The 57,671-nt window shown below is 51.1% G+C and carries 41 protein-coding genes (2 of these 41 only partly in view); 28 read left to right on the top strand and 13 right to left on the bottom strand.

Annotation, left to right across the window (positions count from 1 at the left end; all coding sequences use genetic code 11):
* Together acrD and narQ are read right to left on the bottom strand one after the other, a co-directional pair.
* Positions 1–2,753 carry the 5' portion of a multidrug efflux RND transporter permease AcrD gene (acrD, locus tag AAGR22_RS16140; RefSeq protein ID WP_345828521.1) on the bottom strand. It extends 376 nt beyond the left edge of the window, so 2,753 of the gene's 3,129 nt are visible here — the first part of the coding sequence; it begins with the start codon at positions 2,751–2,753; the stop codon falls past the left edge of the window.
* Between the two features lie 217 nt (positions 2,754–2,970).
* A complete protein-coding gene (gene narQ / locus AAGR22_RS16135) occupies positions 2,971–4,638 on the bottom strand; it encodes a nitrate/nitrite two-component system sensor histidine kinase NarQ (RefSeq protein WP_345828519.1) in 1,668 nt (555 codons plus the stop codon).
* A gap of 361 nt (positions 4,639–4,999) precedes the next feature.
* On the opposite strand from narQ, the gene ansP reads away from it, so the two are divergent.
* The 6 genes from ansP to AAGR22_RS16105 all read left to right on the top strand — a co-directional run bounded on the left by ansP (position 5,000) and on the right by AAGR22_RS16105 (position 16,078).
* A complete protein-coding gene (gene ansP / locus AAGR22_RS16130) occupies positions 5,000–6,460 on the top strand; it encodes an L-asparagine permease (protein WP_067708140.1) in 1,461 nt (486 codons plus the stop codon).
* A 180-nt stretch (positions 6,461–6,640) separates the two neighbouring features.
* The gene (nudK, locus tag AAGR22_RS16125; RefSeq protein WP_067708143.1) at positions 6,641–7,222 is read left to right on the top strand and encodes a GDP-mannose pyrophosphatase NudK; all 582 of its coding nucleotides are present in this window, start codon (positions 6,641–6,643) and stop codon (positions 7,220–7,222) included.
* A 466-nt stretch (positions 7,223–7,688) separates the two neighbouring features.
* Positions 7,689–8,588 carry a hypothetical protein gene (locus AAGR22_RS16120; protein WP_345828517.1) on the top strand — a complete coding sequence of 300 codons (900 nt, stop codon included), beginning with the start codon at positions 7,689–7,691 and terminating at the stop codon, positions 8,586–8,588.
* 98 nt (positions 8,589–8,686) lie between these two features.
* Positions 8,687–9,595: an Ig-like domain-containing protein gene (locus AAGR22_RS16115; RefSeq protein ID WP_345828516.1), complete on the top strand. Its 909-nt coding sequence runs from the start codon at positions 8,687–8,689 to the stop codon at positions 9,593–9,595.
* Positions 9,596–9,623: 28 nt separating this feature from the next.
* The gene (locus AAGR22_RS16110) at positions 9,624–11,540 is read left to right on the top strand and encodes a hypothetical protein (protein ID WP_345828514.1); all 1,917 of its coding nucleotides are present in this window, start codon (positions 9,624–9,626) and stop codon (positions 11,538–11,540) included.
* 56 nt (positions 11,541–11,596) lie between these two features.
* Entirely contained in the window at positions 11,597–16,078 is a 4,482-nt protein-coding gene (locus tag AAGR22_RS16105; RefSeq protein WP_345828512.1) for a hypothetical protein, read from the top strand.
* Positions 16,079–16,184: 106 nt separating this feature from the next.
* On the opposite strand, the gene AAGR22_RS16100 is transcribed toward AAGR22_RS16105, so the two are convergent.
* A complete protein-coding gene (locus tag AAGR22_RS16100; protein WP_345828511.1) occupies positions 16,185–19,253 on the bottom strand; it encodes an autotransporter outer membrane beta-barrel domain-containing protein in 3,069 nt (1,022 codons plus the stop codon).
* 888 nt (positions 19,254–20,141) lie between these two features.
* Between AAGR22_RS16100 and AAGR22_RS16095 the strand changes: the two genes are divergently transcribed.
* On the top strand, positions 20,142–21,227 hold the full coding sequence (locus tag AAGR22_RS16095; protein WP_345828510.1) for a DUF1176 domain-containing protein: 1,086 nt from the start codon (positions 20,142–20,144) through the stop codon (positions 21,225–21,227).
* A 69-nt stretch (positions 21,228–21,296) separates the two neighbouring features.
* Here AAGR22_RS16095 and tkt read toward each other — a convergent pair whose 3' ends face one another.
* The 4 genes from tkt to amiA form a co-directional block, all read right to left on the bottom strand.
* Positions 21,297–23,297, bottom strand: coding sequence for a transketolase (gene tkt, locus AAGR22_RS16090; RefSeq protein ID WP_345828509.1), 2,001 nt, complete (start codon positions 23,295–23,297; stop codon positions 21,297–21,299).
* A gap of 126 nt (positions 23,298–23,423) precedes the next feature.
* The gene (tal, locus tag AAGR22_RS16085; protein ID WP_345828508.1) at positions 23,424–24,374 is read right to left on the bottom strand and encodes a transaldolase; all 951 of its coding nucleotides are present in this window, start codon (positions 24,372–24,374) and stop codon (positions 23,424–23,426) included.
* 410 nt (positions 24,375–24,784) lie between these two features.
* Positions 24,785–25,693, bottom strand: coding sequence for an oxygen-dependent coproporphyrinogen oxidase (hemF, locus tag AAGR22_RS16080; protein WP_067708179.1), 909 nt, complete (start codon positions 25,691–25,693; stop codon positions 24,785–24,787).
* A gap of 52 nt (positions 25,694–25,745) precedes the next feature.
* A complete protein-coding gene (amiA, locus tag AAGR22_RS16075) occupies positions 25,746–26,618 on the bottom strand; it encodes an N-acetylmuramoyl-L-alanine amidase AmiA (protein WP_345828507.1) in 873 nt (290 codons plus the stop codon).
* A gap of 208 nt (positions 26,619–26,826) precedes the next feature.
* Between amiA and AAGR22_RS16070 the strand changes: the two genes are divergently transcribed.
* The 16 genes from AAGR22_RS16070 (at position 26,827) to AAGR22_RS15995 (ending at position 45,996) form a co-directional block, all read left to right on the top strand.
* Positions 26,827–27,252 carry a GNAT family acetyltransferase gene (locus tag AAGR22_RS16070; protein ID WP_067708187.1) on the top strand — a complete coding sequence of 142 codons (426 nt, stop codon included), beginning with the start codon at positions 26,827–26,829 and terminating at the stop codon, positions 27,250–27,252.
* Between the two features lie 51 nt (positions 27,253–27,303).
* A complete protein-coding gene (locus AAGR22_RS16065) occupies positions 27,304–27,759 on the top strand; it encodes a DUF2919 domain-containing protein (RefSeq protein WP_067708261.1) in 456 nt (151 codons plus the stop codon).
* A gap of 128 nt (positions 27,760–27,887) precedes the next feature.
* Positions 27,888–28,505: an RpoE-regulated lipoprotein gene (locus tag AAGR22_RS16060; RefSeq protein ID WP_345828504.1), complete on the top strand. Its 618-nt coding sequence runs from the start codon at positions 27,888–27,890 to the stop codon at positions 28,503–28,505.
* A 128-nt stretch (positions 28,506–28,633) separates the two neighbouring features.
* Positions 28,634–29,530, top strand: coding sequence for a Dyp-type peroxidase (locus AAGR22_RS16055; protein WP_067708195.1), 897 nt, complete (start codon positions 28,634–28,636; stop codon positions 29,528–29,530).
* A 2,846-nt stretch (positions 29,531–32,376) separates the two neighbouring features.
* A complete protein-coding gene (cysP, locus tag AAGR22_RS16050; RefSeq protein ID WP_345828502.1) occupies positions 32,377–33,393 on the top strand; it encodes a thiosulfate ABC transporter substrate-binding protein CysP in 1,017 nt (338 codons plus the stop codon).
* Complete coding sequence (gene cysT / locus AAGR22_RS16045; protein WP_067708201.1) at positions 33,393–34,226, top strand: sulfate/thiosulfate ABC transporter permease CysT; 834 nt, start codon at positions 33,393–33,395, stop codon at positions 34,224–34,226. Before cysP ends, cysT begins: the two co-directional genes overlap by 1 nt.
* Positions 34,226–35,101 (top strand): sulfate/thiosulfate ABC transporter permease CysW, encoded by an 876-nt coding sequence (gene cysW, locus AAGR22_RS16040; RefSeq protein WP_345828499.1) that lies wholly within the window; start codon positions 34,226–34,228, stop codon positions 35,099–35,101. Before cysT ends, cysW begins: the two co-directional genes overlap by 1 nt.
* On the top strand, positions 35,091–36,179 hold the full coding sequence (cysA, locus tag AAGR22_RS16035; protein WP_345828497.1) for a sulfate/thiosulfate ABC transporter ATP-binding protein CysA: 1,089 nt from the start codon (positions 35,091–35,093) through the stop codon (positions 36,177–36,179). Before cysW ends, cysA begins: the two co-directional genes overlap by 11 nt.
* A 76-nt stretch (positions 36,180–36,255) precedes the next feature.
* Positions 36,256–37,143, top strand: a complete 888-nt coding sequence (gene cysM / locus AAGR22_RS16030) for a cysteine synthase CysM (RefSeq protein ID WP_345828496.1) — start codon at positions 36,256–36,258, stop codon at positions 37,141–37,143.
* Between the two features lie 287 nt (positions 37,144–37,430).
* Positions 37,431–38,528 carry a filamentous hemagglutinin N-terminal domain-containing protein gene (locus tag AAGR22_RS16025; RefSeq protein WP_345828494.1) on the top strand — a complete coding sequence of 366 codons (1,098 nt, stop codon included), beginning with the start codon at positions 37,431–37,433 and terminating at the stop codon, positions 38,526–38,528.
* Between the two features lie 60 nt (positions 38,529–38,588).
* Entirely contained in the window at positions 38,589–40,256 is a 1,668-nt protein-coding gene (locus AAGR22_RS16020) for a ShlB/FhaC/HecB family hemolysin secretion/activation protein (RefSeq protein ID WP_345828493.1), read from the top strand.
* Positions 40,257–40,631: 375 nt separating this feature from the next.
* A complete protein-coding gene (locus AAGR22_RS16015) occupies positions 40,632–41,690 on the top strand; it encodes a filamentous hemagglutinin N-terminal domain-containing protein (protein ID WP_345828492.1) in 1,059 nt (352 codons plus the stop codon).
* A gap of 153 nt (positions 41,691–41,843) precedes the next feature.
* Complete coding sequence (locus tag AAGR22_RS16010; protein WP_345828491.1) at positions 41,844–42,956, top strand: filamentous hemagglutinin N-terminal domain-containing protein; 1,113 nt, start codon at positions 41,844–41,846, stop codon at positions 42,954–42,956.
* Positions 42,957–43,211: 255 nt separating this feature from the next.
* Positions 43,212–43,892 (top strand): response regulator transcription factor, encoded by a 681-nt coding sequence (locus AAGR22_RS16005; RefSeq protein WP_067708232.1) that lies wholly within the window; start codon positions 43,212–43,214, stop codon positions 43,890–43,892.
* Positions 43,889–45,238, top strand: a complete 1,350-nt coding sequence (locus AAGR22_RS16000) for an ATP-binding protein (protein ID WP_345828488.1) — start codon at positions 43,889–43,891, stop codon at positions 45,236–45,238. The genes AAGR22_RS16005 and AAGR22_RS16000 overlap by 4 nt, the downstream gene beginning before the upstream one ends.
* Positions 45,239–45,303: 65 nt before the next feature.
* Positions 45,304–45,996, top strand: coding sequence for a GntR family transcriptional regulator (locus tag AAGR22_RS15995; protein ID WP_345828486.1), 693 nt, complete (start codon positions 45,304–45,306; stop codon positions 45,994–45,996).
* A gap of 73 nt (positions 45,997–46,069) precedes the next feature.
* Here the strand turns inward: AAGR22_RS15995 and crr are convergent, their stop codons facing one another.
* From crr to cysZ, 5 genes are all read right to left on the bottom strand, one after another.
* Positions 46,070–46,573, bottom strand: coding sequence for a PTS glucose transporter subunit IIA (gene crr / locus AAGR22_RS15990; protein ID WP_067705886.1), 504 nt, complete (start codon positions 46,571–46,573; stop codon positions 46,070–46,072).
* 43 nt (positions 46,574–46,616) lie between these two features.
* Complete coding sequence (gene ptsI, locus AAGR22_RS15985) at positions 46,617–48,344, bottom strand: phosphoenolpyruvate-protein phosphotransferase PtsI (RefSeq protein WP_067705884.1); 1,728 nt, start codon at positions 48,342–48,344, stop codon at positions 46,617–46,619.
* A gap of 225 nt (positions 48,345–48,569) precedes the next feature.
* The gene (gene ptsH, locus AAGR22_RS15980) at positions 48,570–48,827 is read right to left on the bottom strand and encodes a phosphocarrier protein Hpr (RefSeq protein ID WP_067705882.1); all 258 of its coding nucleotides are present in this window, start codon (positions 48,825–48,827) and stop codon (positions 48,570–48,572) included.
* Between the two features lie 391 nt (positions 48,828–49,218).
* The gene (cysK, locus tag AAGR22_RS15975) at positions 49,219–50,190 is read right to left on the bottom strand and encodes a cysteine synthase A (RefSeq protein WP_067705877.1); all 972 of its coding nucleotides are present in this window, start codon (positions 50,188–50,190) and stop codon (positions 49,219–49,221) included.
* A gap of 131 nt (positions 50,191–50,321) precedes the next feature.
* Positions 50,322–51,080, bottom strand: coding sequence for a sulfate transporter CysZ (gene cysZ / locus AAGR22_RS15970; protein WP_067705876.1), 759 nt, complete (start codon positions 51,078–51,080; stop codon positions 50,322–50,324).
* Positions 51,081–51,299: 219 nt separating this feature from the next.
* Here cysZ and zipA point away from each other — a divergent pair, with 219 nt between their 5' ends.
* The 4 genes from zipA to AAGR22_RS15950 all read left to right on the top strand — a co-directional run bounded on the left by zipA (position 51,300) and on the right by AAGR22_RS15950 (position 56,230).
* Positions 51,300–52,298, top strand: coding sequence for a cell division protein ZipA (gene zipA / locus AAGR22_RS15965; protein ID WP_067705875.1), 999 nt, complete (start codon positions 51,300–51,302; stop codon positions 52,296–52,298).
* Between the two features lie 86 nt (positions 52,299–52,384).
* The gene (ligA, locus tag AAGR22_RS15960) at positions 52,385–54,403 is read left to right on the top strand and encodes an NAD-dependent DNA ligase LigA (RefSeq protein ID WP_345828480.1); all 2,019 of its coding nucleotides are present in this window, start codon (positions 52,385–52,387) and stop codon (positions 54,401–54,403) included.
* 1 nt (position 54,404) lies between these two features.
* Positions 54,405–54,617, top strand: coding sequence for a DUF3820 family protein (locus tag AAGR22_RS15955; protein ID WP_067705872.1), 213 nt, complete (start codon positions 54,405–54,407; stop codon positions 54,615–54,617).
* A gap of 104 nt (positions 54,618–54,721) precedes the next feature.
* Positions 54,722–56,230 carry a PhoPQ-activated protein PqaA family protein gene (locus AAGR22_RS15950; RefSeq protein WP_345828478.1) on the top strand — a complete coding sequence of 503 codons (1,509 nt, stop codon included), beginning with the start codon at positions 54,722–54,724 and terminating at the stop codon, positions 56,228–56,230.
* Between the two features lie 52 nt (positions 56,231–56,282).
* Here the strand turns inward: AAGR22_RS15950 and AAGR22_RS15945 are convergent, their stop codons facing one another.
* Positions 56,283–57,311, bottom strand: a complete 1,029-nt coding sequence (locus tag AAGR22_RS15945) for a bile acid:sodium symporter family protein (protein WP_345828476.1) — start codon at positions 57,309–57,311, stop codon at positions 56,283–56,285.
* A 94-nt stretch (positions 57,312–57,405) separates the two neighbouring features.
* Here AAGR22_RS15945 and AAGR22_RS15940 point away from each other — a divergent pair, with 94 nt between their 5' ends.
* Positions 57,406–57,671: the beginning of a LysR family transcriptional regulator gene (locus AAGR22_RS15940; protein ID WP_067705867.1), read on the top strand. Its footprint extends 655 nt past the window's final position; only the first 266 of its 921 coding nucleotides appear in the window; the start codon lies at positions 57,406–57,408; the stop codon falls past the right edge of the window.

Genomic DNA, 57,671 nt, shown 5'->3' with positions numbered 1-57,671 from the left:
CCGCGTAGCCAGGTGGCTACCAGCGCACCAATTACGCCCAGCGGCACCACTAACATGACGGAAAACGGAATGGACCAGCTTTCATAAAGCGCCGCCAGGCAAAGGAACACTACCAGCAGCGAAATAGCATAGAGCGCCGGGGCCTGAGAATCGGTCATTCGCTCCTGTAATGAGGCACCCGTCCATTGCAGGCCAATCCCGCCGGGCAGCTGGCTGACCAGCTGTTGCATGATGTCCATCGCAGTACCGGTACTCACGCCGGGGGCTGATTCTCCCACAATTTCCAGCGACGCGTAGCCATTGTACCGTTCCAGCCGGGGCGAGCCTGTTTCCCAGGCGGTGGTGGCGAAAGCGCTAAACGGCACCATGCCGCCGCTGCTGTTGCGCACGTACCATTTACCAATATCGTCCGGCAGCATGCGATAGGGGGCGGCAGCCTGAACATAAACTTTTTTCACCCGGCCCCGATCCAGGAAGTCATTAACATAGGTGGAGCCCCAGCCGGTTTCTAGCGTATTGTTAATATCGTCAAGCGATATGCCCAGCGCCTGCGCCTTATGCTGATCGATATCTATCCGCAGCTGGGGGGTGTCATCCAGACCATTGTGACGCACACGCGCCAGCGCGGGGTTGGCATCCGCTTTTGCCAGCAGCAGATCGCGCGCCCTCATCAACGCGTCGTGTCCTACGCCCGCATGATCCTGCAGCTCCATATCAAATCCCGCGGCGCTACCCATACCCGTGATGGCTGGCGGGCTGCTGGCAATAACCCGGCCCTCTTTGATACTGCGGAAGGCGTTTGTCGCCCGCTCAATAATGGCAAATGAGGTATTACTGCCACCGGGACGATCCTGCCAGTCCTTCAGCCGTACGAACATGCGCGCGACGTTTTGCCCATTACCGCCCGGACCCGCGCCGATGGTTGAAAATACTGATACAACATTGTTTTTTTCCTGCGTCAGATAGTACTTTTCGACCTTATCAACGACCCTGTTAGTCTCCTGTAGTGTCGAGCCCGGCGGCAGCTGTATCTGCGTGGTAAAGATGCCCCTGTCCTCCAGCGGCAGAAACGACGTGGGTAAATGCACAAAGAGCAGCGCCATGCTGGCGATAATCACCATGTACAGCAGCAGCCAGCGGCCCGCCTTCGCGAGAATTTTCCCTACACCGCGCTCATAGCGTTCGGCATTGCGGTTGAACATCCGGTTAAACCAGCCGAAGAACCCCCGGCGACCGTGATGATGGCCTTTTTCCAGCGGCTTAAGCAGCGTGGCGCACAGGGCTGGCGTCAGGATCATTGCCACCAGCACCGACAGCACCATCGCGGAGACGATAGTGACTGAAAACTGACGATAGATAGCGCCTGTCGTACCGCCAAAAAAAGCCATGGGAATAAATACCGCCGACAGCACCAGCGCGATGCCAACCAGCGCCCCCTGGATCTGCCCCATTGATTTACGCGTTGCCTCACGAGGGGCAAGCCCCTCTTCGCTCATTATTCGCTCGACGTTTTCAACCACCACGATTGCATCGTCGACCAGCAGCCCAATCGCCAGCACCATGGCAAACATAGTCAGCGTGTTGATACTGAATCCACAGGCTGAGAGGATGGCAAAGGTGCCGAGCAGCACAACCGGCACCGCCAGCGTAGGGATTAAGGTCGCGCGAAGGTTTTGCAGAAACAGGTACATCACCACAAAGACCAGCAGCACAGCTTCGATAAGGGTTTTCACCACATCTTCAATGGACGCCGTTACAAACGGCGTAGTCTCATAGGCGACTTTCGCCTCAAGGCCATGGGGGAAATAGTGGGACAGCTCGTCGATACGGGCCCGTACCCGCTTATCAGTGTCTAACTCATTGGCCCCGGAGGCCAGTTTGATCCCCAGCCCTGAGGCCTGCTGGCCATTATACTGGCTAAGGAGATCGTAATTTTCAGCTCCCAGCCCGACCTCGGCCACATCGCCCAGCCTGACCTCCGATCCATCCGGATTGACGCGCAGGGTGATATTTTTGAACTGTTCGGGGGTGGTCAGCAGCGACTGCGAGTTAATGGTGGCATTAAGCGCCTGTCGGTCAACCGAGGGCAGCCCACCCAGCTGGCCCACCGCCACCTGACTGTTCTGCGACTTTATAGCGTTGACGATATCGGAGGTGGTCAGCGCGTAGTTAATCATCTTATTGGGATCGAGCCAGATGCGCATAGCATACTGCGATCCATAGGTATCCACTTCACCCACGCCGTCAATGCGGCTCAGCGGCTCCTGAAGGTTACTGGCCACGTAGTCGGCAATATCCTGTTTCTTCATGCTGCCGTCCGTAGAGACGAATGCCACCATCAGGATATTAGTGTCGCCCGTCTTGGTCACCGTCACGCCCTGCGACTGAACCGCCTGTGGCAGCTTGCGTAGTGCGCTCTGCAACTGGTTCTGCACCTGCTGGCGCGCCTCGTCGGGATTGGTGCCTGCGGTGAACGTCAGCTGGATGGTCGCCTGACCGGTGTTGCTACTCTGGGAAGACATATACATCAGGTTGTCGATCCCGGTCATATTTTGCTCAATCACCTGCGTGACGGTGTTTTCCAGCGTTTTCGCTGAGGCGCCAGGATAGTTCGCCGTAATGCGTACATTGGGCGGAGCCAGCTGTGGATATTGTTCAACGGGAAGGGAAAAGATTGCCAGTGTGCCGGTCAGGCAAAGCAAAATCGCTATCACCCAGGCAAAGATTGGGCGATCGATAAAAAAATTCGCCATTAACGGGCGCTCCAGGCTAATTGATTGGGATAGGTATTGCATTCATCCTGTCCGCTGGCGGCCATCGCTGAAATCCATTTAGCGGCGTTTTTTTATTATGCTGTTCGCTGCCGCCTGACCCGGTTTAACTCTACTCGTCAGGCGGTGAAGAATCGTGGAGAAATTTAGGAGAAAGTGTAAATTAGCGTGCCACCGCTTATCAGACGCCCGCGCACTCTCAGACCGCTGGAAACTGTAGCAGTATGCTTGTGCCGCCACCTGGTGAAGGCGTAATCGTCAGCCGTCCGTTAAGTCCGCTGGCCCGCTGCTGCATTATGGACAGCCCATAGTGTCCTTCCGGGCTGTGCAGGGGGGGGATCCCGCAGCCATTATCACTAATTTCAATCCGGTTATCGCCGCCTTTACCCATGCCACATCGCACAATAATCTCCGAAGCCTCAGCGTGGCGGATAGCATTCAGTAACGCTTCCCGAACGATTTGCAGCACGTGGATCTGCTTTTGCGGTTCCAGCTGACGGCTGGCGGGTTCCCCGGTGAGCGTAATGACCGCGCGCGTTTGCTTACGCAGCGGGTTAATCACCTGGTGAAGTGCAGTTAACAATTCACCTGGTTCTATCGAAAGGCGAAAGGTGGTGAGCAGCTCACGGAGCTGACGATTCGCTTCATTTAGCGCCAGATCCATTTCACCGACGACTGCCCTGGCGGGCGCGTTATCCTCGCTCACCACGCGTCTCAGACGGGCGATTTGAATGCGAAGCCAGGCGAGTGACTGCGCAAGCGAGTCGTGTAGCTCCCGGGCAATGGTGGCGCGCTCCTCCATCAACAGAAGATGCTGAACTTTTTGCTGGGCCTGAGCCAGCTGAAGCGAGCGCGACAGAAGGGGGGCTAACCCCTGCATCAGCCGTGATTTGCTCTTTTTTGCCTGCCAGCGCAGCTCGATTGCATGTCCTGTGGCAGGCGACAGAGGCTGGCTGTGCCACGGCATCGCCCGATCCGGCATGCCCGCGGTTATCTTACCAAGGGGCGGTGCGGTCAGAGAGATACAGCTAAGATCCTCATACTGGAGGATTTGCTGGAGCACCAGCGGCAGGCTGTGGGCGATATCAGGATGGCTTCCCAGGGTTTCGGAACAGCGATACAGCAGGGAGAGACGACGGTTAGCCTGCCGCAAATCACGGGTTTTCTCCCTCACCGTCTCCTCCAGCAGGTGGTAGTGTTTTTCCAGCTCACCGGACATGCGGGTAAACGTCCGCGCCAGGACCCCCAGCTCGTTCTGCAGCGCGGTATCCAGCGGCACGTGTCGGAAATGGGCGCGCTCGATCTGCTCGCTGGCCGTTACCAGCGTCTGGAGGGGTACCACCACCTGGCGGCGGACCGAACGCAGCGTCCAGAATACCAGCAGGGTAATGGTCACAAAGCCCAACAGGCTGGCCGCGGCGACCAGCTTCATTTTGAGTTCCGCCCAGCGCTGCAGCGCCAGCACAAAACGATCGATCTGGTCGACATAAAGGGCGACGTTTTGCCGGTAAGGCAGCGTATTCCCCGCCTGTAACGCAGGCTGAAGGGACTGCCAGCTATGCAGCAATTCATGATAGCGCTCACGGACGCTAAAGGGTACATAGCGCCTGTCAATCGCCCGCAGCGCCGGTGCCTCAAGGGTTTCCCGGTAGCGCAGAATATCTTCATTAATCCCGGGTTTTCCGGTCGAGGCGTTCAGCGCGATGCGGTAGCTTTGCATCCGTAGCGAACCCGCAATATTTACCGCCTCGGCATCATTCAGGCTGGCTGAAAGCGTAAGCAGGGCCAGACTGCCAGACAGAACCGAAAGCAATACGATGGCAAACAGTACGCGAGCCAGACTGCCCGTCACTGAGCGTTTTAACATAATTTATCCCCCTGAAGGCGAGTGAGTATATCGCGTTCAGTTGATCCCGCCACGCTGAAAACAGGGGCGGTAAAAGCCCCGGATGAAAGCCGGTCGTACGCGAGCGGTCTCACATTTTTTTGCGCTGGAGAGCAAAAATTACAAAAGCACACGATTTCCACTGCAGATTTTTTGCGTCATCTTTGTAGAACGGTTAGGATGCATCGCCGCAATTTTCCCACTTTCAACAGGCATATAATTACAGAAAGTGGGCTGGTGCCGGGGCGTTCGTGCTGCCGCGCAATCGTTTGGTCGGTCAGCGACAGATCGGATCGCCGGGTTGATTGCGCCTATCACTGTGGACAGGTTAATAGGACAGATAATGAAAGCTGATAAAAAAGCAGGGGCGGATAAACGCGCCGCCAGAAGACGTTGGTTAAACTCTCATGACTCCGGCTATCACAAAGCAATGGATAATCGTCACGTTCAGATGATTGCTATTGGTGGTGCGATCGGTACGGGTCTGTTTCTCGGGGCAGGCGCGCGTCTGCAAATTGCCGGCCCTGCGCTGGCGATTGTCTATTTAGTTTGTGGCATCTTCTCGTTTTTCATTCTGCGTGCGCTCGGCGAACTGGTGTTGCACCGCCCCTCCAGCGGCAACTTTGTCTCTTATGCGCGCGAGTTCCTTGGCGAAAAAGCTTCTTACGTCGCGGGTTGGATGTATTTCGTCAACTGGGCCATGACCGGTATTGTTGATATCACCGCAGTTGCACTCTATATGCACTACTGGGGGGCATTTGGTGACGTGCCGCAGTGGGTATTTGCCCTGGGCGCGCTGGCGATTGTCGGCACCATGAATATGATCGGCGTGAAGTGGTTTGCCGAAATGGAGTTCTGGTTTGCCCTGATTAAAGTCCTGGCTATTGCTATCTTCCTGATTGTCGGCGTGGTGTTCCTCGGCAGCGGTAAGCCGCTGGATGGCAATGCAACCGGCTTTCATTTGATCAGTGATAACGGCGGCTTCTTCCCTCATGGGCTGCTGCCTGCGCTGGTGCTGGTGCAGGGGGTGGTCTTTGCCTTCGCCTCTATTGAACTGGTCGGCACCGCAGCCGGGGAGTGCAAAGATCCGAAAACCATGCTGCCGAAAGCGATTAATAGCGTTATCTGGCGTATCGGTCTGTTCTACGTCGGATCGGTCGTCCTGCTGGTGCTGCTGCTGCCGTGGAACGCTTACCAGGCGGGTCAAAGCCCATTTGTGACCTTCTTCAGCAAGCTGGGTGTGCCCTACGTCGGAAGCATCATGAATATCGTGGTGCTGAGCGCCGCGCTTTCCAGCCTTAACTCTGGCCTTTATTCGACCGGACGCATTCTGCGATCGATGTCGATGGGCGGTTCAGCACCCAAGTTTATGTCGAAGATGAGCGGTCAGCAGGTTCCCTATATGGGCATTCTGGTCACTATCGGCGTCTATGTCGTTGGCGTCTGGCTGAACTACATCGTTCCGTCGCGGGTATTTGAAATTGTGCTGAATATTGCCTCGCTGGGCATTATCTCCTCATGGGCGTTTATCGTGGTCTGTCAGATGCGCCTGCGTAAAGCGATCAAAGAGGGCAAGGCTGAGGACGTTAGCTTTAAGCTTCCCTGGGCACCCTTTACCTCGTGGCTGACGCTGCTATTCCTGGCCAGCGTACTGGTGCTGATGGCATTTGACTACCCGAACGGGACCTGGACTATTGCGTCGATTCCGCTGATTGCGCTCCTGCTGATCCTGGGATGGTTTGGTGTTCGCAAACGGGTTCATGCCGTGGCCGCAACTGAGCACCAGCAGCCTAAGGCTGAGTAAACGGATCCACTGCTTTTACTGCATAAAAAGGCGGCTCTCTGGAGCCGCCTTTTTTTAAGCTCCCGGCCTGATAAGTAGCAGTGTGAGCAATCCAGTCCGGCCGCACCTTCAGAATTGAGATAGTTTTCCCTGCCTTGCAGACTTAAGATGGCAGACTCCCGGCAACGCAATGGAGTCCAGATGTCCGCCAAAATCGAAGTCATTAAGAACAAAGTCCTGTCAGAAAACTGGTTTGTACTGCGTAACTACACCTACGATCTCACCGCCAGCAATGGCTCAACGATTCGACATAAGCGCGAAGTCTACGATCGCGGAAATGGCGCAACCATCCTTCTCTATAACCGCGAAAAGAACAGCGTCATCCTCACCCGGCAGTTTCGTATTGCCACCTGGCTTAACGGGAATGAGAGCGGGATGCTGGTGGAAGCCTGTGCTGGCCTGCTGGATGACGATTCCCCGGAAGACTGTATTCGTAAAGAAGCGATCGAGGAAACGGGCTTCGCCGTCGGGGAGGTTCGAAAGCTCTATGATATGTATATGTCACCGGGCGGGGTCACCGAACTGCTGCATTTCTTCGCCGCCGAATATGATGACTCGCTGCGTGAAAACGCAGGCGGCGGCGTAGAGGATGAGGACATTGACGTCATGGAAGTCTCTTTCCCAGAGGCGTGGACGATGATTGGCGAAGGACGGATTAAAGATGGAAAAACAGTGATGCTGCTACAGCATGCCCTGATTGAAGGATGGCTGCGTCTCGCCTGATTCACCCGTGCTGACTGGTGTTAAGCGATCGGTCAGCACCTTTATAGACTTAAAAACCGAACAAGAATTTATACCTGCGGAAAATAAATATATTTTCTGTTGCTTAGTTATGTAATTTTAAAATGTATCGGCGTTTAATCAGGATTAAATAAAAGTGATATTTTACTGGGTAACGAGTTGATTGACATGCTTATTATGTAAGTTAAAAACTTAACGGCCTTAAACAACAAATAATAAAAATAACGCCTGTTTAATTTAGCTGAGAAAATGCTAGTTTTAAAGAGCTAACGGAATGCGAATTTTCTCTTTTAGTGGTTACAGGTGAATTTAGTGTGTAACAAGGAAGCCAGGTTGTTCAAATATTTACGGTTGAGGTTATATAAAGGTTGGTATTTGGAGTCATCGACTTTGGGTATTCATATTATTGTAGATGTGGGCTGTTTAAAACAATCCTTAGAGGTGTTTAATGAATAGAATTCATTTGAGGTCAGAGAGCGGCTTTTACCTGCATGCCAAAATCATTGAAAACAATGCCAAAGCTGACGGGACAGCAGAAAATATTGTTGAAGTGTACTGCATGGATGATGATTACTATCCTGCAAGAAGTATAGATATTTTAGTAAGAGTGAGTGGTAGTGCACTTTTGAAACGTAATGGCCAAATGGTTGACCACTATTATACCGATCCTTACGGCCTGGTGCGCTTTTCTGTGATTAACAAAGTGGCAGAACAGGTAAATGTGATTGCACAGGTATTCAGAGAAGAATCTACACAACAGGTTTTACCGATTGATTTCATTGCAAACAGCAATATCCTAAAAATAAGTCAGGTAGCCAATGCTAACCGGCTATTCAGATTAACCGGGGAGCCAACGACTGCCTGGCCGGGAGCAAGCTTTCGGATAGATACCACCGGCGGAAGTGGCAATGTAGAATGGAGCGTCGTCCAGTCGTCTGCTGAAGTCACCATCGAAAGTGACAGCAAAGGGAGTGGGATAGTGACGATACACAATCGACCCCGACAGATTTGTCTGATTGAAGGGACAGATCGCGTAACAAAAGAGAAAGTCGCCTACAACTTCCAGATTACTAATTTTGTCAATATGGATGCAACCCGGCGGACTATCTACCAGACAGAAAGTATATATGGCAGTAATATTCTGAGTCCTGGGGCATACAAAACGTTGTTTACCCAATGGGGCAGCTTAAGGGCATACGCTCCCTGGAATACGATTTCCCGGTCCAATTACTGGACGAATGATACCGGCGTGTTTTCTACTACATATTTCAATATCGCAAACGGCACGCAGGAATGGGAAATAAATGGAAATGTTTTGAATGTGGCCTATAGAGTAGGTTCTTATTGACGTCCTGCTTGTTAAGTGTCTTGGGTAATATAAAAAAAGTAATAAGGTAGAGAGTGCAATACTCTTTTATTTTAAACTAACCTGGCAGGATGTAAATTATGAAAGATGCCCAGATAGCGGAACTGACGTTACGTCTTGAAAAAGTGAAAAATAATGCCGTATCTGACGGCAAGGATATCAATACGGTTGGTCTTTATATAGAAACTAAAGATGCACCTGTGGCTAATATTCGTGTGGTATTTGAAGTTGATGGTGCAGCCATTTTTGTCAATAGTAGGGCTGGCGTCTATGCCACTAGCAGTAACCAGGATGGCTTTGTAGAAGTTAGTTTCACCAGTACCCAAATTGAAAATGTTGAATTGAGTTGCTTTATTGTTGAAGACAAACAAAACGTTGTCTTTACGGATTTTGATTTTATTAAAATACGAGATATATTTAAAATTGAGCGGGTGCAGAGCAGGAATCAAACGCTTTATTATGGTGAACCGACCATTATTTGGGAGGGTGCCAGTATCCTGCTGCACACAAGCGGTGGCTCAGGAGAGGTTGAATGGAGTGTTGGCGATGAGAAAAAAAATGATATTAGCCTTGTCAGTGATGATTATGGTTCCGCTGAGGCCACGGCTGTTTCTTACTTCACAGGAAGCTGTGAAATAATTGCTAAAGATAAAGTAACAGGGGAAACGTCAAATCATATATTTGATGTTCATAATTACCTCTACCCGACTAAAACTAAAACGGGCTTGCAGGAAGTTATTCAGGATAAAGATAAAAAACTACTCTCAAAATCAACGCTGAAATCTTTATACGAACAGTGGGGTGACCTTTCGACTTATAGTGAATGGCTACCGAATACACCCTACTGGACCAGTGAGTATAACTTAATAGGTAATAAGGTTACAGTGATGAATAGCTCAACCGGGATTTTCGTTGAGGAGTCTTTTATTAACTACGGTGAAATCATCGTGCAGGGCCTGGTTTACAGTAAAAGTGAAGATAATGAATAAATTGAAGTTAAATCAAGAGGAGAATTGTATGTCAGCAATTAATGAATTCCATGAAAATGATATTTCTAAACGACTGGAAGAGCGAAAAAGAAAGCTGCAGTTGTCCAGCGATAATAAAAATAAATCTGACGAACCAATATTACAAGCACCAACGATTGAAGGTATATTAGCGGACGGCACTATACCTGTTGAATTCTTTCAACAGTCGGTGGAGTTGCTGGTACCTGCCTGGGGCAGGGTGAGGGAAGGAGATATGGTTCATGTTTTCCTGAATGATAACAATACTTCATTTATCACTACCTATATTGTCGACGAGCCCGAGGAGGTAGATTTTCCTCTTAAACTACAATTACCACAGCGTTTCCTAACATTCGGTAAATATAAAATTCAGTATATGGTCGAAGCCGCATCGCAGTATTCTAGCATAAGTTTCCCTCTGAATGTGATAGTCGACCGTGATGCTCCCGCCCCCTCAGGACCGGTTAGCATCGCGGACGAGTATGATAATACGATCACCAGGGAAGACATGATTTCTAATGGAAATAAATTCCCACTACTTATTCCTTCATACAGGCTTATCGAAGCCGATGATATTGTTAAGTTAACATGGATTGGTGCAAACAGCACGGCTAAACGCTTACCAGAATATATTATAACCGAAGAGGATGTGGGTAAAGACTTTATTTCAATAGATGTTCAGGAGACGGTTATTGTAGATGGTGGGGAAGGGAATGCAATTATATACTACAACCTGACCGACAGGGCGGGAAATGTCAGCAGTCGATCGCCCGATCATTCTATATCTGTTATAATCAATCCTGCTGCTCAATTTCTGACACCCGCACGTGTACCACTGGCAGAACAGGGCCCCATTACTGATGCCTCAACACGTGCGCCAGTTACCGCACTTATACCAAAATACACGAATATTTTACCAGGCGACCTTATTACACTAAGGTGGCGGAAAGGGGCGATTACACCTTCACTCACCGTACCTGATCCAATACCGCTTAATGCTTACGTGCTTGAGTTTACGATCCCCAGGGAAAAAATATGGGAAACCAAGAGCGGAAAATGGGAATTAGATTATCAGGTAACACGCGGTAGGGTAGTCACTACGTCAGATCCTAACTTTATAGACGTCGATCTGAACATTCCAGGACCTGAGGATCCTGATAAAACAACGGACGTTAATGAAAATTTATCTGAAGTTACCGTCGTAGGTAATGGCGTTAAAGAAACGAACAAATTACGGCCCGGCGATCTTCGTAAGGGCGCCATCGTGACTGTTCCATACTATGAAAAACCCACAGTTGATGACACCATTCGTGTTTATTGGGGAGGTCGCTCATCGGGAGAATTTATAGATTATAAAGTAAAAGCAGATGACATCAATGATAATAAAACGGCATTTAATATTGAAGTTGATGCTGCCATTGTTGATAGCACACCAGAAAATGAGAGGTGGGAAGTAACTTATGATCTAATCAATGCCACCAATGATAATTTGGGTTTGACGACATATGTTGATGCTCATTTAGCCGGCCCTGGTGGCCCGGAAGGTCTTGTAATGCCAGAGTTACTGGGACGAAATGGGGCTGGATGGCTTATTGAAGGCGCTGGGGTTAATCCATCAACATCAGTCTTAATCAAAGCTTATGAAAATATGTCAGTAGGGGATATCGTTACCTTACACTGGATTGGAAATTCCAAAACGAACGGTAAAGGCGAGGATATCGCCAGTACTAAGTTTTCAACATCTGTGACTATCGTTAATGGAACTGTAAATAAATCCCTGCAAATGGTTATTCCTTATGCGCCTTATATTATGGATATCATTTATGGGTCTGCAAAGTGTTATTACTCTGTAGAACAGTTAGGGTATGTATTTGATTCTAACATCGCCTCTGTGAAGTTGGATCTCGAAGGTCCTGCTGGGTCTTAATATCTGATTGATAGCATTAAAAAACCAACCTTTTATCCTGGAAAAAGAGAATAGTTATGAGTAACAATGAATTTAATGGGAATCTTTCCGCTAATAAATTGAGTGATCTAATAATTCCTCTTGCTCATCCAGTTGTTGGTGGGATAGGGGTTGGTTTTACTACATCAATAGATGGCCTGCTACTAATTTGTGAGGCTTACTCTGTTATGAGAAAAGGGGACCTCATTGATGTCTATATTTATCAGTTAGAGGATGATTCAGCTTTATATCCGGTTAAAAGTTATATCTTATCTGAAGAGGAGGTGAATGATTCAATTCACATTATCGTACCGCCAGAGAATATCAGGGCTGGATGGTATAAAATATACTACACGGTAACACATACTGACAGCGGGGTAAGCGACAGTTCTAATGTTTCCACACTATGGATTAAAATGGATATCCCCGGTGGGATCGATCCTAACCCTCAAACTCAAAATGTAAATGAAAATTTTTCACCACCCGGCATTCCGCCATCAATTATTTATAATGGTGTCGGGGCTGATGAGGCTAAAAAAGGGATACCGATTATTATTGACCCCTATATTAATATGCGCATCAGAGATAAAATAAACCTCAGCTGGGGAGGGAAAATAATTAGTCATATTGTGTCTGAATATGATCTGGGTAAACCTATAACGATAACTATTTCTGAAAATACCATCAATGAAGCAGGTGACAGTGATAACTTATTGGTCACTTATGAGGTAAGGGATGAGGTGAACAACTACTCAAAGTGGTCACCTTCCAAAGCTATCTCTGTCAGTGCTGGTGGCTATTATCTTAAAGCGCCGATTGTTAAGGATTCGGTAAACTATATTATAAATATCGACAGCCTCGGGCAACGTGATGCTATCATCCAGGTTGCGATTGATACGGCTAGCTTTAACATTAATGATTCAGTTCAGCTCGTTGTCATTGGGCGAACTGCTTCGGGTAGCACGATCCGATATGAGGATTACCTTACTATAAGTCGATTTCCTTCTATTCTTGAATTCGCTGTTCCATACACGCAGTTACTGGCCCTGGTCCAGGGTGAGTTTATTGTCTCTTACACATTGATAAGCGCCTCTGACAGCAGCAAAATAACCTCTAGAAAAGTGACTATTTCAGTTTCGGGTGCGCAGAGTTCTCTTCTACCCAAACCGGAGGTTGCGGAAGCGGTATCGGGCACGCTTGACGGTTATCTCAGTGCCGTCACGGTCACTATTCCTCTTTTTACCGCAATGGTACCTGGCGCGGAAATTATCCTTAACTGGTCTGGGGTAACCAATAACGGGGATAACTTTAATCGTTTCTTATCTGAAAAGATAACGTCAGTATTATCTCCTGTTTCATTTATTATTGATGAAGCAGCGATTAAAATCCTGGCAGGAGGGGTTGTTACCCTCTATTATCAGTATAACACGAGCATTAGCAGTATCCTGACTTCTGAAAAATTGCAGCTAAAAGTTATTAAACGTTTAGCTGCACCTTTGGTTCCCGACATTAGTGGCGATCTGATCGATCCCGACACGATTAAAACTGCACTTACCGTAAGGATCCTCCCATGGAATGGGATGATGTTGAATGACCGCATTGACCTTAAATGGGCGTCAGCCGTTCCTGAAGGTAACTTTTCTGATTGGTTACGTGTATCATCTTCGATTCTCAATAAACCTGTTAATTTTCGCGTTCCAAAAAAATATATCGACGTAAATATCAATAACAGCGTTAGAGTTAGCTACCAGGTCACCGATGAGAACGGTATCAGCCTGGCATCAGAAATGCTGTCACTGCGCGTCAGGTCATGGGTCAATGAAGCACTCCCTGCCCCAACTGTTGAAAAAGTTTCTGATGGTATTCTCCTGCTGGAGAACACAACGGCAGGTGTTTTGGCTAACATACCCGCTTATAATAAAATGCAGGCAGGTGATACGGTCTACCTCTACCTGGAAGGCGTGGCAAACTGGCATGACTTTATAACTATCACTGCGGGAACATTAAATGAAGAGATCTCTTTTGAATTATCCTATGCTGTTCTTTTGCTCAATAATAACAGTGATATCTCTTTACACTACGAAATAGATAGATTTGACGGCACCAAAGCATCCTCTGTTGATCTTAAAATTACCGTGATGTCTACTGCTCGAATGCTTCCCGCGCCTAAAGTTGACGAGAATGTAAATGGCGTTATCATTCCCGAAAACATTTTGCGTTTTGCCACATTCCGCGTATCTCCTTATAGCAATATGGCTGCTGGGGACACGTTAACAGCCTACCTTAATGGCGTGGAATCCTGGGAAAACTATCTGCCGGTGTCAGGTAGTGCAGTATCCAGGGATGTTGTCTTCAATATTCCTAAGAAATATTTTGAATCTTCTCTAAATAATGTGGTTTATCTAAGCTATCAGGTATATCACATTTCTGGTCAGATAGCCTCGTCAGAAAAACTGACTTTACAGGTTAGAGCTGCCGGTATCAGTTTACCTGAGCCAGTGGTGGAATATGTTATTGAGGGCATGCTGGATTTCACTCTGATTACTGCCAGTGGCGTTGAGGTGAGCATTCCTGCGTGGGATGGCATGGCATCCGGTGATGGCATAAAACTTTTCTGGGGAAACAATTTTAGCCTTTATACGGCCATTAGCACCAACATGTTGGGCAACCCTGTGACTTTCCTGGTGCCTTACAATGAAGTTAAAGTTCACAATGGTAAAACGATTAGTGTGAGTTATCGGGTTGACTCATTTGATGGGAAAGAGAACCTTTCGAAAGTATTAACCCTCGCTATTATCAGTTCCGCGTTGCCTGCGCCTTATGTAAAAGAGGCACAGGAAGATATTATTAATACAGCGAGCGTTAAATCTGGCGCAACTATCGTCATTCCTCTCTCTGCACGTTTACAACAGGGCGACATCGTTAACGTAATTTGGTCGGGCCCGGCAGAGAACAATGGCTGGAATCAACTAATCACGATTACCGGCGGCGATACGATGGCCGCTTTACAGCTCGTCGTCCCTTACGACGTCGTGCTCTCTTCCGAGGGCAACACCGTACGTATCAACTATATTCTGACACGAGCAGGTGAAAGCATAACGTCGCCATCAAAGCGTTATACTATTACCAGTGAGCTGGCAGACAGCAAAATCCTTGTTTTCGGTGCACGCGCTCCCAGCCACTGTTATCACTATTCAGGAAAATCACAGTATTTGATTGGGTATGATAAAAGTACCGGCAAAAAGACCATACTGAATTGGCGTTATGAAGGTGAGACGGAAACTACAACGGCAGAATGGTTCAGGGATACTCTGCCCTGGCTGAAGTTAAACGTCTCGTCAGCCACAGATGAAACTGAACTTTCACCGGTGAATATATTAGGTAATGGGGACGACGTGACTAATAGCGGTAAAGCTGCAATGATCGCGATTCTTGATTCTGGCATTGTAGTGGGGTGGGGCGAAACTGCGGTTGGAGGGGATCTGCCTTCAGGTTTATCCACAAACAATGATTATATAGAGTTTTCTACTTCTGGCGTTGCTTTCGCTGCACGTCGTGCTGACAACAGCGTGATAGCCTGGGGAGATGCTGAAGGCGGGGGCACCGTTCCCTCTGCCATTGCTAAACTTAAAAATATTGTCTCTCTGAGTGGCTCTGCGCAGGCATTTTGTGCACTATTGGCCAACGGTAAAGTGGTTGCCTGGGGGGATCGCAGAAACGGGGGTAATGTGCCATCCACTATCAGTGCTTATAATAATATCCTTAAAGTCGTAGGCTCGGGCGGCGCCTTTGCTGCACTCCGTGCTGATAAGCGAATCTGTGCGTGGGGGAATTCCAGTTATGGTGGCCTCCTTCCTACCGCTGTGACTAATCACCGTAATGCCCGGGACATTGCTTCAACCCTGTCAGCGTTTGTCGCACTTAATTATGATAATAGTCTGTTATGTTGGGGTAATAGTGAATTTGGTGGGGTATTACCGACTGCTTTAATTCAGATGAAAGATTTTAGCGATATCATGGCGTCCAATAATGGGGCATTTGTGGTCAGGCGGACGAATGGTTTACTGGTAGGATGGGGAGCAGACACGCATGGAGGTCAACTGCCCGTAAGTCTTTCTGCCATTAATAGTGTTATTAATGTTTTATCAACGTGGAGTGCCTTTGCTGCTCTGATGAGTAACGGGAGTATAGTGGCCTGGGGTGATGAAGCTGCCGGAGGAGTATTGCCGCGCGAGATTGCTTCCCTGGAGGATGTTGTACAAATTTCGGCCACGGCCACCGCCTTTGCAGCGCTTCGGGCCAATGGCACGGTAGTGGCCTGGGGCGACCCCCTTTCTGGCGGAAACACCCAACCCGTTAGCACTCAGCTGAACAGGTGCCGGGCAATCTATAGCAGTAGCGGGGCTTTCTCCGCGATTACTGAAGATCAACGGATTGTTTCATGGGGAAGCATTGATGCGGGGGGAGAGAATGTAGAGGTTGCCGAACGGCTAAATGGTTTCATTTCCTACTCCCGCTGAAACAAAGGTAATAGGGCTAAAAGTGGGATGTCATTGTTAGGGCATCCCACCCCCTTATATTGACCCATTAAGCGGTGTTATATCTGCGCGCCCGGGCAGAGGCATTTTACCAGTTTATACGAACGCCAATATGTGTCGCCCACGGTGATTCGACTTTGTTACCTTTGCTGTAACTGGCATCAGTGTAGATATATGCCTTGTCTGAGACCTGTGCATTCAGGCCAACTTCATACATTCCATTCCCGCCAGACATATCATTTTTAAAAGCAATATCATTGACCGATACATCATTAGCTTTTGCAAACTCATGCTGATAAGAGACGCGCACATAGGGGGATAATGACATTCCGTTGTCTAACGTCAGGTTTTTGCCAAGGGCCATGTTCAGGGCAGCCTGTTGAGATCTGGCGCTGTCATTACTGACTTTCAGGCCATTATCGAGCTTGAATTCCCTGCCTGACATCCATAAAGATGAAAGCTGTAAGGAGGGTTCAACAAACCAGCCCTGAGACAGAAGAATATTTTTTCCAAACTCACTTGAAAACCCTATACCGTAATTATTGTAATTACCTTTTGATACTACGCCATTGCTCATTGTGGCTTCGACATTATTATGAAATTTATTGCCTTTCAGCATCAAATCCACAAACCAACCTGAGTCTGCCATCCATGTGGTGTAGCCACCGATAAAATAGCTGTCAATATTGCTGTTGCCATAATGAGCATTAATATCATTATCGCTGTAGCCGGTAAACAGACCTGTCAGGAGTTTGCCCTCTCTCACATCGAAAGCTTTATCTCCCCCTATTGCCAGGCCAGACTGTTTTTGTTGGTAGCTGATTCCGCCACCGGGACTCACGTGGGTCTCCTGTCCCATGTATTGAGCCCACAGGCCTCCATCATGTTTTGCTGTTGTCCGCAGGTCGCCCAGTCGTCCCCGGACGGTATTAAGTTCACCTGTCCATACGGCAGGCGTTGCGTTAACCACACTCAACACTGTTTCAGTTGAGGGCGTCAATTCTTCTGTTTTTAACAGATCCCAGTCATTACCCTGATGCTGAAGTCTGTATTCATAGACACCGGCATCAACCCGGCCATTTTGCAGACTGAAATCTCCTCCTCCATCTGCTGTTCTCACCACCGTCAGCGGCAGCGAATGGTCAGGCTCGTCTCCCGTATTCGTTATCGACAGAAGATGGGACCCATTCGTCTGGCCATTGATAATCAGCTGGTCCCCCTTGTTGGCCGCAATATCTGTACGAAGTAAAAAAAGCCCCTCCCCGGCGAGGTTATTTACCGTCAGAGTGCGGTAATTATTACCCTGGCTGTTGAGGTTAACGCTACCCGAATTTAGCGCTAAGCTACGAATGTTTGCTGACTGAATCAGCGACCACCTGGCATTATCCCTGACCGAGATACTGTCATAGTTTTCCAGATTTCCCAGCAGCGATGTTTTGCCACTCAGACTGACTGAAGACCCGGCTGTACCATCTGCAGTCACATTACCCGTAAGCTGGCTGTCCTGTAACGCCAGGGTATGGATAGCATTGAGGTTACCGTCAATGACGGATCCGCTGGCCAGGGATACGGTTGTGGGATGGGTTTCGCTGCCAGTGATATCACCTGTTATTCGGCTGTTATCAAGCGTGACGGCGGCTGGCAGAGTGAGGTTGCCATCAATAGCAGATTTATTGGCTAATGACACCGTAGTAGCGTTGTCCTCGCTGCCAGTGATATCGCCTGTTATACGGCTGTTATCAAGCGTGACGGCGGCTGGCAGAGTGAGGTTGCCATCAATAGCAGATTTATTGGCTAATGACACCGTAGTAGCGTTGTCCTCGCTGCCAGTGATATCGCCTGTTATACGGCTGGCATTAAGGCTCAGAGATGAAATCTGGCTTAGGTTTCCCTTAATCAGGGAGTCGTCAGAAAGTTCAGCCGCAGTAAAACCGGGTGAATCTGCAAATACCCGCCCGATGATAGTACTGTGAGCCAGCGTGAGTGTATTAATGTTTCTGACATCACCGTTAATTATGCTGTTATCGCGCAGGGCGACGTCGGCAGGGCGCGTGTCTTCTGGATTGATGTTACCCGTTATGCTGCTGTTACTGGCTTCGAGTTTGTTTACGCCATTTATATCGCCCTGAATTTTCGCATTATTTTTTAACTGTACCAGACCCACCGAATCCTGTTTGAAAGCGATATTACCCTCAAGTTCGCTTTTATCGGCAACCAGCGTATTAAGATTTTCGATATTGCCATGTAAAGCCGCATTATTACTCAGTACTGCATTGAGGTTCGAAGTCTGGTCGGCGATGAGGTTACCGTTAAGGTCACTGTCATCAATGGAAAGATTAAGCGTATTTCCATTAATCACTTCTACAAGTGTGCCATTACCTGCTGTTAAGACGCTGCCAGCATTGATTTGTACCCCTATCACACCTGTACTGTAACCGCTCCGTGCTCCAGCAAGAATAGCACTGCCGTTATTGCTGATGATATGCGTATTATTGAGTATCGCCACCGGCTGAGATTCATCTTCATCCAGCAAAAGCATCAATCCTAGCTTATCACCGGTTATCGTACTGTTTGATGCCTGCACCGTTCCATCGAAAACGGTGCCGCCGATCCCACCGCCAAACTGGTTGGTTAAACCATCGTCCTTACCGGTGACAACCGAGTCATTTAAGACCAGGAAGCTGTTCAATGTGCTGGTGGAAAAACCCCGACCGTTAGCATTAAGCACTGATGAGGTGACGGTAGCTTTGGAGTTGAAACCGACGCCAATGGCAATACCACGCTGTGCCAGGCCGTTATTGATTATGGAGTTGTTAATGGTTGCCTGGCTGTTACTCTGTAACGATATAGCCTGAGTGAGTAGTGTTGCACCGGGCATGTTATAGGTATCACCACCTTCCATGTTGAGGATTCCCGTCCACAGCATTATCCCCTGCGTTTTCCCGCCCTGGAGGACATTGAGGGTAGAGTCCCGTACATCCCATGCCACTCTACTGCTGTATTCACTAACCGTTCCCGTCTGACCATCTGTAAGTAAAACAGCATGCGCGGGTAATATCGTAAGACTGCTAATAATATTAAAGGTTAATATTATAATTATGTCTTTTCGATACCTGTCAGTTTTAAGGGTTTTTCTTTTGAAATTTGATATTTGCACGGGCATTATCCTTAGCTATATATTGGTACTGTCAGTGGCAAGTATTCAGCTCAGGGATGAGGCGAGAGGCTGACAATGTACATATCCTTTTCATATGCGGACAAATGAAATAAAGTGGTAATATTTTTGGATGTTATAGGTAAATACTGGCTAATAATCTTTAAAAGTCATCAGCTGTAGTACATTGGCGCCGGGAGAACTATCTCATTGTGGAATGATTGGCAGTCATTTAGGATCAATTGTGTGGTGCCTTAACTCTGGTTATATATGGTATTGTGGAAGCGGTAGAAAAGTATTCTCCACGTATTTTTATTTTTTATTCTATTTATTTTATTATTTCGAGTAAAGCTAATTTGAGTTTATTTGTCAAACAGGGGCAGTATCTTAACTGTGAGTTTATGTTTAACTTATTGATAATTTGTTATTTTTAATTTTAATATTGTGTGATGCACTATACCTGTATTTTAAAAAGTTAATGAATAGCGGTGGGGCACCCCTGAAAAGACTCATTCATTATATTTAATGAATCCGTGAGGCTTAACTTTTTAATGGTAGTACCATGCTTTTTGTTGATTAAATAAACTTTGAGGGCATGGTTAATCCGCTAACAGAGCGGAGGGATTTTAAACTGAACCCGTTTAACAGCCCTGCGTTTATCAACTGCTGGCATAGCGTAGAGGTATATGTCTCATTTTCCACCATGTCCGATTAATCTGATTGAGGTCGTTCCGGTCAGCAGCGAAGATAACTCCAGTATTTACTGGTTCTTTTTTTTCCGTGGTTTTGACACAGCGTCACGACATGGACACTCAATTGATAAACTTCACCTAAAGGTGAACCATTAGGCTACGCTTATTGCTTCACGTAACTCTGGGATACCCGTGATCAATGCCTTACTGGATGATATTGCCTTTTGTTTCATTATTTCTGACGGCTTTGTCGCTGCACGCCGAGCCGCTGCATAAAACATTTTCTAACTGGCAGATTACCTGTAATAACCTTAATAGCTGTGTGGCCAGAAGTTTCCCTGGCGATAAAGGTCTGGTTATGACCGTCAGTCGTCACGCTGGCGTCAACGACCGCCCCCTTATTTCAATAGATTATGGTAACCACTACAGCGGTGAGCTTAATGGCGCGCCGCTGAAAGATAATCTGCTGCTTGACGGGCAGCGGCTCCGGCTCGATCTGAAACACTGGGAAGTCGAATCTCATCATCTGACGACGTCACATGCCATCTCAATTGACGAATTTTTACAGCAGGTGATGGATGCGGGCGCTATTCAGCTACTGTACCGGCCCGATGCAAGCATCTCCTTACAGGGGCTTAAGGCCGCTCTGTTGTTGATGGATGATATCCAGGGAAGAGTTAATGGGATGAGCGCATGGGTGAAGCGGGGCAGCCGCTCCGCAGAGGATGTCACTCCCGAACCTGAAGTGCCTGTCATTATGCCTCTCAGCCATCCGCCGCTGGCCCTGACGCGCGATGAGACAACGGGGCTGATTGATTTTGGTACCTGGCGTATCAACACGGACGAATGCTCGCTTGATCCGCAGCGGCGCGAGGTGAGTGTGGCACCGCTAAGCGACCAGAAAGCTCTCCTGCTCATCAGCTGCGAAATGGGTGCTTACAACGTCATTGATTTAGCCTTTGAGGTGACGCGTTCGCTGCCCTATGTGGCGAAAGGGGTGACGCTAACGCTACCCTTTGTTCCCCCGTCACATACCGAAAAGCAGTTAGAGCTGGTCAACGCCGAATATGATGCCAGCAGTGGCGCGCTGTTAACCTATAACAAGGGCAGGGGGCTGGGGGATTGTGGTTTGGCGACGCGCTGGCAATATGATGGCAGGGAGTTTGTGCTGGCTGACTATGCAGAAGAGAGTACCTGCGACGCCTGGCACGGTAGTGCTGACTGGCCGTCGCTGTGGACTACGCAACCGCCACCGACCGCCAGCGTCGAGATTACATCCCAGTAAGGGGCAGGCGGGTGAAGGGCAAAAAAAAAGCCCGGCTGGGAAGCCGGGCTTTTATCATACAGAAAACAATCAGTGAGGCTTCAGCAGCGCCTCAGCATGACTGACAATGTTTTCAACGGTAAAGCCAAATTCATTAAACAGCTGCGGCGCAGGAGCAGACTCACCGAAGGTAGTCATACCGACGATAGCGCCATTCAGACCGACATATTTATACCAGTAGTCGGCAATTCCGGCCTCTACGGCCACGCGAGCGCTTACCGTAGAAGGTAATACGGATTCGCGATAGCCCACATCCTGCTTATCGAACAGGTCGGTTGAAGGCATAGAGACTACGCGTACCTTGTGGCCTTCCGCCGTTAGTTTCTCGGCTGCACCCAGCGTAATTTCAACTTCCGAGCCGGTAGCAATCAGGATCACATCTGGCGTACCCTCGCTATCTTTCAGCACGTACGCGCCGCGTGAGATATTCTCGAGCTGCTCTTTGGTACGCTCTGGCTGTGCCAGATTCTGACGTGACAGGATAAGCGCAGTGGGGCCATGATGACGCTCAACCGCGTGTTTCCACGCTACCGCCGTCTCCACCTGGTCACAGGGGCGCCAGACGCTCATATTTGGCGTCACGCGCAGGCTGGCAATCTGTTCAACCGGCTGGTGGGTTGGGCCATCTTCGCCCAGTCCGATAGAGTCATGGGTGTAGACCATAATCTGTCGGGCTTTCATCAGCGCGGCCATACGCACGGCGTTACGGGCATATTCTACAAACATCAGGAAGGTGGCGGTATAAGGAACAAACCCGCCGTGATGCGCGATGCCGTTGCCGATAGCGGTCATACCAAATTCACGCACACCGTAGTGAATGTAGTTACCAGCATGGTCTTCTTTGATGGACTTCGAGCCAGACCACATCGTCAGGTTACTCGGTGCCAGGTCAGCGGAGCCGCCAAGGAATTCAGGCAGAATTTTACCCCAGGCTTCCAGCGTATTCTGAGACGCTTTACGGCTGGCGATTTTCTGTGGGTTAGCCTGCAATTCTTCGATGAACTTCTGCGTTTCCTGCTGCCAGTTTTCCGGCATTCCCCCGTCCATACGGCGGGCATACTCTTTCGCCAGTTCAGGATGCGCGGCTTTATAAGCGGCGAACTTCTCATTCCAGGCTTTCTCCGCCTGCGCGCCTGCCTCTTTGGCATCCCACTGAGCGTAAATCTCCTGCGGGATTTCAAACGGTGGATAGTTCCAGCCAAGCTGCTTGCGGGTCAGCGCAATCTCTTCATCGCCTAGCGCTGCGCCGTGGGCCTCTTCTTTGCCTGCTTTATTCGGAGAGCCGAAGCCGATAATCGTTTTACAGATAATCAGGGATGGCTTGTCAGTAACGCTCTGCGCCTCTTTGATAGCATTGGCGACGGCGGTAGCATCATGACCGTCAATTTCATGAACGACGTGCCAGTTATAGGCTTCAAAACGCTTAGCGGTATCGTCGGTGAACCAGCCTTCAGTTTCACCATCAATTGAGATGCCGTTGTGATCGTAGAAACCAATCAGTTTGCCCAGGCCCAGGGTGCCAGCCAGCGAACACACTTCGTGCGAAATGCCTTCCATCAGACAGCCGTCACCCATAAAGACATAGGTATGATGATCAACCACGTCATGGCCCGGACGGTTAAACTGCGCGCCCAGGGTGCGCTCGGCAATCGCCAGACCAACGGCATTTGCCAGGCCCTGACCCAGTGGGCCAGTGGTGGTTTCAACGCCTGGCGTGTACCCGAGTTCCGGGTGACCCGGCGTTTTTGAGTGCAGCTGACGGAAGTTCTTCAGTTCTTCAATCGGCAGGTCATAGCCGGTCAGGTGCAGCAGACTGTACAGCAGCATGGAGCCATGGCCATTGGACAGGATAAAGCGGTCACGATCGGCCCAGGCCGGGTTGGTCGGATTGTGATGCATAAAATCGCGCCACAGCACTTCGGCGATATCGGCCATGCCCATTGGGGCACCCGGATGACCACTCTTGGCTTTCTGCACGGCATCCATGCTCAGCGCACGAATAGCATTAGCCAGCTCTCTACGTGAAGACATATTGTTCTCCCTGATTTTTTTGTGGGATAAAATGGGCGGTATAACGCATTGAAGGGCGAATATTATCGCCCGGTTTACCTACGGCTTGATTGGCTACGAGGCTAATGCCGCCCATTCTGGAATGATTTACAGTCTGGCGGACAGCACGTTTTCCAGATTCTGCTGGTCGACAGCAAACTGACGGATACCGTCAGCCAGCTTATCCACCGCCATCGGATCCTGATTATGTTCCCAACGGAACTCGGATTCAGAAAGCTGTGCGGGCTGGTGGAAACACTCGGTCGACGGCGTCAGTTTGCGTTCAACCGGTGCATCGCTGGCCTGCAGTTCTTTAAGCAGGTTAGGTGAAATGGTCAGGCGGTCGCAGCCAGCCAGCGCCAGGATCTGCTCCACGTTACGGAAGCTGGCACCCATAATGACCGTGTTATAACGATGCTGCTTGTAGTACTCGTAAATTTTACGCACGGAGACCACGCCCGGATCTTCGTCCACGACGTAGGGGTCCTGAGGTTTACGGCTGTTGTACCAGTCATAAATACGGCCAACGAAGGGAGAAATCAGGAATACGCCGGCTTCAGCGCAGGCGCGCGCCTGGGCGAAGGAGAACAGCAGCGTCAGATTACAGTTGATACCGTTTTTTTCCAGCTCTTCAGCCGCACGGATCCCTTCCCAGGTGGAAGCCAGCTTAATCAGGATGCGTGAACGATCAATGCCGTTGTCTTCATACATTCTCACCAGCTTCTCTGCTTTAGTGACACACATACCGCGGTCATATGAGAGGCGTGCGTCAACTTCGGTAGACACGCGTCCAGGAACGCTCTTGAGAATTTCCATACCGAGGTTAATGGCGACTTTATCGCTGGCGTTGATTATCTGCGTTTCTTTGCTGCCGCCCTGCTTTTTAGCGTAGTCAATGGCGTCAGTCATCAGGTGCTTGTAGGAATCGAGGCCGGAGGCTTTCAGGATCAGAGACGGGTTGGTGGTGGCATCTTCCGGATGGTAGTTACGAATCGATTCGATATCGCCACTGTCAGCCACTACGGTGGTGTATTGTTTCAGTGCGTCTAGCTGGTTCATCTCTTGGCTCCTTGATGGGCAATCTGCAAAGCAAATAGCCGCGACGGTACGCCTGCTGACAGCGCGTCTCACCACCACGGTATTATATTCTTGGGCCAAACATTGCATCAGACGTGCGGTAATGAAAATGCGTTTTCTCTGATTGTTGCAATGGGTTGACCCAATGGTTGGAAATCTGACGGGTAAAAATCGTCGCATCCATAAGTGTAGCACTCGCAGAGATTTCCGCCGGGGCGTCACTTTTCAGCGCAGGGAAAACAGACAGGACAGAAGAGGATGGCGAGGGACAAGTCTGGCGTCGCGCGTCAAAATGCGCTTAAGCCCGAAGCTGCGCTAAGAGACTTTTCCTGGAGGGGCAGGGGCGACTGTCGCAGCGGCTGGCGCATAAGCGGGCCGCTGCGAAAGAACGTTTAGATCCACGCTTTCACGGGCAGGAAGTCAGTATAGAGCGCAGCCTCTGGCGACCCAGGCTGCGGCTGAAAGTCATATTCCCAGCGAACCAGCGGTGGCATGGACATCAGAATAGATTCGGTGCGACCCCCGGTTTGCAGGCCGAACAGCGTGCCGCGATCCCAGACCAGATTAAATTCTACATAACGTCCCCGACGGTAAAGCTGGAAGTCGCGTTCACGCTCTCCCCACGGCAGCGCTTTACGCCGCTCAACGATCGGCAGATAGGCCTGTAAAAAGCCCTGGCCCACGGCCTGGATAAAACGGAAGCAGTAATCAAAGTCCGGCGTGTTCAGGTCGTCAAAGAACAGCCCGCCGATACCGCGCTGCTCGTTGCGGTGCTTGATAAAAAAGTAGTCGTCGCACCACTTTTTATAGCGCGGATAAACATCTTCCCCAAACGGCTGACAGAGATCGAAGGCGGTCTGATGCCAGTGCACTGCATCCTCTGTGAAACCATAGTAGGGCGTCATATCAAAGCCGCCGCCAAACCACCATACCGGCTCGGCACCCGGCTTCTCGGCGATAAAAAAGCGCACGTTAGCATGACTGGTAGGCACGTAAGGGTTTTCCGGGTGGATAACCAGCGACACGCCCATTGCTTCAAAACTTCGGCCCGCCAGCTCGGGGCGGTGCGCCGTGGCAGAGGCTGGCATCATATCGCCATGAACGTGGGAGAAATTCACCCCGGCCTGCTCAAAAATAGCGCCTTTGCGCAATACCCGACTGCGTCCACCGCCGCCACCTTCGCGCGTCCAGCTATCTTCTTCAAACCGGGCGCTACCGTCAGCCTGTGCCAGCTGATGACAAATACGATCCTGTAAACTCAGTAAAAACTGTTTAACCTGGGCAATATCGGGTGCGTTCATGGCTTAGCCTGCATTAAAAAATAACGCGCGCAGTATACGTCATATTCGTTTTTTATGGGCGGCGGTTATTGGCATCAAACTCATTAAAGTAGCTGATAATGCCGCCAACAATGGCACTGGCAATTTTCTGGCGAAACGCCGTGCTGCCCAGCAGCCGCTCTTCCGAAGGGTTGGTGATAAAGGACGTTTCCACCAGTACCGATGGGATCGACGGCGACTTCAGCACGGCAAAGGCCGCCTGCTCGGTATGCTGGCTGTGCAGATGGTGTACCGGACGAATTTGGTTCAGTACGTGCTTGCCCAGCGTCAGGCTGTTTTTGATGGTATCCGTTTGTACCAGGTCGAACAGCACCTGCTGCAGATAATGATCTTTTTGCGACGACTTAACGCCGCCCACCTCATCTGCGGCGTTTTCTCTTTTGGAGAGATAACGTGCCATGCTGCTGCTGGCACCGCGATTCGACAGCGCAAATACCGATGCACCGTTGGCATCCGGGCTGGTGAAACCATCCGCGTGGATGGACATAAACAGGTTCGCGCCGTGCTGATGGGCTATCTCTACCCGCTCGCCGAGCGGAATAAAATGGTCGCTTTCCCTTGTCAGTCGGGCTTCGATATGGGGGTGGCTGCTCAGCATCTGACGGATATGATTAGCGATCTCCAGCACCACGTGCTTCTCTTCTGACCCCTCTTCACCGACGGCGCCGGAATCAATGCCGCCGTGACCCGGATCAATCATGACAATTTTCTTACCCGCTGCCGCAGGCGGGGCCGGAGTATGCGCGCGGCCGTTGCGCAAGGCTGATTTGGGCAGCGGCTCTTCTTTTGCGCTGGCCGGGTTTCGGGCCAGCAGGGCCAGCGCCAGGCCGGAAAGCAGCAGCTGGCGGCGGGTCGTTAAGGGGGTCATCAGGCCGAATTTAGTCATTACTGCGTCCTCGGGGCACAATTTGCCTGTTGTTATATCGTAACAATAGGGCCAGAGCGAGAAGGGAACTATTGCAACTTTTTACTTTTTATTTCAGCCAGCTACTTATGCAGCGTCGCTTTTTTGCGGTTTGCAGGGATTGCAGACTTGCACCGGCAGAAGAAAGCGTGATAATCAGCAAATTATTATTAACATCAGGGGCAACGCCATGGAAATCCGCGTTTTCAGCCAGGACGATTTTGAAGAAGTCATTACGCTTTGGGAGCGGTGTGATTTGTTACGACCATGGAACGATCCTGAAATGGATATCGAAAGAAAGCTTAATCACGATCCCGACCTTTTTCTGGTGGCAGTCGTTGGCGGTGAGATTGTCGGTACGCTGATGGGGGGCTACGACGGTCATCGGGGATCTGCGTATTATTTGGGGGTTCATCCTGACTATCAGGGGCGTGGCTTTGCCAATGCGTTGATCAACCGTCTGGAGAAGAAACTGATTGCGCGCGGCTGCCCGAAAATCAACGTGATGGTGCGCGAGGAAAATGATGCGGTGCTGGGCTTTTATGAAAAGCTCGATTACGAAATGCAGGACAGCGTATTGCTCGGTAAACGTCTGATTGAAGATCGTGAGTACTAATATTTTGTTAAGCAAGAAGCTTACCCGCGATTGGTCGGAGGGGCTGAACAGGTGATCCACACGTACTCTCCCGATGATTACGATGCTAAAGGTCAGCTGACGCTACCGCTGGGTTTCTGGGCCGTTTTGCTGTTGCAGGCGCGAACATGGGTTCTGTTCGCGGCGGCGGCGGCCTCGAAGCAGCAGAGCACTTCTCTTCTTGAGCTGTTTTATCCTGACTCCCGGGTATTCTGGACCGGGCTGGGCCTGGGCGTTCCTGCCGCACTGGGACTGCTGCTGACCGGGTATCGCCAACGGTTTCCCCGCCTATGGCGCACCTGGCGCGGCGTGCTATGCCTGACGTTGTTAACCACATTGCTGGTGCAGGGCATAACCCTCTGGCTGGGCGAAGACGATCTCTCACCGCTGGCGATCATTTTTAGCGGCTTCGATCTGCTCGCGCTGTGCTATCTGTGGCTGAATCAGCGTCTGCATGACTGTTTTGACCCGGCCCTGAACGCAGGCTAAACCCGCTTCATTCTGGCCTGCAAACCCGTATACCAGGTTTTAAGGGTCATGCTGGAAACACGGTATAAAACTTTTTCGCCGATCGGCACTCATAGCACTAGTCGTTTTTGATTATCTCAGGAGTTGTAATGAAAACTGTTCGCCCGGCGCTTCTTGCCATTGCTCTGGTTCTGACTGGCTGCGCCAGCAGCGGATCCTCTTCAGAGTCCAGCAGCGGAGCCACCTGGTGGAATCCGCTGACCTACTCCTGGTCAAGTCTGGCTCCATGGCACTGGTTCGGTTCTTCACCCGAGGTAACGGAGCAGGGCGTAGGCGGCCTGAGCGGCGCTACCGCAATGAATGACGCGGCTATTAGCGATGGCCTGAGCGGAAACTATGAGGTGCGTAAAGGCATGCGCGGCGAAAATGGTGGAGTGGTCACCTTCTTCCAGGCGGTTAAAGAGAAACAGGTCAAAGTTGAAGTGACCGGTAATACCACGATTTCCCGCATTGACGTCATGGATAGTGATATTGCTACCGCTGACGGAAAAAAAATCGGCACGCCGTTTAGTGACCTTTATAGCAAGGCCTTTAACGTCTGCCAGAAGGGCACTGGTAGTGACGCCGATGGCGTGGAATGTAAGGCTCCCGGCAGTCAGCATATCAGCTATCTGTTTCGCGGAGAGTGGCACGGTCCTGAAGGCCTGATGCCAGCGGATGATACATTGAAAAAATGGACTATCAGCAAAATAATCTGGCGCAGCTAACTTTCCCCTTTTTTGAGTAGAATCAAAAGACAGTACAATTTTTACTGACAAAAAGCGTACCGCGTAAAAATCCGGGTAAACTGTCTGCCAGCGCCTGTTGCAGACAATTTACCAGGGAGAATTACCGGATGTCCCAGTTTCAGAGCGGCATTTTGCCCGAACACTGCCGTTTTGCCATTTATCTTGAAGCGACCGTGCGGGGTGATCTGGCGGATATCCGCCAGGCCTGCGGGGCGTTTTCGCACCAGCTATTGCAGCTTCAGCAGCGTTTCCCGGATGCCGCACTCGGTGCGGTTATTGCCTTTGGCAGCGCTCTATGGCGCGATCTGAACCCCTCCCATTCCGTGGATGAACTTAAGGATTTCCTGCCGCTGGGCAAGGGTATCGCGCCAGCCACCCAGCGCGATATTCTGATCCACATCCAGTCCGCACGTCACGATGTGAATTTCAGTCTGGCCCAGGCGGCGATGAGCGCTTTTGGTGAAGCCTGGCACGTAGAGGAAGAGACGCACGGCTTCCGCTGTCTTGAAGATCGTGATTTGAGCGGGTTTGTTGACGGTACGGAGAATCCAAAAGGGGAGCAGCGCCAGCGCGTAGCAATTATTGATGCGGGCGAGAACGCGGGGGGAAGTTATGTCTTCAGCCAGCGCTGGGAGCATAATTTGAAAATGTTTAATCGCCTGCCGGTGAGTAAGCAGGAGCAGATTATTGGCCGCAGCAAGGTGACCGACGAGGAGTTGGAGGGAGATGCCCGCCCTGCGACCTCCCACGTGTCCCGCGTAGACCTTAAGGAAGAGGGCAAAGGGTTGAAGATTTTGCGTCAGAGTTTGCCCTGGGGCACAGCCAGCGGCGCCAGCGGGCTGTTTTTTCTCGCCTACTGCGCCACGCTTTATAATATAGAGCGTCAGTTGTTGAGTATGTTTGGTGAGGCGGATGGCAAGTTTGATGCGATGTTGCGTTTTACTAAGCCGGTCAGCGGCAGCTATTTCTACGCGCCATCGCTGGCACAGCTGGCCGCGCTGTAGTTCGAGCCGCAAGCGCAATACAGCCTTGTCACCGGAACCGGTTTTGACTTTCCTGCAAACAATACCGTCGTGCTACCGGAGTAGGTTTTAACCTGGCTGGCATCTTTAACGTTTGCTGCCCTTGCTGTAATGGGGTGCAAAGCCCTGCGGGGGCCGTTGTCACGCGGACACGCCGCAAGCACGTCCGTGTGGGCTCGGCTCGCGCATTCCTGCGCTCGACGGTCCGCTAAGCCAACGGTCCCCGCCTGGCCTCGGGCCATGTAGACGCTGTTAAAATCTCTCCATGCCCAGCCTGGCAGCTGGGATGTTTGCTGTCCTTGCGGTGATACGGTGCAAAGCCCTGCGGGGGCCGTTGTCACGCGGACACGCCGCAGGCACATCCGTGTGGGCTCGGCTCGCGCATCCCTGCGCTCGACGGTCCGCTAAGCCAACGGTCCCCGCCTGGCCTCAGGCTGTGTTGTCGCTGTTAAAATCTCTCCATGCCCAGCCTGGCAGCTGGGATGTTTGCTGTCATTGCGGTGATACGGTGCAAAGCCCTGCGGGGACCGTTGTCACGCGGACACGCCGCAAGCACGTCCGTGTGGGCTCGGCTCGCGCATCCCTGCGCTCGACGGTCCGCTAAGCCAACGGTCCCCGCCTGGCCTCGGGCTACGTTGTCGCTGCTAAAAATCTCGCCATGACCAGCCTGGCAGCTGGGATGTTTGCTGTCATTGCGGTGATACGGTGCAAAGCCCTGCGGGGACCGTTGTCACGCGGACACGCCGCAAGCACGTCCGTGTGGGCTCGGCTCGCGCTTCCCTGCGCTCGACGGTCCGCTCAGCCAACGGTCCCCGCCTGGCCTCAGACTACGTTGTCGCTGCTAAAAACCCCTTCACGTCCAGCCCTGGCTTACTAAACTTTCGGCAGATAAGGTCGTCGTGATCGGATCAGGTTTTGATCTTAGCCACTGCCAGAACACTGACAGGCTACTCCGCAGTCAGAAGGCGGTGTTGCGGAGCAGATAAGCCGGGTCTCTGCCGCAGGGATGCGGCAGTGAAGCCCCCAGGGAGGGGTTTACGGCGTCCCGGCGTTCTGACCCGCAACATAGCCGTGTCACCGGAACCGGTTTTGATCTTCCTGCAAACAACATAGCCGTGTCACCGGAACGAGTGTTGACCTGGCTGGCATCTGTAACGTTTATTATTGTTGCGATGATAAGGTGGGAAGCCCTGCGGGGGCTGTTGTCACGCGGACCCGCCGCAAGCACGTCCGTGTGGGCTCGGCTCGCGCATCCCTGCGCTCGACGGTCCGCTAAGCCAACGGTCCCCGCCTGGCCTCAGGCTACGTTGTCGCTGCTAAAAACCTCTTCAGGTCCAGCCCCGGCCTGCAAAATTTTCGACAGGCAAGGCCGTCGTGACCGGATCATGTTTTGACCTTAACCACTGCCAGAACACTAACAGGCCATTCCGCAGTTAGAAGGCGGTGTTGCGGAGCAGATAAGCCGGGTCTCTGCCGCAGGGATGCGGCAGTGAAGCCCCCAGGGAGGGGTTTACGGCGTCCCGGCGTTCTGACCCGCAACATAGCCGTGTCACCGGAACGGGTTTTGACTTTAAGGGCCCAACATAGCTCTGTCACCGAAGCGGGTTTTGGCCTGCCTGCAAAAAATACCGCCGTGTCACCGGGGTTTTCTGTCGTTGCGGTGATGCGGTGCAAAGCCCTGCGGGGACCGTCGTCACGCGGACACGCCGCAAGCACGTCCGTGTGGGCTCGACTCGCGCATCCCTGCGCTCGACGGTCCGCTAAGCCAACGGTCCCCGCCTGGCCTCAGGCTACGTTGTCGCTGCTAAAAACCTCTTCAGGTCCAGCCCCGGCCTGCAAAATTTTCGACAGGCAAGGCCGTCGTGACCGGATCATGTTTTGACCTTAACCACTGCCAGAACACTAACAGGCCATTCCGCAGTCAGAAGGCGGTGTTGCGGAGCAGATAAGCCGGGTCTCTGCCGCAGGGATGCGGCAGTGAAGCCCCCAGGGATGGGTTTACGGCGCCCCGGCGTTCTGATCCGCAACATAGCCGTGTCACCGGAACCGGTTTTGACTTTAAGGGCTCAACATAGCTCTGTCACCGATGCGGGTTTTGGCCTGCCTGCAAAAAATACCGCCGTGTCACCGGGGTTTTCTGTCGTTGCGGTGATGCGGTGCAAAGCCCTGCGGGGACCGTTGTCACGCGGACACGCCGCAAGCACGTCCGTGTGGGCTCGGCTCGCGCATCCCTGCGCTCGACGGTCCGCTAAGCCAACGGTCCCCGCCTGGCCTCAGGCTACGTTGTCGCTGCTAAAAACCTCTTCAGGTCCAGCCCCGGCCTGCAAAATTTTCGACAGGCAAGGCCGTCGTGACCGGATCATGTTTTGACCTTAACCACTGCCAGAACACTAACAGGCCACTCCGCAGCCAGAAGGCGGTGTTGCGGAGCAGATAAGCCGGGTCTCTGCCGCAGGGATGCGGCAGTGAAGCCCCCAGGGATGGGTTTACGGCGTCCCGGCGTTCTGACCCGCAACATAGCCGTGTCACCAGAGCGGGTTTTGACTTTAAGGCCCCAACATAGCCGTGTCACCAGAGCGGGTTTTGACTTTAAGGCCCCAACATAATTGTATCACCGGAGCGGGTTTGGACTTTAAGGCCCCAACATCCCCTGTCACCGGCGCGAACTCCTTTTCTGCCACCTGCATAAATAATTCCACACCCTTATAGCGTTTTAAACTTGTAAATCACCAAACGGTATATAAAACCGTTACTGCTTTTCGTCTGGTTATAAATACACTGATTGCTCTGCAAAGGCGTACGGCCAGTTGGAATGACCAGGGTGGATAATGACGTTAGCGAACCACAAAAAAAGCACAGGCGGTTTCGCTCTCTTGCTGCTGCTGGCCAGTTCAGCCCAGGCTACCGAACTGCTAAACAGCTCATATGACGTATCACGTGAGCTCTTTGTCGCCCTGAATGCGCCCTTTGAACAACAGTGGAACGCGCAGCACAGCAACGACAAACTCACCATCAGACAGTCTCATGCGGGTTCCTCCAAACAGGCGCTTGCCATTCTGCAGGGCCTTAAGGCGGATGTGGTCACTTACAACCAGATAACCGACGTTCAAATCCTGCACGATCGCGGCAACCTTATCCCGGCAAACTGGCAGCAGCGCCTGCCCAATAACAGCTCACCCTTTTATTCGACCATGGCCTTTCTGGTTCGCAAAGGGAATCCAAAAAACATCCATGACTGGCGTGATTTGGTCAGAAACGACGTTAAATTGATTTTCCCTAATCCAAAAACCTCAGGTAACGGGCGCTACACCTGGCTCGCCGCCTGGGGAGCTGCCGATAAAGCGGATGGCAGGAATAAAGCAAGAACGGAAGCATTTATGACGCAGTTTGTTAAAAATGTTCAGGTATTCGACACCGGTGGGCGAGGGGCGACCACTACCTTCGTTGAGCGAGGTCTGGGAGACGTGCTGATAAGCTTCGAATCCGAGGTCAACAACATTCGTAATCAGTATCCGCAAGGTGATTACGAAGTCATCGTGCCGAAAAGCAACATCCTTGCCGAATTCCCGGTAACCTGGGTCGATGCGAATGTCGACGCTAACCACACCAAAACGGCGGCGGAAGCTTACCTGAATTACCTCTATAGCCCACCTGCGCAAAAAATCATGACGCATTATTACTACCGCGTGAACAACCCGCAACTGATGACTCAGCAGAAAGATCGCTTTCCGCAGGTTGACCTGTTTCGGGTAGAAGAGGCCTTCGGCGGCTGGCAGCAGGTGATGAAAACCCAGTTTGCTAACGGCGGTGAGCTGGATAAATTATTAGCAGCAGGACATCAGTAATGTTTGCCTCCAAAAGTAAGCGCGTGCTGCCCGGCTTCGGACTGAGCCTTGGCAGCAGCCTGTTTTTTACCTGCCTGATCCTCTTGTTACCGATCAGCGCGTTATTAATGCAGCTCTCGAAAATGACGCTGAATGAGTACTGGCAGGTAGTGACCAACCCACAAATGATCGCCGCCTATAAAGTCACTCTGCTTTCAGCAGGAGCAGCCTCTATTTTTAACGCCTTTTTCGGCATGCTGATGGCATGGATCCTGACGCGCTATCGTTTCCCGGGCCGCGCCCTGCTCGATGGTCTGATGGATCTTCCCTTTGCATTGCCGACTGCGGTAGCCGGTCTGACCCTGGCGGGGCTGTTTTCGGTCAATGGCTGGTACGGTCAGTGGTTAGCCCAGTTTGATATAAAAGTGTCGTATACCTGGCTGGGCATTGCCGTGGCGATGGCCTTCACCAGCATTCCCTTTGTGGTGCGAACCGTACAGCCCGTGCTGGAAGAGCTGGGGCCGGAATATGAAGAGGCCGCGGAAACCTTAGGGGCTACGCCGTGGCAGAGCTTTCGCCGCGTGGTGCTGCCGGAGGTTGCTCCGGCGCTGTTGGCGGGTACCGCTCTCTCTTTTACCCGCAGTCTGGGAGAATTTGGCGCGGTGATCTTTATCGCCGGGAACATTGCGTGGAAAACCGAAGTCACCTCGCTAATGATATTCGTCAAGTTACAGGAATTTGACTACCCGGCAGCCAGCGCAATTGCTTCAGTCATCCTGGCCGCTTCACTGTTGCTGCTGTTTGCGATTAATACCTTACAGAGCCGATTTGGCCGTCGTATTGGAGGTCACTAATGGCGGATATAACCGCACTTAACAGTATCGGACGAAGCTGCGCTAACTGGGGCAAATGGGTTCTTATCGCGCTGGGGATGCTGATCTCACTTGGACTGCTGGTGGTGCCGCTGATTGCTATTTTTGTCAGTGCGTTCTCCGGCGGCATTGGTGCCATCTTAAGTAATATTAAAGACGGCGATATGCTGCATTCGATCTGGCTGACGATACTGATGGCGCTGATTACCGTACCGGTGAATCTGGTGTTCGGGACGCTGCTGGCGTGGCTGGTCACGAGGTTTAACTTTCCTGGCCGCCAGCTCCTGCTGACGCTTTTTGATATTCCTTTCGCCGTGTCGCCCGTGGTGGCAGGCCTGATGTATTTGCTCTTCTGGGGCGTCAACGGCCCGGCGGGCGGCTGGCTGGATGCGCATAATATCCAGCTGATGTTTTCATGGCCGGGCATGGCGATGGTTACCATTTTTGTCACCTGCCCATTTGTGGTCCGGGAACTGGTGCCGGTCATGCTCAGTCAGGGCAGTAATGAAGATGAAGCGGCGATACTGCTGGGGGCGTCCGGCTGGAAAATGTTCTGCCGGGTGACGCTGCCAAATATTCGCTGGGCGCTGCTCTATGGGCTGGTGTTAACCAATGCTCGCGCGATTGGCGAGTTTGGCGCAGTCTCCGTTGTTTCAGGCTCCATTCGAGGCGAAACCTATACGCTGCCGCTACAGGTTGAATTACTCCATCAGGATTACAACATCGTTGGCGCTTTTACGGCCGCTGGCCTGCTGACCCTGATGGCAATAGCGACGCTGTTTGTCAAAAGTGCTGTGCAGTGGCGGTTAGAGCATCAGCATAAGCGTCTGGAACAGGAGGGGAATCATGAGCATTGAAATCAGTAGCATCAACAAATCATTCGGTCGCACCCGGGTGCTGAACGATATTTCGCTGGATATCCCTTCCGGCCAGATGGTGGCACTACTGGGGCCTTCCGGCTCAGGAAAAACCACGCTGCTGCGCATTATTGCCGGTCTGGAAAATCAGAATAGTGGGCGCCTCAGCTTTCATGGCAAGGATGTGAGCCATCTGCACGCGCGCGATCGTCAGGTCGGCTTCGTTTTTCAGCACTATGCGTTATTTCGTCATATGACGGTGTTCGATAATATTGCCTTTGGTCTGACGGTACTGCCACGTCGTGAGCGGCCATCGTCTGCGGTAATTAAAGAGAAGGTGACCCGACTGTTGGAGATGGTGCAGCTGGGACATCTTGCATCCCGCTTTCCTGCACAGCTTTCGGGTGGTCAAAAGCAGCGGGTCGCGCTGGCGCGTGCGCTTGCGGTGGAGCCACAGATACTTCTGCTGGACGAACCCTTTGGTGCACTGGATGCGCAGGTGCGTAAAGAGCTGCGTCGCTGGCTGCGGCAGCTGCATGAAGAGCTCAAATTTACCAGCGTGTTTGTCACCCATGACCAGGAGGAGGCGATGGAAGTTGCCGACCGGGTGGTGGTGATGAGCCAGGGCAATATTGAGCAGGTTGGCACCCCGGATGATGTCTGGCGCGATCCGGCAACGCGCTTCGTGCTGGAGTTTCTTGGAGAGATAAACCGCTTCGATGGCGAGGTCCATGGCGCCCAATTCCAGGTAGGCGCACATCACTGGCCACTGGGTTATGCATCGGCACATCAGGGGGCCGTGGAACTGTTCCTGCGCCCCTGGGAGATAGACGTCAGCCAGCAGAGCAGTCTTGAAACGCCACTGCCAGTGCACATCCTGGAGGTCAGTCCGCGTGGTCATTTCTGGCAGGTAGTGGCACAGCCATCCGGCTGGGGACAGGAGCCTGTAACGCTGGTAGTCGAAGGTTCCCAGGCTGCGCCGGTTCGCGGCGAGCGCCTCTTTGTTGGCCTGAAGCAGGCTCGGTTATATAAAGGCGATACACCGCTGCGGCAGGTTGCCTTTGCGCAAAGCGCCTGATATTTTCATCTGGAACCGGGTCAGGCTTGCCTGACCTTTTTTTTGCCACTTTTCTGCCTGATTCGGGAACAACTCTGTGACCACCCTGGAAAATACCATCGGTAATACGCCGCTGATTAAACTTCAGCGGCTGACGCCCGACAACGGCAGTGAAATCTGGCTAAAGCTGGAAGGGAATAACCCTGCAGGTTCGGTGAAGGATCGCGCCGCACTTTCGATGATCCAGCAGGCTGAAAGGCGGGGTGAAATTCAGCCGGGCGATGTGCTTATTGAAGCGACCAGCGGCAATACCGGTATTGCGCTGGCGATGATTGCCGCCATGAAAGGCTATGTGCTTCGCCTGCTGATGCCGGAAAATATGAGTCTGGAGCGCCAGGCGGCAATGCGCGCTTACGGCGCAGAGTTGATCCTGGTCAGCCGCGAAATGGGTATGGAAGGCGCTCGCGATTTGGCGACAGACATGGCGGCACGAGGCGAGGGTAAACTGCTCGATCAGTTTAATAACCCGGATAATCCGCTAGGGCATTACACCACTACCGGGCCGGAAATCTGGCGGCAGACGCAGGGGCGACTGACCCATTTCGTCAGTAGCATGGGAACGACCGGTACGATTACCGGCGTAGGGGCTTTTCTGAAAGAGCAGAGTCGCGAGGTGCGGATTATTGGGCTTCAGCCTGCAGAGGGCAGCAGCATTCCTGGTATTCGGCGATGGTCGGATGATTATCAGCCAGGTATCTTTCGCCCCGAGCTGGTGGATAGCATCATTACTATGAGCCAGCAGGAGGCAGAAAATACGATGCGCCAGCTGGCACGGCAAGAAGGGATTTTCTGCGGCGTAAGTTCCGGAGGCGCGGTCGCCGGTGCAATACAAGTGGCGGAAAGCACGCCTGGTAGTGTTGTTGTAGCGATAGTGTGCGATCGCGGGGACCGTTATTTATCTACGGGCGTTTTTAACTGTTTTTAAAGCATATAAGATTATGTAATAAATAAGAAGCATAGTAATTGTTCGATTAAATTTTTTATTTATGTTTCAAATAAAGATACTGCATCAGAACTCATTCGGTTTCATCTGGATTTAATTAGATGATTTCTATTTTATATAAATTCTCTTTTCTTTTAATGTGGATTGTGTGAGTATTATAAACTCATGCATCTTGTAGCGCATTGCCTGTAATATATAAAAATTGTATTGGGTGTTTATTTGATGCATGAATTTTTACTATGGATTATCTATTATATGAAAGGACTATTATGAAAAATTTAAAAACTAAAAAAATCGGCGCGACAACGGTTTTTCTGTTGGTGTCAGCGGCGTTAAGTAGTGGCGTATTTACAGCTAATGCGGCTCCTGTTATTGATATTAAATCACCTACCGCAGGGGTCTCACATAATATTTATTCTGAATTCAACGTCGGCCATGAAGGCGTTATATTCAACAACAGTAAAAATTCGAGTGATACGCAGCTGGCCGGTAAGATTGCGGGAAATAGTAATTTCTCCAATGAGTCAGCCCGGGTGATTCTGGCAGAAGTGCGTTCTCAATCTGGGAAAGCAAGCCAGCTGAACGGCATGATGGAAGTTGCCGGAAATAAAGCTGAGCTGATTATTGCTAATCCAGCGGGTATTGATTGCAATGGTTGTGGCTCGATCAATACCAGCCGTCTGACTCTGGCTGCAGGTTCAACGCTGGTTGATAACCTCAGCAGCGCGTCATCAGGCTCCATCTTCTTCACCATTGGCAAAGGTCAGGTGACAATTGGTAATGAGGGGATGAAGTCAGGCCAGACTGATTTTACTGATATTATCGCCAGCGCGATCAAGGTAAATGGCGAATTACAGGCAAAGAATCTGGATCTGCATACCGGTGAAGTTACCGTTGCCCGCGCACCGGGCCAGGCCGATTACTTTTTTGACTACGGTGCAGTTTCTGATGGCGAACGCCCTGAGCTGGCGCTGGATGTATCATCATTAGGCAGCATGTACGCCGATCGTATCAGCCTGGTCGGTACGGATAAGGGCGTTGGCGTTCGAAATGCCGGAACGCTGGTGTCGAAAGGCGATCTTATGCTCACTGCCAATGGTAGCTTTGTTAATGAAAAATCAGCAAAAATTAGCGGAGATTTTGTCGGAATCACCATGAACGACAATACCCTCATTAACCAGGGGAGCATTAGTGGCGTTTCTTTCGCCAGGCTGGCAGGCAAAAGTGTTATTAACGCCAATAGTGGTAACATTACCTCTGAAAATCACGTATTTGTGACTTCGGATGATTTCGAAAACAACGGTAAAATCGCTGCAAACGGGCTTGCTGCACACTTCAGCCCCGACGGAATTAACTTCATCGACTGAAAATAGTCATCACCCCTGAACAGGAAGGTTCAGGGGTTTCAATCAAAAAGGAATTTAGCCTTGAATGCCGCTCAATTTGTTGCACTAACGTTAACCATGACTGCATTATCGTCTGCTTTTTCCTCTACGCTTGAACAGCGTGAAATTAATCAGAGTGTACAGGATAAAGTTAGAGAAGAGAGCAGCGCTCAGGCCGGGAAAAATGTCCGCAGCGACGATAAGATTAAAGACCCTAAAATCATCGATTTCCCGGAGGAATCGCCGTGCATAGTGATAAAGAAAATAACAGTAGAGAATGTTGATAAGTTCCCCTATCGACTTTACCTAAAGCAGTTTGCCAACCAGGGAGCAGGACGCTGCCTTGGCATCAAGGGGGCAACGGCTATTTCCACAGCATTACAAAACAGATTAATCAGTTATGGATATATTACCACGCGCGTTGAAATTCCCGAGCAGGATGTAAAAAATGGCACGTTGCGTTTTACTCTTATTCCCGGCGTGGTTGATAACATCCAGCTGACGCAGGCAGACAATCGCCTTATCAACCTCTTCACGACCTTCCCAATGAAGAAAGGTAGTCTCCTTAATCTCCGCGATCTTGAACAGGGTCTGGAGAATATGCAGCGTGTTTATGGGGCGCAGGCCCGCATCCGACTTAGCCCAGGGGAAAGTGAAGGGGGAAGTGAGATCAACGTTACACACGCTGGATCACGGCTATGGCGGATGGGACTGTGGCTAGATGATTCCGGAAGCCGGTATACGGGACGTTATCAGGCAGGCGGAACGCTCTATCTTGATAATCCTGGCGGGATTAACGATAACCTGATGGTTTCAGCCGGAGGGAACCTCTTCAAGAGGGATGCCAGAGGGTCAAGTAACCAATATTTTTACTACTCAGTTCCCTTTGGCTACTGGACGTTCGATATCTTTGGCGCCAAATCAAGGTTTGAGCAGAGAATCTCCGGTAATTATGCCACCTTTCGCTTTCATGGCCAGAGTAATAGCTTAAGCGTGGGCGCGAAGCGAATTATTGCCCGTAGCGGGAATTCAAAAACGACCCTTGGCGTCGAGTTGCAGAAAAAAAGATCGAGAAATTACATTGAAACTACGGAGTTATCCCTACAGCAGCGCAATAGCACAGCATTAAAAACCACTCTTAAACATCAGCGCTATCTGGAATGGGGCGATCTGGATGGAGCGGTCTCTCTCCAACGTAATCTGGACTGGTTTAATGCGCAACCAGAAGCAGCAAGACGTTCCAGCGGTTACAGTCCGCAGGCGAGGATAGCGACGCTATCGACGGGTCTGATCGTTCCTTTTACCTTCGCTCAGCAGAATATGAGCTATCAAACCAATTACCTTTTGCAGATTTCACCTGACAGGCTAACCCCTCAGGAAAAATTTGTCTTAGGGAATCGCTGGGCCGTCAGGGGATTTGATGGTGAATTCAATCTTAATGCAAGCCAGGGTTATTTATGGGGAAACACGCTCAATTTCAATTACCCCGCTTACGGTTTTCAACTCTACCTCGGCGTAGATTATGGGCGGGTTATGGGCAGAGGCAGCGAATTACTGTCTGGCAGGCAGCTGATGGGCGGCGTGGTTGGCATTAACGGCTGGAAATGGAATACGGGATATAACCTCTTTGTGGGAGCGCCACTGTATAAACCCGATCAGTTTCAAACAGACTCTGTGAACCTTGGCTTTTCCATTAACTGGCAATATTAGTAATTTATTATGATCATTACGGGAATGCATCTTTAAGATGATTCTTTTTTTCTGTCATTCTAATTATTGCTATTTTAATTTTATCTCTATGCTGCATAATCTTCTCGCTGGGAATTAGTGCCTGTTCCGGATAGTGCAAAAATAGGAGCCATGTATCTAAGCAGGACGTTGATCGCAGTGATGCGTGAGTCGGGGCGACAGGAATGGAGTCACGCCGTATCTGCATTGTGCCTGGCACGTTCACAGTACGCAATAACCTGGAACGGGATGATTCGCAGTGATATGGAGGAGCATGGGGCTCCTGAAGATATAGAGTGATTTTGAATAGTTAGCTTGCGATGCAGGTAATTATTTTAACGAAAAAGGATATTTCATATGAAATTAAATAAATTGTTAGTATCTGTGGTGGCAGTGTTAAGTAATACCATGTTTTATGCTAATGCAGTACCCGTTAATAATATAAACAATCCTGTTCAAAACGGAATATCACATAACGTTTATTCGGAATTTAATGTTGGAAAAGAGGGTGTGATATTCAATAACAGCCTGGAGGCGGTAAATACCCAGCTTGCAGGAAAAATTAACGGCAATAGCAATCTGGATAAAGCTGCCAGTATCATTATCGCTGAAGTACAATCAAAGTCTTCCAAAGCGAGTCAGCTGAACGGCATGATGGAAGTTGCAGGTAACCCGGCCGAGCTGATTATCGCTAACCCAGCAGGTATTAATTGTAATGGATGTGGTTCAATTAACACCAGTCGGTTTTCTCTTGTTGCCGGTAACGTTGTAATTAATCGATCTGATTCGGGGGCCACTTACTTTAATATTGATAAAGGAGAGGTTACGATCGATAAGGATGGCATGCATTCGGGCCAGACTGACTTTACCGATATCATTGCCAGGGCAGTAAAAGTCAACGGTCAAATTCAGGCTAAAAATCTTTCTCTTCTTACGGGAAAGATCGAAGTTTCTCGTCATCGGGGTGAAAAAGACTTTGTGTTTAAAAATTCCAGTAGCTATTTTGGGAAGCCTGGGTATGCACTGGATGTCACCGCGTTAGGCGGTATGTATGCCGATCGTATTATTCTGGAAGGAAATGAAGCCGGCGTTGGCGTTCGCAATTCGGGGATAATAAACGCTAATGACCTGCTGTCACTGAATGCTAAAGGGAACTTTACTAATAATCAGTCAGCGAAAATGAATTCAGGGGATCTCCTGTCTGTCTCTGTGCGAGATACAATAATCAATCAGGGTGAGATGAGCGCCACTAACCAGAATTTAGAGGCGAAATCTGTGAAAAACATGAAAAATGGGATCATCTCAGCGGATAAAAATGTTTTGGTTACCTCAAAAACCTTTAGCAATAAAGGTGTTGTTTTTGCTGGAGAAAACGCCATACATTTTTCCCCATCTGGCATAAAATTTATTAAATAGAAAACACGTTGTGTTGGTCTGTAGGTATATAATGTGAGTCATTAATTTACCATCTAAATAAATGCTCGCCTTACTAAAGTCTGCGTAATTAAAAAAGTGCACTCAAATTTTTGAGTGCACTATTACGCTATAATCTTAAAAGGATTTTATCTTATGAAATATATGAATAATTCAATGAAGCTAAAAAAAGCGTCGTTACTTATTGCGCTGAGCTTAGGTTGTACCGCATTTTCAGTAGGGGCGGTGCCCGTTATTGATATTAATGCCCCAGTTAAAGGCATATCACATAATGTTTACTCTGAGTTTAATGTTGGTAAAGAAGGCGTCGTTTTCAACAACAGCATGTCAGATACCAACAGCCAGCTTGCGGGTAAAATATCTACCAATAACAACCTGCTAAATAATATTTTCACTAACGGCCCGGCAAGCGTAATCATTGCTGAAGTGAGCGCTAAGTCAGGTGCACCCAGCCAGCTTAATGGTCTGATGGAAGTTGCGGGTAAACAGGCTGATTTGATTATCGCTAATCCGGCAGGCATTAATTGTAACGGCTGTGGTTCAATCAATACCAACCGCCTTTCTCTGGTGGCCGGTAAAACCATTCCTGATGCCTTTAATACCAGTATTTTTGGTAGTAGTGATATCTATTTCCAGATTACAGAGGGGAACGTCATTATTGATAAAGGCGGCCTGAAGTCTGGTAAGACAGATTACACCGATATCATCGCTCGTGCAGTGAAAGTGAATGGCGAGATTCAGGCAAAGGATCTTGCAATCCTGACCGGGGAAATGAACGTAGCAAGGAAGAAAGGGCGTAATGATGCCATCTATAATAGCGTCTCTACCAGTGCCGCTCGTCCCTCTTATGCCCTGGACGTTTCTACGCTGGGTAGCATGTATGCAGATCGCATCAGCATGGTAGGTTCGGAAAAAGGTGTTGGAGTGCGTAATGCAGGGGCAGTTGCCGCCAAAGGCACGCTTTCCCTTGATGCCAGCGGACGAATCACCAACGAGAAGGCTGGTAAGTTGTCATCAGATGCGTCAATGATGATTGCATCTGCTGAAGGCATTATTAATCGTGGAAAAATGCGCGCACACGATAATTTACTTGAGGCAAAGTCTGTAGAAAATGCTGCCGGGGGAACGATTTCTTCTACTTCCACTACCCTGATCCGTGCGGATAGCTACAAAAATAGCGGTAAAGCAGATGTTGGTGGGCTTTATGCACAGATAGGATCGACTGGCCGCATTAGCATGTTGAAATAACAGCGTCCCCGTGACCGGCCTTACAGGCCTGGTTACCTCTAACGTGATCATTTCTTTTTTTACCTCCTGCCCGCATTTATGTGGGCAGTTTTTTTGCTTAGAGGGCGGGTTGTATTGTGAGCTAATCTGTCTGTTAACTTACAAAGAACATCACCTCTTTCATACCTTGAGTTAACATGTAAGGATTGGGTAAAACAAGCTGCTATTGTTCCGATAACAGGTGAAAATAGCGGCTGAATCTATAAGAGAGTGCGCATGAAAATTTTACTGGTTGACGACGATCTCGAACTGGGCACGATGCTCAGTCAGTATCTGATTACAGAAGGATTTGATGCATCACTGGTGTTAAACGGCAAGGCCGGAATTGAAGGGGCGATGTCGGGTGAATACAGCGCGATGATCCTCGACATTATGCTGCCGGATATGAGCGGTATCGACGTGCTGCGTCAGGTTCGACAGAACTGCCGTCTGCCAGTGATTATGCTGACGGCGAAAGGCGACAATATCGATCGCGTGATCGGGCTGGAGATGGGGGCAGACGACTATGTGCCTAAACCCTGCTACCCGCGCGAACTGGTTGCCAGGCTGCGCGCCGTGCTGCGCCGGGTTGACGAGCAGCCTGTCATTGTTGAGAGCAAAGAGATGGCGGTTTGGAGTGACCTGACCCTTAATCCCGCCACGCGTATCAGCGAGTGGAAGAAACAGCCGTTCGATCTGACCGCTTCGGAATTTAACCTGCTGGATTTGCTTATTCGCGCGCCGGATCGCGTGGTATCTAAGGATGAGCTGTCCGAAAAAGGGCTTGGCCGTCCTCGTGAAGCCTACGATCGCAGCGTGGATGTGCATATCAGCAATATTCGCCAGAAGCTCGCGGCCCTGACCCAGGATACGGTAACCATCGAGACCGTCCGCAGCATAGGCTATCGCATACGATGACGGCTGGATTTCGCGGGCTGCTTTTCTGGAAGATCCTGCTGGGGTTCTGGCTGACGTTTCTGCTGATGAGCCAGCTGCTATGGCTGAGTTTTTCACTATACGGCAAGCATCATGAGCCGCCAGAAAACCTGACCGCCAGGCGCATCGTAAACCTGCAAATGACCTCTGCCGTATCCGTGCTTCAGCGTGGTGGTATAGAAGCGCTCAACGATATGATGGCGGACTGGCCAGCCAGCGATCGGCGGTTCTTTTCGATCCAGATGATGGATAAACCTCCTCAGGAGAAGCCGCGCAGCGATCTTAATCGTCATGTACTGAACGGTGAGTTTCCGAAAGAGGTCATCGAGTGGGTAAGCGGGGCAGATGGCCGACAGTATCAGCTGCGCTATGACGTGGAAGGGCTGCGAAATGACAGCAATATGGGCGGCCCGCCCAGGCATTTCCTTAACGTTCCGGAGCCGCTGCTATTTATGGCGGGCTTTGGCGGCCTGTTATTCAGTCTTTTTTTGGCCTGGAACCTGACCCGTCCCATGCGTCAGCTGCGGAAAGGTTTTGATCGGGTATCCAAGGGCGATCTTTCGGTACGCCTGTTTCCGGCCATGCGCCGCCGTCACGATGAACTATCGGCCGTGGCGCAGGATTTCGATTCCATGGTTGAACGGTTGTCCGTGCTGGTCAGAGCGCGTGAGGAGCTGCTGCACGATGTTTCCCACGAGCTTCGTTCACCTCTGGCGCGGCTGCAGCTGGCTACCGGACTGGCCCGGCAGACCCCGGAATCAGTCGGGCAGTCGCTGGACAGGATTGATGAGGAAGCGCGGCGTCTGGACAAAATGATTGGCGAACTACTGACGCTTTCCAGAGCCGAACATGAAAGCCTGCCGGATGAGCAGTACTTTGATCTGTACGGGCTTTTAGAGGCGGTGGCTAACGATGCGCGCTATGAGGCGCAGATACCCGGCGTAGACATTTTGCTCTTCGCTGACAGGAACGCTGACTACACCGTTAAGGGCGATGCCAAACTGATCCGCTCAGCGCTGGAGAATGTGATCCGCAACGCGCTGCGTTTTTCTCTTCAGGGGCAGCAGGTTAGCGTGACCCTGCGGCAGGAAAACGGCTGGCTGTCGGTGAACGTTACCGACCAGGGGCCAGGTGTCGATGCCGACAAACTCTCAAGCATTTTTGATCCTTTTGTGCGGGTTAATACGCCCCTCTCCGGCAAGGGTTACGGGCTGGGTCTTTCCATTGTACGCAAGGTGGTGCTGGCTCATCAGGGGGAGGTTAGTGCGGTTAACGGCAGAAATGGCGGTCTGGAACTGACTATCAAACTGCCACACTGGGTAGTGTAGCCTCTCGGTACGGTGGTATCATCACGAGAGCCAAACGTTTGCACATCACTTCAAATGAGGTAGGGATGAGTAAAGCCGCTCCCAGTAAGCAGCAGGAAGTTCAACGTATCGTTGAGGCATTGTCCCTGGCCATTGCTCAGCAGAGGCTCAAGCCGGGAACCCGGCTGATAGAGACACAAATTGTTGAGGCGCTGGACGCTAACCGTAATCACGTTCAGTCGGCGCTACAGCGGATGGTGCTTCAGCATATTGTGACTATTGAGCCTAACCGCGGCGCGCGCGTCGCGCAGCCTGAGGCGAGGGAAGCGCAGGAAATTTTCATTGCGCGACGCGCAATTGAAAGAGCCATTATCAGCTCCATCACGCCAGATAAGATACGCGCCTGGAGTGACAAACTTGAACAGCAGCATCTGAAAGAGCGTGAGGTTATCAAGCGTAACGATCGTCAGGATATTATCCGGCAGCTGAGCGAATTCCATCTGTTGCTGGCGGAGATTAGCGACAACCAGGTGTTGCGCGAAATTTTGGCCAATCTGATGGCACGCAGTTCGCTTATCGTGTCGCTCTACCTCCGGCATGATGCCTCTGACTGTCAGTGCTGCGAGCACAGCAGCATCATTGAGGCGTTAAAAACAGGTGATATCCGGCTCGCTCAGACGCTGATGGAAGAGCATCTGAATGTTATTGAGCAACAGCTTAATCTCACGACCTCTCCCGAGGTGTTTGATTTGCGGCAGGCATTGCGGATAAGCGCCTGATCACGTCACGCGGAAACAGGCAAAAAAAAAAGCCCCCTGATTGCTCAGAGGGCTTTGATTTAAGGAGCGCTGATTATTTTCTGATGCGGATAACCGGGGTTTCACCCACGATAACGTTACCCGTCAGTTTAACCAGCTCTTTGATCTCATCCATATTGGAAATGACCACTGGCGTTAGCGTTGATTTCGCTTTTTCTTCCAGAAGCGCCAGATCAAATTCGATGACGACGTCACCTTTTTTAACCTTCTGCCCTTCTTCAGCGATACGCTTAAAGCCTTCACCCTTCAGTTCAACCGTATCAATTCCGAAATGGACAAACAGCTCAATGCCGTTGTCTGATTCAATGGAAAATGCATGATTGGTTTCGAAAATTTTACCGATGGTACCATCAACCGGCGCAACCATTTTATTGCCAGTCGGTTTGATAGCGATACCGTCGCCAACAATTTTTTCTGCGAACACCACGTCCGGCACGTCTTCGATATTGACGATCTCTCCTGACAGCGGTGCGACAATCTCAATGGCTCCAGTTGAGGTATCTGACTTATCGCCAAAAAGCTTTGAAAACAAACCCATGATTTTCTCCTAAGCAGTAATATTGGGCCAGCGTCACGAGGTCTCAGCAGAGTGTTTTTTCTTCAATGAACTTGTTGACCAGGTTCATCAACTCGTCCGCTGTAGGTTGAGCCATTGCCTGCTCTGCTAATGCCTTCGCATCCTCATAATTCGTATTACGAATAATTTTCTTGATGCGTGGGATAGAAATGGCACTCATGCTGAACTCGTCCAGCCCCATTCCCAATAACAGTAGTGTAGCACGTTCATCGCCTGCCAGCTCACCACACATGCCTGTCCATTTACCTTCAGCATGAGATGCATCAATAACTTGCTTGATAAGCGTCAGCACCGAAGGAGACATTGGGTTATACAGATGGGAGATTAATTCATTGCCACGATCGACCGCCAGCGTGTACTGAGTCAGATCGTTAGTACCGATGCTGAAGAAATCGACTTCTTTCGCCAGATGATGGGCAATTGCCGCTGACGCCGGGGTCTCAACCATGATGCCCGTCTCAATGCTCTCATCAAAGGCCTTGCCTTCTTCGCGCAGCTGGCTTTTCAGGCTCTCAAGTTCGCCCTTCAGAATACGTACTTCCTCAACGGAGATCACCATTGGGAACATAATGCGCAGCTTACCGAATGCCGAGGCACGCAGGATGGCGCGTAGCTGGGCATGAAGAATTTCGGGACGATCCATCGCGATGCGGATCGCACGCCAGCCGAGGAAAGGGTTATCCTCTTTTGGCAGGTTCATATAGGGCAGGTCTTTATCGCCGCCGATATCCATCGTGCGAACAATCACCGCCTGTGAGCCCATTGCTTCGGCAACGGCTTTATACGCCTGGAACTGCTCTTCTTCGGTCGGCAGTGACTCACGGTCCATAAACAGGAACTCGGTGCGATACAGACCAACGCCTTCAGCCCCGTTGCGCTCTGCGCCCGCAACGTCGCGCACGGTACCGATGTTGGCACAGACTTCAACCTGATGCCCGTCCAGCGTAATGGCCGGCAGATCTTTAAGCTTGGCGAGATCGTTCTTTTCGGTAACGTACTGGGTCTGAATCGCCTTCAGTTCGTCAATTTTTTCCGAAGTCGGGTTAATGTAAATACTGTTATTTACCCCGTCGAGGATCAGGAAGTCGCCATTTTTTACCTGGCTGGTCACGTTTCCGGTGCCCACGATAGCAGGCAGCTCAAGCGAGCGGGCCATAATCGAGGTGTGGGAAGTGCGACCACCGAGGTCGGTGATAAAGCCCAGTACCTTGTCCAGGTTTAGCTGAGCCGTTTCTGACGGCGTCAGATCTTTAGCGACCAGCAGAACCTCATCCGCAATGGCGCTCAGGTCAACGATGTGCAGCCCAAGGATGTTCTGCAACAGACGCTTACCGATATCACGTACGTCAGCCGCGCGCTCTTTCAGGTATTCGTCGTCCAGCTCCTCCAGCGCCTTCGCCTGGCCTTCAATCACAGAGAATGCGGCCGCGTCAGCAGAAGCCAGATCGTCTTTAATCAGGGCTATGATTTCCTGCTCCAGCTCTTCATCTTCCAGCAGCATAATATGCCCTTCGAAGATGGCTTCCTTCTCTTCACCGAAGGTTTCTCCGGCTTTAATTTTGATCGCTTCCAGCTGCGTTGAAGCCTTTTTACGACCATCGAGAAAGCGCTGAACTTCCTGACCGACCTGGTCGGCAGAAATCTTTTTCCGGTTGATAACTATCTCATCTTCTTTCAGTAGAAGAGCTTTACCAAAAGCGATACCCGGTGATGCTAAAATTCCTGAAATCATAACCCTACCTTTTTTTATAACTGATAATCACCTGAGGCGATCAATCCTGGACTGTCGGCTAATCTACTCAGCGAGCCGGGCGCATCAGGCTTTCTGCAATTTGATTATTGCCTTCGGCTGGCCCGCGAAGGAGTTTACGAAAGCAACAACGCGGACAAGCTGTCCGCGATCAATATGTTTGCACTAATTTCACCTGATAAGGCGGTGAGCAGACAGTCAGAGGGTTTACTCGAGTTCGGCCATCAGCTTAACCAGATGCTCAACGGCTTTCTGCTCGTCTTCGCCTTCCGCCGACAATGTGACGACCGTACCCTGAGTCAGACCCAGCGTTTGCAGCTTAAACAGGCTTTTTGCGCTGGCTGACTTGCCGTTAGACGTCACGGTAATGTCTGAGTTAAATGCTTTCGCTTCTTTCACAAACTGCGCAGCAGGACGGGTATGCAGGCCGTTTGGTGCAGTGATGGTAACTTCTTGCTGGAACATTATTTTTCCCCAACTTATGTCGTTTGATGTTGTTGAACTAAAGTCTAGTCTGAGACCGAGACTTTAGCCTGGATGTGTCGCGCTGGCCTGCGTTCAATAACGCGCCAAAAACTGCGCTGGTAAGGCTGGAAACGGCGATGCGCACTCAGCGATCCACGCTTCGCTTTCCCTTGCCCCATTATGCCGCTATTTAGGCTGCCGCGCCAAACCAGTAAATCGATTCAGCTTGATCCAGTTCAAAGGGCGATTAATTTCACGGGCCGAATTAATTGGTTGCTTAGATAACAGACACTGCCGGGTAATTGCAATCTGCATCCAGGCAAAAGTTTGACGCAGCCCACAAAAAAGCACCCAATTGGGTGCTTTTTTACTCATTTCAACGCAAATGGCACTACTGCTGCAATTCTTTCTCGGTGAAAAGATCGGCAAACAGGGCAGTACTCAGATAGCGTTCGCCAGAGGAGGGTAGGATCACGACAATATTTTTATTCGCAAATGCCTCTTCCTGCTGAAGCTTCAGCGCGGCCGCAACGGCTGCGCCGGAGGAGATACCGGCGAGGATACCTTCTTCTTCCATCAGACGACGGGCCGTCGAAATGGACTCTTCGTTAGAGATAGCCACCACGCGGTCAATCAGATTCAGATCGAGATTGCCCGGGATAAAACCGGCACCAATCCCCTGAATTTTGTGAGGACCAGGCTTAATCTCTTCACCCGCCAACGCCTGAGCAATAACCGGCGAATCGGTAGGCTCAACCGCGACCGTTATCAGCTCTTTTTTACCCTTAGTGTTTTTGATATAGCGACTCACGCCGGTCAGCGTACCGCCGGTGCCGACGCCAGCAATAAATACGTCAACTTCACCATCGGTATCATCCCAGATTTCGGGACCGGTGGTTTTCTCATGAATTTCCGGATTAGCCGGATTGCTGAACTGCTGAAGCAGAACAAATTTATCCGGCTCGTTGGCAACGATCTCTTCCGCTTTTGCGATAGCGCCTTTCATTCCTTTGGCGCCTTCGGTCAGGATCAGTCTGGCACCCAGCGCTTTCAGCAGCTTGCGACGTTCAACGCTCATGGTTTCAGGCATGGTTAGCGTGAGCTTATAGCCGCGTGCGGCGGCTACGTAGGCCAGCGCAATACCGGTGTTACCGCTGGTCGGCTCAACCAGTTCAATACCGGGTTTCAGAATACCGCGCTTTTCAGCGTCCCAAATCATACTGGCACCGATACGGCATTTAACGCTGAAGCTGGGGTTGCGCGACTCAACTTTTGCCAGAATGCGACCGTTACCGATGCGGTTCAGTCGAACCAGCGGCGTATGACCGATTGTTAACGAGTTGTCTTCATAGATCTTACTCATAGCCCGTCCTTACTGTATGAAATTTTGGGAATACTAAGAGCATACCTCGTTCATTTTCTCAAGGAAGTGAAGAAATCGTATATATATATGTTATGCAGCAATAAGGATAAATGAAATGGCATAAGCAGCCTCTACTGCCGACTGTACTGCCCGCGGTAGCGATCCACCCACATCGCCGTTGCCCCGCATACGGCGACTGGCATAATCGCTAAATTCAGAATAGGCACCAGCGTAAAGAGGCTGACCAGGGCGCCAAACTGCATATTGTCTGTTTTGTGCTGTTTCAGTGCCTGACGCATCTCCCGGAAGCTGACCTTGTGATTATCGAACGGGTAGTCGCAGTACTGGATAGATAACATCCATGCGCTGAAGAGAAACCACAATAGCGGTGCCACCGTCTGGCCAAAACCCGGAATAACGTGAAGCAGCAGCAGCCCAAGGGCGCGGGGAAGATACCAGACAAACTTTTGCCATTCGCGCTTCATAATGCGCGGCAGATCCCGGACCAGCGCGCCCCAGCCGCTATCGGGCAGTGGTTTACCGGTCAGCCTTGCCTCAAGCTGTTCAGCCAGCAGGCCGCAGAACGGGGCGGCTATCCAGTTAGCGACCGTCGAGAAGAAGTAGCTGAATATCAGCACAATCGAAATCACGCACAGTGGCCATAGCAGATAGCTCAGCCACTGTAGCCAGCCAGGTATGAGCGTCATCAGCGCGGGCACCCATTTACCGAGCTGCCAGAACAGCCAGATAAACGCGCCCCCCATCAGCACAATATTGAGCAGCAGCGGCACAATGACGAAGCGGCGAATACCGGGCAGACGAACCAGCCTCCACCCTTCGGAAAAATAGTGAATACCCTGCGAGCGAGCGGGGGAGTGATGTGGGTTCATAGGCTGCTTTTCTCCTTTATGCGGCTATGCGGCGCTATCATAACGCGATCATTTATGCAGGCCGAGGGGCTTTTGCATGAAAAAGCAGCAAAAAACCGTGTCGATGCACGCTTATTTGTCAGAAAATACTGCATGGACTTGCACTTGTTACCCAGGGCAAATACAGTTAGAGGATAAAGTTTGCCGCGGTGGCAAGGTATTGGAACAACAGAGAATACAATGATGCAGGATTTGCGTCTGATATTAATCGTTGTTGGCGCGATCGCCATAATAGCGCTCTTACTTCATGGCCTCTGGACCAGCCGTAAAGAGCGCTCATCCGTTTTTCGCGATCGCCCTCACAAGCGTTTAAAACAGGATAAAGAAGAGTCTTTCGACAACGCTGATGATGGCGTAGGGGAAGTGCGCGTGCAGCGCCCTCGATCGCGCGGGGATGACGAGGCTGAGCCTGGTTTCGATGCCCGCAGCGTTGATGATGCGCCATCGCGGCCATCAAAGACTCGCGCACCCGCAGAGCCTGTGCGACATCAGCCGCTGGCTGATACGCAGCCGGAGCTGGATCCTCTGTTTAGCGGTGAGCTACCTCATGCGCCTGAACCTGAGGAACCTGAATTCGTCGCCGAACCCGTTCAGCGTCCTCAGCCTGTGCGCCCATCAGCCCCGCCGGTTAAATCCGTGGCCGTTCCGGCAGAGCCTGTCGAACCGACCTTTGAACCTGCTTTCGATCCGGTTGTTGAGGAAGAAGTTCAACCCAGTGCGCCAGTTGAAAAGCCTGCGCCTCCTCGCCAGGAGCGCGCAAAAGAGACGGTGCTGGTGCTGCACGTTGGCGCACATGCAGGCGGTGTGTTGAACGGTGAGGCGCTGCTGCAAGGGGTCCTGCAGGCTGGCTTCCAGTTCGGCGAAATGAACATCTTCCATCGTCATCTCAGCCCGGCGGGCAGTGGCCCGGTCCTCTTCAGCCTGGCCAATATGGTTAAGCCCGGATCATTCAACCCGGATGAGATGTCTGACTTCTCTACGCCCGGCATTTCGATTTTTATGATGGTGCCCTCGTACGGTGATGCCAATCAGAACTTCAAGCTGATGCTTCAGTCCGCACAGCGTATTGCCGACGACGTAGGCGGCGTGGTTCTGGATGATGAGCGCCGCATGATGACGCCGCAAAAGCTGGAAACTTATAAAAACCGTATTCGTGATGTGATTGAGGCTAACGCCTGAACCGCAACCGGGTCGGGCTGACAACCTGAATTCACGTTTGACAAGACCCCCGCCTGCCGGGGGTTTTTTATCGTTATGGTGCCGCTATGCAATCCGTTCAAGACCAAATTATCGCGCTTCAAACTGCCCTCCGCCATCATGAATACCAGTATCATGTTTTGGACGCGCCGGACGTTCCTGATGCGGAGTACGATCGTCTGATGCAGGAGCTTAAGGCGCTGGAAGCGGCGCATCCTGAGCTGATTACCCCGGATTCGCCGACGCAGCGCGTGGGGGCCGCACCGCTCAGCGCATTCGGGCAGGTTCGGCATGAAGTGCCGATGCTGTCGCTGGATAATGCGTTTGATGAAGAGAGCTATCTCGCTTTCAACAAGCGGGTACAGGACAGGCTGAAAAATAGCGATAACATCACCTTCTGCTGCGAACTGAAACTGGACGGTCTTGCCGTCAGCCTGCTGTACGAAAACGGCCTGCTGGTGCGGGCGGCCACGCGCGGCGACGGCACCACTGGTGAAGATATTACCGCCAACGTGCGCACCATTCGCGCCATCCCGCTGCGTTTGAGGGGGGACAACATCCCTGCGCGTATCGAAGTGCGCGGTGAGGTCTTTATGCCGCAGGCGGGATTTGAGGCGATGAATGAGGAAGCGCGTCGCAAAGAGAGCAAGGTGTTCGCTAATCCGCGCAACGCTGCGGCAGGTTCGCTGCGCCAGCTTGACCCCCGCATTACCGCTAAACGCCCTCTGACGTTCTTCTGCTACGGTTTCGGCCTGCTCGAAGGCGGTGATATGCCGCGTACGCATCACGCCCGACTCCAGCAGCTTAAAGCCTGGGGTGTGCCGGTAAGCGATCGTATTCGCCTGTGCCACACCCCGGAAGAGGTGCTGGCGTTTTATCATCAGGTGGAAGCGGCGCGTGAGACGCTCGGTTTTGATATTGATGGCGTGGTCATCAAAGTGGATTCTCAGGAACTCCAGGAACAGCTTGGCTTTGTTGCCCGCGCGCCGCGCTGGGCGATTGCGTTTAAGTTCCCGGCGCAGGAACAGCTGACCTGGGTACGGGACGTAGAGTTTCAGGTGGGTCGTACCGGCGCGATTACGCCGGTCGCCCGACTGGAGCCGGTGCAGGTAGCGGGGGTGATGGTCAGCAATGCGACATTGCATAATGCAGATGAAATTGATCGTCTGGGTCTGCATATCGGCGATCGCGTTATTATCCGCCGCGCCGGGGATGTTATTCCCCAGGTTGTGGGCGTGGTTGAGGCCGACCGCCCGGATGATGCCCGTACGATAGTGTTTCCTGGCCACTGTCCGGTGTGTGGATCGGACGTAGAGCGGGTAGAGGGGGAAGTGGTTGCACGCTGTACCGGCGGCCTGATCTGTGGCGCGCAGCGTAAAGGCGCACTGAAGCACTTTGTTTCACGCCGGGCGATGGATATTGATGGCCTGGGCGACAAACTTATCGACCAGCTGGTGGAAAAACAGTATGTCGAAACGCCTGCCGATCTCTTCAGCCTGACCGCCGGTAAGCTGACGGGCCTGGATCGGATGGGGCCAAAATCAGCACAAAATCTGGTCAGCTCGCTGGAAAAAGCGAAGCAGACCACGCTGGCCCGCTTTCTCTATGCTCTGGGGATTACCGAGGTGGGCGAAGCGACCGCCGCCAACCTGGCTGCACATTTTGGTAAGCTTGAAAGCATTATCAACGCCTCTTTAGAAGAGCTGATCGCCGTGCAGGACGTCGGCACCGTGGTTGCCAGCCACGTGCGAAACTTTATGGACGAAGAGAGCAACCGGGAAGTGATTCGTCAGCTGATCGAGGTGGCAGGCGTCACCTGGCCGGCAGTTGAGGTGGTTAATAAAGACGAAATTGACAGCCCCTTCGCCGGAAAAACCGTGGTGCTTACGGGTTCTCTGACCATTCTGTCTCGCGATGAGGCAAAAGATCGCCTGGCTGCGCTGGGCGCTAAGGTCAGCGGCAGCGTGTCGAAGAAAACGGATCTGGTTATCGCCGGTGAAGCGGCAGGCTCTAAGCTGGTGAAGGCGCAGGCGCTGGATATTAAGATTATCGACGAGGCTGAGCTTATTCGCCTGCTGGATAACTGAGATGGAAAAAGAGCAGCTGATTGACATTGCCAACACCGAAATGCCCTTTGGTAAATACAAAGGGCGGCGACTTATCGATCTGCCGGAGCCTTATCTGCTATGGTTCGCCCGTAAGGGCGAATTTCCTGAGGGAAAACTGGGTGAGCTGATGCAGCTGACGCTGGCCATAAAAATTGAAGGGCTTGAGGGGCTGATTAATCCGCTACGCTACTAACGCTTATATAATCTTTTAACATCGTTAATTGATTTGTACCCTAAAAAGCTATGATTCATATTAACCCTCGAACTCAGAACAATAATGGGCGAAGGGGTGAACTGATGAAAATAAAATATGGACTAGCCTTACTGCTACTTATCGCTATTAGCTCGTCAGCTGAAGCGAGCAGGCACAACGACCGCTGCCTCAGTGAGAAGCGAGATTTTAGTGATGTATTACCTTGTTATACCAGGAGTATTTCTGAGTCCCCACCGAAATATACCAGGGTAAGCGATGAGCAGGTAGCGGGGGTTGATATTTTACATTATCGCATGAATTCGCAGTCATGGTCACCTGCCGGTCTGGTACAGCCTGAAGAGTGGCAGCATGATGTAGATATCTATATCCCTCCCAGAGCCAAAAGGGGGAAGGCGGTTATATTTGTTAATAACGGCACTAATAATAATATCGACAATAAGCCGCCCGTTGCGCCCAGCGATATGACACCTCCCCAGCTGACGGCGCTGTCTCAGGCAACGCGCACCATTATCCTCTCTCTGAGTGATGTCCCTAATCAGTATCAGACCTGGCGTGACGATAATAAAACACGGGCGGAGGATAACAGCGTAGCCCATAGCTGGTCTCTGTTTATGCAAAACCCGACGGAGCGGTCACTTTTACCGCTCCATATCCCTATGGCCGCCAGCGTATCTCAGGCGATGTCGCTGGCTGAAAGAGAGCTGAGGGAGTGGAGAATTAAAGAGTTTATCGTCACCGGGCTTTCCAAACGTGGCTGGAGCAGCTGGCTGGCTGCCATAGCCGATCCCCGGGTCGAGGCAATCGCGCCCTTTGTGATGGATATGCTGGGTACCCGGCAGGCACTCAAGCATATGTATCGGGTATATGGACACAACTGGCCAGTGGCGTTCTCGCCTTATTATCAGGAGGGTATTGATACCAGCATTGATATGCCGAATTTCAGCAAGCTGCTGAAGATACAGGATCCGCTTGAATATCAGTCTTCGGCCTATAAAAAACGGCTGGCTGTTAAAAAATACATTATCAATGCCAGCGGTGACGATTTCTACGTGCCTGATAATTCCCGCTACTATTATGACCAGCTGCCGGGTATGAAGTCTTTAAGGGTCGTTCCTAATAGCGACCATGCGGGTATTCGTCGATTCGCCGAATCGTCACTGATTCCCTTTATCAACCGTATTCAGAGCGGAAAGCCCTTACCCAAAATCCATACGTCGTTAAAAAAAGGGCTGCTGGATATTAAGCTTTCAGAATATCCTAAACAGTTAACCCTGTGGCGGGCTTATAACGCGAACGATCGCGACTTCCGTCTGGCCTGCGGCGTTAACTATGAGTCTTCTACTCTACCGGTTAAAAGCAGGATAACGCTGACGCTGGTGAAGCCGCATAAAGGCTGGCAGGCCGCTTACGTTGAAGCGATATTTCGGGATGGCTATGTGGCAACCACCGAAGTCTATATTACGCCGGATGAAAGCTATCCTGATGCTGCGCCGCTGAATAAGGGTGGGGCCTGTCAGACGTTGCCCGGTCGCGGGTTAAGTAATGCGCATCAGCAGGCGGATGTGAACAAAACAGAGACGCGAAGCTTTTGAGCCCAGCGAAGAATAGCCGCCAGGCTTATTCTTCGACAGACTCACAGCGTAACTATTTTTGCGACTGGACCACGTTTTGAGGCGCTTTTTCATTCTGCGCCTGCTTCTCCTGCGCCAGCTTTTCTCCGGCCTTCTTATAGCGCTGTGCCAGCAGCGAACAGACCATCAGCTGCACCTGATGGAAGATCATCAGCGGCAGTACGATAATCCCTACCGATGCCGACGGGAAAAGGATATTGGCCATCGGGACGCCGTTTGCGAGGCTTTTTTTCGAGCCGCAGAACAGAATGGTGATCTCATCCGGACGGTTAAACCCGAAGATTCTGGCCGCCAGCAGGTTGATCAGTAACACCACAAACAGGATACCCAGGCTACCCGCCACGATATACAGCAGGGTGCTGACGCCGACGCGGTGCCAGATACCATTTACAACGGCTTCACTAAAGGCGGAATAGACGACCAGCAGAATGGAGGCCTGATCCGTTTTACCAATCAGCCCACGGTGTTTTTCCACCCATCCGGCGATCCAGCGTCGTGAAAAGTGCCCGACCAAAAAGGGTACCAGTAGCTGTAGCATAATCTTACCGATCTGCTCCAGGTTACCACTGGCAGCGTCGTTATGGACGTCCATCACCAGACTGACCAGCAGCGGAGAGATAAATACGCCCAACAGGCTGGATGCAGAGGCGCTACAAACCGCCGCCGCAACGTTACCGCCTGCCAGTGAGGTCAGGGCAATAGCCGACTGAACGGTGGCAGGCAGGATGCATAAATAGAGGAAGCCAGTGTAAATCTCCGCGCTGACCGGCAGCGGATGCCACCAGACAAACAGTAGTCCCAGCAGGGGGAAGAGCACAAAGGTGCTGCACATCACCCAGAGGTGAAGCCGCCAGTGGCCGCCGCCTGCGATAATTTTCTCCCGCGACAGCTTGGCGCCGTGCATAAAGAACAGCAGGGCGATAGCCGCCGTCGTCAGCCATTCAAATATATCGACGAAATGGCCGCGCGCGGGGATGAACGTCGCCAGCAGCACGGTGATAATCAATTTTAACATCAGTGGATCGATGCGGAAGAGTCCCATTGTTAATGCCTGGTTAAAAAACAATGTGGCTATTGTGCGCCGGACGTGTTTAGAAATAAAATTGATTTATTGAATCCATATATGAATAAAATAGATGAATTATACGCTTCGCCAGCTGCGGGTATTTGTTGCCGTGGCACAGCAGGGTAGTTTTAGCCAGGCGGGTCAACAGATTGGCCTGAGCCAGTCTGCGGTCAGTCACAGCATCAAGGAGCTGGAGGGGGAAATGGGGATTCGCCTGCTGGACCGCACCACCCGGGAGGTGATGCTGACCGAGGCGGGCGAACAGCTTGCCAGTCGGCTTGAGCGTTTGCTGGAGGAGCTGAATACCACGCTGCTGGATGTTCGCAGCTATGGGCA

The sequence above is a fragment of the Erwinia sp. HDF1-3R genome, assembly GCF_039621855.1.
In the GTDB taxonomy this organism is placed as follows: Bacteria; Pseudomonadota; Gammaproteobacteria; order Enterobacterales; family Enterobacteriaceae; genus Erwinia.
Note: the sequence above shows the minus strand (reverse complement) of the source record. Positions and strands in the feature narration are given on the sequence as shown.

Coding starts and splice junctions, on each gene's coding strand:
- narQ (WP_345828519.1), bottom strand. CDS start 4,638: ATGTTAAAACGCTCAGTGACGGGCAGTCTGGCTCGCGTACTGTTTGCC.
- ansP (WP_067708140.1), top strand. CDS start 5,000: ATGAAAGCTGATAAAAAAGCAGGGGCGGATAAACGCGCCGCCAGAAGA.
- nudK (WP_067708143.1), top strand. CDS start 6,641: ATGTCCGCCAAAATCGAAGTCATTAAGAACAAAGTCCTGTCAGAAAAC.
- AAGR22_RS16120 (WP_345828517.1), top strand. CDS start 7,689: ATGAATAGAATTCATTTGAGGTCAGAGAGCGGCTTTTACCTGCATGCC.
- AAGR22_RS16115 (WP_345828516.1), top strand. CDS start 8,687: ATGAAAGATGCCCAGATAGCGGAACTGACGTTACGTCTTGAAAAAGTG.
- AAGR22_RS16110 (WP_345828514.1), top strand. CDS start 9,624: ATGTCAGCAATTAATGAATTCCATGAAAATGATATTTCTAAACGACTG.
- AAGR22_RS16105 (WP_345828512.1), top strand. CDS start 11,597: ATGAGTAACAATGAATTTAATGGGAATCTTTCCGCTAATAAATTGAGT.
- AAGR22_RS16095 (WP_345828510.1), top strand. CDS start 20,142: ATGCCTTACTGGATGATATTGCCTTTTGTTTCATTATTTCTGACGGCT.
- tkt (WP_345828509.1), bottom strand. CDS start 23,297: ATGTCTTCACGTAGAGAGCTGGCTAATGCTATTCGTGCGCTGAGCATG.
- tal (WP_345828508.1), bottom strand. CDS start 24,374: ATGAACCAGCTAGACGCACTGAAACAATACACCACCGTAGTGGCTGAC.
- hemF (WP_067708179.1), bottom strand. CDS start 25,693: ATGAACGCACCCGATATTGCCCAGGTTAAACAGTTTTTACTGAGTTTA.
- amiA (WP_345828507.1), bottom strand. CDS start 26,618: ATGACTAAATTCGGCCTGATGACCCCCTTAACGACCCGCCGCCAGCTG.
- AAGR22_RS16070 (WP_067708187.1), top strand. CDS start 26,827: ATGGAAATCCGCGTTTTCAGCCAGGACGATTTTGAAGAAGTCATTACG.
- AAGR22_RS16060 (WP_345828504.1), top strand. CDS start 27,888: ATGAAAACTGTTCGCCCGGCGCTTCTTGCCATTGCTCTGGTTCTGACT.
- AAGR22_RS16055 (WP_067708195.1), top strand. CDS start 28,634: ATGTCCCAGTTTCAGAGCGGCATTTTGCCCGAACACTGCCGTTTTGCC.
- cysP (WP_345828502.1), top strand. CDS start 32,377: ATGACGTTAGCGAACCACAAAAAAAGCACAGGCGGTTTCGCTCTCTTG.
- cysT (WP_067708201.1), top strand. CDS start 33,393: ATGTTTGCCTCCAAAAGTAAGCGCGTGCTGCCCGGCTTCGGACTGAGC.
- cysW (WP_345828499.1), top strand. CDS start 34,226: ATGGCGGATATAACCGCACTTAACAGTATCGGACGAAGCTGCGCTAAC.
- cysA (WP_345828497.1), top strand. CDS start 35,091: ATGAGCATTGAAATCAGTAGCATCAACAAATCATTCGGTCGCACCCGG.
- AAGR22_RS16025 (WP_345828494.1), top strand. CDS start 37,431: ATGAAAAATTTAAAAACTAAAAAAATCGGCGCGACAACGGTTTTTCTG.
- AAGR22_RS16015 (WP_345828492.1), top strand. CDS start 40,632: ATGAAATTAAATAAATTGTTAGTATCTGTGGTGGCAGTGTTAAGTAAT.
- AAGR22_RS16010 (WP_345828491.1), top strand. CDS start 41,844: ATGAAATATATGAATAATTCAATGAAGCTAAAAAAAGCGTCGTTACTT.
- AAGR22_RS16005 (WP_067708232.1), top strand. CDS start 43,212: ATGAAAATTTTACTGGTTGACGACGATCTCGAACTGGGCACGATGCTC.
- AAGR22_RS16000 (WP_345828488.1), top strand. CDS start 43,889: ATGACGGCTGGATTTCGCGGGCTGCTTTTCTGGAAGATCCTGCTGGGG.
- AAGR22_RS15995 (WP_345828486.1), top strand. CDS start 45,304: ATGAGTAAAGCCGCTCCCAGTAAGCAGCAGGAAGTTCAACGTATCGTT.
- crr (WP_067705886.1), bottom strand. CDS start 46,573: ATGGGTTTGTTTTCAAAGCTTTTTGGCGATAAGTCAGATACCTCAACT.
- ptsI (WP_067705884.1), bottom strand. CDS start 48,344: ATGATTTCAGGAATTTTAGCATCACCGGGTATCGCTTTTGGTAAAGCT.
- ptsH (WP_067705882.1), bottom strand. CDS start 48,827: ATGTTCCAGCAAGAAGTTACCATCACTGCACCAAACGGCCTGCATACC.
- cysK (WP_067705877.1), bottom strand. CDS start 50,190: ATGAGTAAGATCTATGAAGACAACTCGTTAACAATCGGTCATACGCCG.
- cysZ (WP_067705876.1), bottom strand. CDS start 51,080: ATGAACCCACATCACTCCCCCGCTCGCTCGCAGGGTATTCACTATTTT.
- zipA (WP_067705875.1), top strand. CDS start 51,300: ATGATGCAGGATTTGCGTCTGATATTAATCGTTGTTGGCGCGATCGCC.
- ligA (WP_345828480.1), top strand. CDS start 52,385: ATGCAATCCGTTCAAGACCAAATTATCGCGCTTCAAACTGCCCTCCGC.
- AAGR22_RS15955 (WP_067705872.1), top strand. CDS start 54,405: ATGGAAAAAGAGCAGCTGATTGACATTGCCAACACCGAAATGCCCTTT.
- AAGR22_RS15950 (WP_345828478.1), top strand. CDS start 54,722: ATGAAAATAAAATATGGACTAGCCTTACTGCTACTTATCGCTATTAGC.
- AAGR22_RS15945 (WP_345828476.1), bottom strand. CDS start 57,311: ATGGGACTCTTCCGCATCGATCCACTGATGTTAAAATTGATTATCACC.